Here is a 57671-nt window from a genome sequence, read left to right as displayed (position 1 = left end):
GAAAAGAAGGCCCTATCTCTTTGATTGGTGCTGGGTTCGGCTCCTTAGTTGCAAATATTACTAAGGCAGGGGCAAGAGCTAGAAGGACATTATTGCTAGCAGGAACTGCGGGTGGTTTGGGTGCGATCTTTCATGCTCCATTGGGAGGCGCTTTAACTTCCGTAGAAATGGTCTATAAGGAAGATATAGAAAGTGATAGTTTGGTCCCATGTATTATATCTTCCGTTACCGCTTTTTTAACGTATTCTTCTTTTAACGGTTTTGGTTCCGTTTATAAGGTTCCGGAGATCGGCTTCACTGCTTACAAAGAAATCTTATTCTATTTAGCGCTTGGGATCGGTTGTTATTTGGCCGGTGCATTTTTAATCCGAGTGTTTCAATTCATACAGACTTGGTCCAAATCTTGGAAATTTCCCGTATGGTTAAAACCCGCGTTAGGCGGAATTCCTGTAGGATTGGTCGGATATTTTCTGCCGGAGGTGATAGGGACCGGAGCGGGATTTTTGCAAGAAGTGTTGGAAGGAAGTTATTCTTTCGAAAAAATATTCTCTCATAGTATTCATATCTTTGGTCTTGAGAATTCGGAGGCGATCCGATTTGGTTCTTATTTAAGCCCGGAACTATTGATCGCATTTTGTTTTCTACTCTTCGCATTTTTGAAAATTATCACAACATCCTTTACGATCGGGACTGGCGGTTCTGCAGGAATGTTCGGGCCGTCTTTGTTTATCGGAGGAATGTTGGGAGGAGCCGTAGGAACTCTTGCAAAATTGATTTTAGGATACGATGTCTCAATCGCATCCTTTGTACTCGTTGGAATGGGAGCATTTTATGCGGGGATTGCGAGCGCACCTATTGCCGGTATGGTCATGATCTGCGAGATCATAGGAAGTTATTCTCTTCTTCCTCCTTTGATGATCGTTTCTATTATAAGTTTTGTTTTATCGCATAAATTAAATCTGTATAAAAGCCAGAAAAACACTAGGTTCCAATCTCCGGCGCATTACTGGGATATGAACCGGGACCTACTGGAAGAAATTCGTATCGAGGATATTAAAGAGAGGCTTAGGAATATTGCGGTCACTTCTACCTCTACCCTTCTATCTTATTTGGAAGAAGAAGCCTTAAAGATCAACGCAAGTGACTATATTGTCCTAGACGAGGAAAAAAAGTATGCAGGTATGATCTCTCTTAGAACCAATAGATTGTTTTTAGAAGGGAGAGATCTGACCAGGAATTTGGTCCTTGTAGGAGATCTTACGGATTCGTCCATTTTACCTGTTCAACTCCAAACAAGCCTTGCTTCTGCATTTAAAACTCTAGTAGATAATAATATGGATAAGATCCCGGTAGAAGAAGCGGGAGAATATTTGGGATATTTGCGTTACGCTGACATCATTTCCATATATTTTGAAAAGACCCGTTCTTCCAGGCCTGCTTCCAATTAGAAATTCCCCCATTTTTTGATTCGGGACTTAGAAGAAAAAATATATGTAGCGTTCATTCTTTTACAATAATATATAATTATCTCTTAATATCGCCTGTTTTTATCAATTTATGTCCGAAAACGTGTAAAGGCTCTTTTTTTGATTTTAGTGGACAATTTTGGGCTTTCCGCTAATATACGGAAAATTTTTAAAAAATAACTGATGTGTAATAAAAAGATCAGCCAGTTCTAGATGTTAAGAATTATATTAAGGAATTGGTTCAAAGCAGGAAGGGACAATGCGAAACAGTGTTTCAAGTCAAAAAATTATCTCCAAATTGAGGATCCTATTTTCTCTATTGGGGATATTGGGAGTCGGCACAACTGAGCTGACTGCCGGAAGTTACGGGGATATTTATGGTGCACATGCCGGAGCGTCCGGTATGGCGGGTGCAGTTACGGCAACTGTTAACAACTCTTCAGCAGTTTTCTATAATGTTGCTGGATTGGGTCGGATGAACGAAGCGGATTTGTTTGTTGGCCAATGGGAACAGAAAGAAAAAGAGAAAGAAGCTGCTGCAAATGGAGAAGCTCCTAAGGACGCAAATGGGAATCCGATCCCTCAAGAAGGTCCGTTATTATCTACAGAACCTCAAGCGGAAGACGGCGGTCCTCCTAAGCCTTGGTATAAAAAAGCTTGGTTCAATTTCAGAGACGGTTTCGCGAATATGGGAAAGGGAATGTTTACATACCAACCTCTTCTTCGTCCGAATCGTCCTTTTCACGAAGTATCATTCTTGGGAACTTATGCGAATCCGACTTTAAAGAACAACGCTCCTAAAAATGAGAACACTAAGAATCCGGATGACAGCTATGTCGGTCTGGGTTTTACGATGAACCTAAACGAAATTTTCGATATAGGTAGAACGATCCGTTTCGGATTGAATGCTATTGTTCCTGCTTCAGGGAACTTGATGGTGGTGAACGATCAGAACCCCACTGTTCCTAGATACCTTCAATCAGGAAAAAGTAATGAACGTCCGACGATCATGGCGGGAGTCGGGGTAGAACTTTGGAAAGATCGTCTTTTTGCGGGGGTTGGTGTTACCGCTCTTGCCGGAGGTTCCGGTGCGATCCTTTTGAAGGATGTTCCTATTTCTCCTGATCCTGTGCAAGCGAACTCTCAGGTTGTTTTGACTTTGAAGCCGATCATCAACCCAACTTACGGACTTCAATTCACTTATGGAAAATGGAGCGCGGGTGTTTCTTACAAAAGAGAAACTTACTTATCCGCTGACCCAATCCCGGCGCGTGCTCAAACAACTCTACTCGGGATCCAGTTGGATTTTGATCTAGCTCTTCTTGATCAATACAACCCAAGAGTTTGGTCTTACGGGATTGGATTTAGACCTACCGAAAAACTTTTGTTAAACGTAGATGTAAACAGAGAGATCTGGAGTTTGTATAAACTTTCCAGAATTAAGGAAAAATATTCCGATCCTCTGAACTTTAACGATACTACAAACGTTCGATTGGGAGCAGAGTATGCTTTCCGTCCATTCTTGAAATTCAGAGCAGGTTTAGGAAAAAGACCAAGTCCTGTTCCTCATTATTCAGGGGAGAATAACTGGATGGATAATGATAGAATGATCTATTCCATCGGGGTCTCTTACATCTTCAACGGAAAGAACTTTGCATTCTTAAAAGATAGATTGAAGAATCCGGTAATTTTCGATTTGGCGATCACTAACCAACAATTGAAAAGTGTAGAGATCAATAAAACATTCCCTACTGAGAGAAATCCTAGCTATAACTATGGCGGATATATTTGGTCCATGACCTTCTCTGTGAGTTTATTCTTCTAACTAGCGATTCCTTCTGCGCTAGTTAAATAACATCTGTTATCAAATAGCTCTATCTGAGGCGGAATTCAAATCCGCCTCGATTCTTTTTCTTGACCGAATGAACGCTACAGAGAGAGTCGAAGCTCGGTATAGAGATGGAAAAGAATATAATTGAACTGATCACTCCCGTATTTTTTGTTTTGGTTGTTGTAGAACTCCTTTGGTCCTTGTTTTCGTCCAAGCCGTTCTATCGTTTTAAGGATTCTATTAATAATCTTTCTGCTGGGATCTTCATGCAGATATTCACAGTGTTTATATCTCTAGGGCTCATGGCGATATACACATGGGTATATGCAAAATTTGGAATATTGAATATTTCGAACGATTCTTGGGTAGGCTGGATTGCCTGTTTTATCTTGGCGGATTTTTTCTATTATTGGTATCATAGGTTCGCTCATGAGATCAATATATTCTGGGCGTCTCATGTGGCTCATCATCAAAGTGAAGATTATAATTTTACGGTGGCTCTGAGGCAGGGGGTTACTCAAAATACTTTCTCTCTCCCTTTCTATCTTCCTTTAGCCGTAATGGGCTTTCCTCCAGTCATGTTCCTACTTTGTATCCAGATCAACTTTGCGTATCAATTTTGGCTTCATACTAGAGCGATCCCGAAACTAGGCTTCTTTGAATGGATCTTCAATACACCTTCTCAGCATAGAGTTCATCACGGAAGGGATCCGAAATATATAGATAAAAATTATGCTGGTACTTTTGCAATTTGGGATAGAATGTTCGGTTCCTACAAAGAAGAGGAAGAGGAGCCTATCTTCGGGATCGTAAAACCTATGCAGACTTGGAGCCCTGTCTGGACCCAATTCCATTATTTCGAAGAACTTCTTCTTATGAGTTTAAAAACTAAAAATTGGAAAGACAAGTTTTTAGTTTGGTTCACTCCTCCGGGTTGGAAGCCAAAAGATCTAGGAGAATTTGTGACTCCTCCCGAGATAGACAGAACTACATACCAAAAATTTAATACTCATATTCCTTACACACTTCTCGCGTATTCCATTACTCAATTTTTCTTTGGGCTTGGCGCTTCCATGATCTATATAGAGTTCAAAAGAGAATTACCTTTATTAGAAATGTGTGCACTTGGTTTTTATGTATTATGGACTCTTTGGAATATAGGGGCCATTTTTGAATTAAAAACTTCCGGGATGGTTTCTGAATTGATAAGGCTAGCTTCTATCGCTGCTCTAACTTATATCTATCCGTTTGATTTTACTCATGTGGAAAGATTAGCTGCAGTACTTCCTGTGGAAACTCTACAATACCTTCCGGTTTTAATGAAAGAAGTCGCAGTCATCTCATTCTGTATATTGGGTGGATTTTTGATCTCTCAAAAAAGATTTTTCAGTATCAAGGGATACACGCCTAAAACAGTTTAAGCTTGGATTTTTGACCGAGATTTCTTGTAAAAAGCGCCTTTTCATAGAAGGCGCTTTTTTTATGATCTTGAAAATAAATTGACGAACTTTGTTTCGACAAGTATCCACATAGAACCTATGAATTTCCGCTTAACCATTTCGGTTCTATCCGTATTAATTTTTACTTTTATCGGAACCGGCCCCTATGCGCAAGAATCGGATCCAGCAGAAAGCGATACTCCGACTGCGATTACGGAAGAAGAGAGATCTTCCAAAACTCCAGTTTCAGTCTCCTTCGCTAAAATCGATTCTGTGTTATTATATTCCGATCTGGTGTACGTAACCAGACAATCGGAAGTAAAATTACCTGTAGGATCTTCCGAGATTTTATTGGGAGAAGTTCCAATCGCTTCCTTGGATAAGAGTGTGATCGTTACTTTTACGGATCAGAGCAAAAAGTTTAAGATCAAAGGGATCAGAGTATTAGAGAAAGCATCTAGAAGGAAAAAATCCCAAGAAGCGGAAGACTTAGAAAAAAGAAAGGAAAGTCTCCTTCTGGCTTTGAGTACCAAATCAAGAGAAGTACAGGATCTATTGGATTGGGAAGCTTCTATAAAATCGATTAAACCGACCGTAAGAGAAGAGTATGGAGTGATAGAAAAAATCGACTCTGAGAACTTCTCTAATTTTCGAAAAACGTATGCGGAACTTGCGGAAGATAATACGAAACTCCGGCTCGCTAAGTTGGAAGAGTTGGATCGTATCCGAGAAGAATTTTATATAGTTACTACAAAACTGGCTCATCTTGCAGAAGGAGATACACTCAGGAGAAAAGAGATCAGGCTGGATGTGGAATCTGATTCGGCAAGTGTGATCCCGTTCGAATATAAGTATTTGATCCGTGGGGCCAATTGGTATCCTAGATATACTTTAGAATTACATCCAAACGGACAAGAGGCAGAGTTAGGATGGCATGCATTAGTTAGAAATGAAACCGGAGAAGATTGGAAGAATGTAAGATTAGAATTCTCTACTGCAAATCCGAATCAAGATATTGATCTTCCGGAATATAGAGAATATAGGATCGCTTCCAAAGAAGTTGCGGTTTATTCGAACGATGGAGATTACTCCGGTGTTGCTGATAAAGAATATGATGAAGCTCCAAATAAACCTTCAGCGGGAGCTTCTATCCAAATGAAAAAGGAATCAAAAAAGAAGGCCCCTGCTCCAAAGGGAGCACAGAGAAGTAAGGCCGGCGAAAGTATCGATGATATGGTTTATTCTCAGGAAAAGAACGACAGCCCTCTCATGCAATCCAGAGCCTTGATAGAAGGAAATTATAAAGATAGATCCAATTCTCTTCGGGTAGAAGAGAATATGAACCAATTACAAGGAGAACTTGCAAACCAGAAATATTCTTTTGATCGAGGCTCTTATGAAGAGTCGATCCGTTATGGAAAGGAAGCTCTTCGTAGATTTTCAGGACTTAGAGAAACTTCCAGAAAAGAATTAAAAGATCTAGAGAATGAAGTACAGAATTTGCTGAATAGATCTTCTCAATTGAGTTCGGACAAAAAATATGCAAATCAGCTTATTGCTCCGGGGCTTTCTTCCGAAGGATTTGATTTTAGATATATTGCTCAATCCAGAGAGAAGATCCCGTCCGATCGCACATTAAATCGTGTCTTCTTGCGCAAAAGAAATATCACAGTTCGTCCTGGTTATGAAACTTCTCCACTCACGAATGACGGAGTGTTTTTGAATGTAGTTTCTTCTAATACTGAAAGAGAACCTTTACTTGCAGGGCCTCTCGAAATTTATTCAGGAGAAAATCTTTTAGGAACTACGACTGTTTCTACTTTAAAGCCCGGCCAAGAGATCAAAATGGAACTGGGCCCCGATCGAGATATCAAGGTGGAGAGAAAACAGGAAAAACTGGATGATAAGTCCGGAATCATTTCCCGTAAAAAAAATATTCGTTATAGGGTGACTATATCGATCAAAAACAATAAGCGCAGATCTGTTCCTGTTCGTTTGATCGATCGTATTCCATATACGAACGACGATAGTGTTGAGGTTAAATGGTCTCTTGGTACGGATTCGCCGAAATCCAAGACAGATGACGGGATACTCACTTACGAATTCGATATAAATGCAAATTCTCTTAAAACGATCCAGTTCGAATATACAGTCTCTTATCCTGCGGATAATTTACTGAGAGAAACCCCTGGTTCGGATTCCTATTGAGGTATAATATGTATTATAAAATTAAAATGTATTCATCTTTTAGAAAATTTTCCTTATTTTTATTCTTTGTAAGTTTTCCTGTTTTTGCAAAAGAATTTAATCTTCCTATCAAAGAAGTTACGGTTCACCAAGGAACTGCTCAGATTTTAAGATCCGGAAAAATACAGTTGGAACCAGGGGCGAATAAGATCGAGATCTCATATTTACCTGTTTCACTTTTAGAAGAAACTTTAACCGCTGCGATAACTTCTCCTCAAGTGGAAGTTACAGGCTCCAGAACTTGGAAAGAAGAAGGGACAGCCGCTTCTAATCCGGAAGTAGCACAACTTCAGAAAAAAGTCCAAGGATTGGAAAAGGATCTAGAAACCTTATTAGCCAAGGAAAATGATCTGAAGGCCGAAAAAGAACTATTGGCCGAGTTACGCAAAAAAGTTTCGGACGTTGTAGGAAGAAACTTATTATACGGACGAGTGGAAGGCGATGGTAAAAATTGGGGGAGCTATCTCAAAAAGACCAGAGACGAAGCGGTTTCCATTTTTGCTTCCTGGGAAAAATTAGAAAAATCAAAGCGCAAGGTCCAAACCGAACTAGAGGAAGCAAGAGCACAACTTTCTATTCTACTATCTCAGGCTGAAAAAAGTTCCAGAACTACTTGGGTACAAATCGTGAATACTAGTTCGGAAACTAAATCTGTCGAGTTACGTTTAAGCTATCTGGTCCCGAATGCAGATTGGAAACCTGCTTATATACTAACTGCAGACGATTCTTTGAGTAAGGCCAGGCTAGAATACATTGTAGAGATCAAACAGGAAACGGGAGAAGATTGGAGAGGAGTACAACTTCTTTTATCTACTACAAGACCTGATCTCTCTTTGAGAAGAGATAGGCTACGTCCATTAAGATTATTTGATGTAGAAGTCGATTCTAAACAAGAAATTTTAACGAATCAGACCCAGGCAGTTGGTGCAGCTCAAGTAGCTAGAGAAGAAAGTAATATGCCAGCAGCCGAAGAACCTTCTCCTTCTAGTGAAAGAGGAAGCGGGTTCTTATTCAGATTGCCTAAAACGATTACTCTGGCTTCTCAAAAGGAATCCAGAAAATTCGAAATGTTGGCTTTTAGCGGACCGATCTTAGTGAAAACCGTAGCTTCTCCTAGATATAAACCTTTTCCTTTGCTTGAGGCTGAATTCCAGAACTTGGGAGAGTTTCCTATTTTACCGGGTGAAGTTTCCTTATTCAGAAGTTCAGGACTTGTAGGAAGAACGAAAACTTCTTACGTTTCTCCTAAGGAAAACCTTTCCGTTTCCTTAGGTACTGAAGGTAGTTTACGTCTTTCTTATAGAAAGGATTGGAACGAAACTAAAGAAGGAATTATCTCCACTCAAAAGGTAATGGAGAAAAAAGTTTATTTGAGTTTAGAGAATTTCGGAAAGGAAAGTAAAACCGTAATAGTAAGGGAGCAGATACCTATCTCCGAATCTGCAAGTGTTAAGGTAGAAGTAAATCAGGAGGTAAGTACTCCGGGTTCCAAGGAATATCGCCCGAATTCAGGGATTTTAGAATGGAGCCTGGTAATTCCTCCTTCCGGTAAAAAGGAGATCCGCTTGGAGTATAGAGTTACTTATCCGAATCATCAAAATTTAGATTTTTTAAGATCGTTTTAGATTTTATTCCGTAAGATCCCTTTCTCCACTTTTATCAATGGAGAAAGGAATATTTTTCGTATCCCATAATTCCAATTCTAGATTTAAAGGAAGATGGATTGGAGCGGAGATCTGAAATTCACCCTCTCCAGTTTTGTTCTCGAAACAGATTTGTTCCGTTCTCAAAACTCTTTCTGGATCGGCAGCTCTTTGCGGATTCCAGGTTTGTGTTTTAGACAATTCAGAACTTTTTCTTTTCAAATTCAAGATCACACATTGTCTGTCGGAATCAGGATTTTCAAAACGAAATTTTACTTTATAAACGTTCTCTTCCGGATCAGTTTGATTTTTTGTAACCGAAAGAATTTCTATTTTAGATTTACGTTTACTCGTTTCAATTTGAGTTCTTTTTGGTGGAGTTTCTTGTTTTAATAGATCTTCTATCGCCAGATAAAAGTCACTGTCTTCTGCGACATTATAATATTTTCCGTTTCCTGCCTTAGCAAGGGTCTGCATGATCTGTCTTTCATCCGGTTTCAGGCCTAAACCGAACACATGCATTTTAAATCGGATCCCTTTTTGCTGTAGAACCTGTAATTCTTTTTCAGGATTTCCATAACAACTTTCAATACCGTCTGTTACTAAAATCAGATCAGTTGCATTTTTTCTACGTTGGATATAATCTCCAGCGATCCGGATCGATTCGGCAAGAGGAGTTGCTCCAGACGGAGTAAGGCCGAAAAGTTTATTTTGAAATTGAGGACGATTTCCTTTTTCTAAAGGTTGATATAGCCTGGATGACTGGCAACCGGGTAGGCGATTTCCGTAAGCGATAAAACCTACTTCGGTTTCTTCCGAAAGTTTATCAACAAAGTGTCTCACATACTTTTTTGCTAAATGAACTTTCTGGTAAATTCCCAGATATTCGTTCATAGAACCGCTAGCATCTAGTATGAATAATTTCGCATTTTCATTTTGGCCTGGTACTGCCAATTCAGGAGAAGAATACTGATATGAACTTGGGATCCAGACGAATAGGAAGAATACATAAAGGTATTTGAATATCTTCTTACGAGAATTGATTGAGAAAATGGAGGAAAACATTTTTGATAAGTTCGAATTCTATATTCTTATCGGTTAAATAGAAAAACACCTTAGTAATAGAGGTAACTTAAGTTTATGTCTACTATATTCGGAAAACGGGCTATTTCTTATTCCAATACTGGAATTGAGGAAAAGATTCGGTTTCTCCAAAACGGATCTTAAAACAAGATACGGATCCGTATTCTAAAACAAGTCGGAAGGAATTTTCCAAAGGAAAACCTAAAACTAAGGAAGCCAAACAGCGAATCGGTCCTCCATGGCTGACCCAAATCGTTTTGTATTCGGAGGCTTCTCCTTCTTCTTTTTTAATTTTCTCCCAAGACCTTGCCTCTTGTAATGTTTCTTCCCAAGACTTTACTATTCTATTTTTTAATTCCAAATAAGTTTCACCGCCTGGAGGTTTTCGATGTACATAATCTTCCATCCAGAGATCGGTTTCCGTTCTTGGGAGATCTTCCCACAAGCGACCTTCCCAATCTCCAAAATTCAACTCTTGTATATTCTGATCCACTTTCCATGCAGGAGAAAAAGTATCGGATTCCATTTGTTTACTCAGGAATTCTGCAAGGCTATAACATCTAAATAAGGGACTTGTACGAATAGAATGTACATTCGTAGGAAGGAGTTTTCGAACATTCTCCGCTTCTTTTTCAAAACTGGAAGGAAGGCCTAGATCTGTTTTTCCATAACAGGTGCCTGGTTCTACTTCCGGAGTTGTGTGGCGTACTAGAAAGATTTCCATGCGAGAACGATCCCGATCAGATACAATAACTCGGTAACCTGTTGGACTGCGCCCAGACAATCTCCCGTATATCCTCCAAGCCATTTCTTATAAAAGCTTCTCATGTATAAGAATCCTAACATCTGCAGGATAAACGGGTACAATAAGAATCCGAAAACACGATCTGAAGGAAGATATTCGTTATGTAGGAACGCGAACCAAGGAGCTAATCCCCAAATGGAAGCTATAATTACATTAGAAGTTTTTAAAGTTTTTATAATAGGTTTTGCTTTAGAAAGTTCGTCTTCACGCACATAAGGAAGTGTTTTTGCGGTGAATAATGCCCAAAACCTACTGGAAGAATGAGAGGAGAGGATCGTTATAAACAATACTTCGATTGAAAATTCTTCTAAAGATTTATAACATACGAATTTTAGAAGAAGTACAAGAATGATCCCGATCGTCCCAAAGGCACCGATCCTGCTATCTTTCATGATCTCTAAAATTTTTTCTTTAGTCCATCCACCCCCGAAACCATCACAAACATCTGTAAAACCGTCTTCGTGAAATGCTCCAGTTGTAAAAACGGAAATTGCCATCGCAAGTACGATGCTGATTTCCCAAGGAAGGGAAAAATCACTGATCCAAAGGACTACCCATGTAATAGTTCCTACAATCCAACCTACCAAAGGAAAATATCTGGAAGAGGAAGTCAGATATTCATCCGAATGTTCCACCCATGAAGGAACTAGTATACGAGTGTTATAACGAACGGAGGAAAGGAAAATGATCAGTTCTTTTCGGATAAACCCAAACATGCAAAGACGAACTTATCCTTTCCCCGAATTCAATCAGCGAGAATTTATCGGATTATTCCTTTTTTTCAGATACGCCGGCCGATTCAAAGCTAGCCATATCCCTTAGGAATGCCAATGCAGATTCTAAGATCGGATATGCTAAGGCACAACCGGTACCTTCTCCCAAACGAAGTCCTAAATCTAAGATCGGGTCCGCATCAAAAAATTCTAGGATCAATCGATGGCCCTGTTCGGAAGACTTATGAGCGAATACTGCATTGCGAACTATTTTAGGTTCGATCCTGGCAGCAGTTAAAAAAGCGGAGCTCGCTATGAATCCATCCACAAGGATCAAACGATTTTCTTTGTAGGAAGAAAGCATTGCTCCGCAGATCATTGCGATCTCGAAGCCCCCGAATTTAGTGAGAACGTCGATCGGATCTTTCGGATTTACCTGATGTTTCTTTCTACAATCTGCTAGGATCTTTTTTTTACGTTCCAAGGCCTGGTCGTCCAACCCGGTTCCTCTTCCGGTAAGATCCTCTGCATTTCTTTCCAAGAATACGGAAGCAATTAATGAAGCACTGGAAGTGTTTCCTATTCCCATTTCTCCGAAACCGATTACATTACAATCTTTCGGAACTTTGGTACTTGCGATTTCTCCTCCGATCCGGATAGCTTCTTCGCATTCTTCCTTGGTCATTGCAGGTTCGTTTAATATATTTCTGGTCCCAGCGGCGATTTTTGCAGAAATAAAGTCAGGATGGGATTCTTCGAAGTTTCCTGCGACACCTGAATCAACCACTAATAATCGGATCCCGTGTTGTTTACAGAAAACGTTGATAGCGGCTCCTCCATTCAGAAAGTTTAATACCATTTGGTATGTCACTTCTTTTGGAAATGCTGAGACTCCTGAATCTGAGAGCCCATGATCTCCTGCAAAAACCAATAAATGAGGATTGGATAATACTGGATCCACCGTATTCTGGATTGTTCCGATGCGATATGCTAGATCTTCCAATTTACCCAAAGCACCTAAGGGCTTGGTCTTGGTATCTATTTTATTACGTAATAATTTATCTAAGTCCAATTGATGTACATCTTTAGGTCGAATCACTTTATTTTCACTTGTTGTATTATTTAGTTATGAGCCCAGGATACTGGCTTGGATAAGGATCTACCTGCACGGATTTCCAAACCATCCAGCACTCCAAAAAGAATTCCGGAATAAATTAGATCGCTTAGGAAAGTCATTTGAAAGAAAGGTAAAGCCGCAATATAACAAGCAATTAAACCTTCCCAAGATTTAGGATACATATCGCTTATTGCCCAAACTCCGAAATTGGAAACTAAATAGAACTGTGTCGATGCAATCGCCGCTAATATTCCGGTCTTTAAAAAAGAGGAAGACTCTGCTAGAAATTTTTTCCCTAAGAATACATTAAATAAAAACGAACCGTAAATGATCGGTAATGTATCATGGAAAAGATCATAACCATGGATCTTAGATAATGCGAAGTCCGACATGAATAGAGAAAGTATCGGAACTAGGTAGGAATTCCAACCTTGAACTCTTGCCCCTGCGTATAGACTCATGGCTCCTACAGGAGTAAAATTCGGAGGATGAGGAAGGACTCTGGACAAAGCAGAAACTACAACACCTGTCCAATGGATCGGCTCCCAATTTTGAAATGAGATCAAATTTAGGAATTTTTTAGAGAAAGAATTTGAAGAATGCATAAATATCTCCTAATGGATTAAGGGTTGACGGATTTTGCAATGACTCCGTCAATATCTGGATTTGCATGAGCCGAATCGATAGGTAAGGCTGACAGGATCGTTTTGGCAGCGGAGATTTTGATATAAGTGAATCCACTTGCTTGAATATTCGCTTTTAAGGTTCCATTACACCCGTTTCCTGAATTTCCGAAATTGGAATCTGCTAAATCAAAACCGTCTCCGCCTCCTCCACCATTCACGATATCAGTATCGAAAACTTCCGAAACGGTCATAGGATTTGTATCTTGGTTATAAACGAAAGGAGTAATACCTGCGAATCTATTCCAATAGATTGGATTTCCTACAAAAGTATTCGGATCCGCATTCGTGTATTCAGGATCCCAGCCACACCAGTTCGTTAAATCGTTCCCGACTTCTACAATTACTGGCTCCATGAACACGTTGTCAAAAGAGTTAGAATTGTTTTGAACACCGATAAAAAACGGATTTTCATAAACTATAAAATCTATCCCGCTTGTAGGAAGGACTTTTACTCCGGACCAACGAAGTATAATTGAAGATCCACTTCCGGAGTCTTCTAAACTATAAACGTCTAGGGAACCGTTAAATTTTCCCTCTCCACGAATTCCGTCCGCAGAACAATCTGAATCTTTGAATCCGATCCCATTGCTAGTAGGTGCGGAAATAATTTCATCCGCGACAAAAATCCCTCTGCCCGTTTCAGGATTTCTTAGATCACAAGAACTTAGGAAACCGGAGCCTCCTAAGCTTAAGGCAAGAAGAGACTCCGCACCGGATGAACTCTTAGAATCTTCGCAATTAAATGACATGAAAGAGAAACAGAATAATATTATAGAAATTTGAATTGTTTTCATAAAACTAAATCTACCTGTTCCTCTTATTCAAATTTATTTCAGCTCTAGCCTGCTCCAAGGAGCTGGATCAAAACCGCTATTTAAACCACAACCTGCGTTGATATCACTAGTGTCGGAATAAAAGTCCAGATCGTCATCTTTTGCGGAGGCTAAGGTCGTTTGAGTAGAAACGTCGGAAAGGTCCGGACAAACATAAGTTTTACCGTCTTTAACTGTCCATCTATACCATGCATAATTTCCTTGAGAAAAAGAAGAAGAGGAAGTGAAATGAACATAAATCACTTTCTTGTTTGTATCGATTTCCTGAATTTCTCCGTATAAGTAGCTGTTCCCGAATGTTTCATCGAACATGGTTTGTGCAATTAGTGAAAGAGAGATATTATAAGTCCCAACAACTACGTTCCCGGCTGCGGTAAAAGTCCCACCTGGATAATCAGGGGTCCCGTTATAGTAGTTATAATTACCTGCGATTGGATTTAGTCCTGCTAATGCTACCAATGCAAGAACGTTCGGATCATCCGATTTTTTGGATTCTCCAAAATCGAAACAGTTCGCGAATACGAACAGTGAAGTGAAAGTAAGCAGCAATGCAGCCTGTTTTTTGAAATGTCTCATTTGATTTTCTCCTGTTTTTGCCGGATATCGGAGAAAGAGAATATATGCCAAAATAAACGTTAGTCGCAATCGAATCGATCATGACTTCAATTTTAATTTGCGACGATTTTTCTTCTTCCCGTTCGAGAGCCCCGACATTTTTGCTTTCGGGGCCCCTTCGCGGACAGCGCGGATGCGCCAAGGCGAGATTTACGATACTCCCCAACCTCGAGGCTATAGTATCGCAGGGAAGATCTGGCTTATTCCGTAAGAACGGACATCACAGTTGCGGGTCAGCGCGGGATTTACACCCGACTTCCTCCCTGAAAGCGTAATTCCAGGTTTTGTTTCCCTAGTTCCTCTGGCAAGGGAAAAACATCGACGTGGTTCTAACTGACTCCTTCTTGCAATTCATTGATAAATCTTAGATATTTTAATGGATAAGAGGATAGAAACGGTTCGGTACATAATTTTAAAGAAGATCTTGGAATAGTCCGAGTAAAAAAATCGGGAAAGATCTTTCCAAGGCCGAAAATAAATATAGAGTTCTACGAAAACTTCCAAAAGAGGAATCCGATGAAAATTACCCGATCAACTTTTCTGAAAGCCGGAGTATTAACAGCCGCAGCTTTACTTGGAAGTCGCAAGGGAAGTTTATCGGCTCAAAATACGGCTTCAGGAAAGAGAGTCATCATTCTTGGAGGTGGATTAGCGGGACTCTACTCCGCTTATATTTTAGGAAAGACCGGAAGTAAGGTTACTCTAATCGAAGCAACTGATAGAGTAGGTGGAAGGGTACGTTCTATCCAAGACCCTTCCGGGCATGTCGTAGATTTAGGAGCGGAATGGGTTTCTTCCGAAGATAAAACTGTTCGTAGTTTAATCAGGGAACTGGGTTTAAAATTACAACCTTCTCCTTTAAATCCGGATCTATTCTTGGGGACTTATAAAAAAGCGGGAAGTTGGGAACTCTCTTCTAAATCACAAGAAATTGTGAATAAACTCGTAGCCCAAAATTCTAAGTTAGATACTGCTCAACAGCAAGCATTAGACAGGATCAGTTTTTATAATTATCTAATATACCAAGGTGTTAGTGCGGAAGATCTTACTTTACTCGGCCATAAATTGTCTCTGCATTATGGAGATAGTATCCGAGTATTATCCGCAGAAAAAGTTTTGAGCGATCTAGGCCAATTTCCTCAAAGAAATAGTAGGATAGAAGGTGGAATGGAAAACATTGCCAAAACGTTGGTAATGAATATTGAAAATACCGAGTTCGTTTTTTCGGATCCTGTATTATCCGTAGATCAAGACTCTACCGGTGTTAGCGTTTCTACTTCTTCCGGAAGAAAATTTACCGGAGCTGCGTGTATTTGCACCTTGCCTGCAAATCAAATCTCGAATGTGAAATGGAACCCAGGACTAGATAAAGAAAAACTTCTCGCTGCCTTACGAGTTCGTTATTCACAAATTTTTAAACTGTTTTTAGTATTAAAAGAATCTCCTTGGGAATCTTCTCCATTTGCAGTCCATTCGGATGCAGCGGCCCAATTTTTGTATGATGCGGGAACAAAATCGGACGGGGCCGATAAAGTTTTGGGAGTGATCGCTAACGGAGATCGTTTTTCAGTATTCGAATCTGCAAACCAAGACCAAAAGGTAGAATATATCCGTTTAACTTTGGATCGATTAGGATTGAAGAAGGACCTTCAGATCCAAAGATTTTATTTTACTGAGCTCAAAAAAGATTATATTCCGAACGGAATTGCGGAATTCCCTCCTGGAAGTTTCGGATCCGAGATCAATTTGAGAAAACCTTTTGATCGGATTTTCTTCGCAGGAGAACATACCGGAGAAATTACCGGTACTGTAGAAGCTGCGCTAAGCTCCGCGATCAAAGCCGTAAATTTAGTTTAGCAAATAATCTCTCAGAAATTTATAATCTAGCCTGCGCTTCTTGTTTTCGCTTCGATCCAGCTCGTCGCGTCCAATAGAATTTTTTCGATCCCGTCTTCTGTTATCGCCCAATGAGAAAGTTTGGGATATAGTTTCATTATAGAATTGGTATATTTAGACGCGATCTTTCTACCGATCCTGGGAGGAGTTACTCTATCTTTTCCGGTCGCCGCTACGAATACGGGACATTGAACTTTCTTGAAGTCTACACGAGTGGGCTGTGAAAAGGTCAGGAAAGGTAAAAAAGCCTGAAATGCAATCTTGCCGGATTCCGGAAGATATGTCGGATAAAGTTCATTTTGTTCCGATTCACTTAAAGTATTATAAATTCCGTATGCGAATTTGTTTTTACTTAAGAGGTTCGTCCTTCTCCAGAAAAAAGGAGTTCTTAGAATTTCCCAAACCGTTTTGAGACCAGTCCAGGAAAGACCGCTAATTTGTAAGGGTTGCACTGTAGTGATTAGTATTAACGCCTTCGCTTTGATCCGAGTCGCCAGAAGTTGTGCGAGTAGTCCTCCTAAAGAATGACCTAATAAAATAGGTTCTTTCCAACCCAATTGGTCCAAAGTATTCTCTAGATAGTCTATATAATCCGAAATTCCTAATTTGGAAAGTTTTCGCAAATCCGCTCCTTGTTCGTGCAGAGGTAAGTCTATAGATTTACAAGTGTAACCTTCTTTTTCTAAGAACTCTTGCACTTGAGATAAATGATTTCCTCTACACCACATTCCGTGTATAAGAAGAACGTTTCCTTTGGATCCGTGAACATCGGATAAATTTGCGTGTAAGGAATTTGTATCTGTCGCTTTCGTTTGCATTTTCTTTCTCCTAAGAAAGAAATATAACTTGGAAACGAAGTGGAGCCGACCCGATTCTTGCGATTTTAATCCGTTAAAATAAAAAAGCCCGGAATTTCCGGGCCTTTCTTTTCGAAACAATAGAATGAAAAAAAATTAATCTTCGATCACGCTCATTGCGTATTCGGAAATCGCGTCCCTTCTTTGTTCTGCAAAGTCTTTATGGAACCAAAGATTTTGGATCTTAGAAGCTTCCTTCTTATTCCCGATCGTAATCTTGGTCATACATTCATCCACTGCAAACTTCATCGCTTCTTTACCGGTTTCTCCGAGTCCTTTGTTCCGTTTTTTGCGAACGATTTGTCCTCCGGATTTATCCACTCGTTTTACTAAAGCATCATATTCCTTATCGTCGATACAAAACATGGTCTCTGTCTTTTTAGAATCTCCCATTTTAACATCCACCTCGTATAAAGGTGCGCTCGAAATATGGATCAGTCCTAACTCGAAAAGTTCCGGCCAATATTCGTAAAAGAAAGAAAGCATAAGAGAACGGATCGCGTATCCGTCAAAATCCGCATCAGTGATGATACTTACCTTATCGTAATTTAGTTCTTCTATAGATTTTACTTTTTGGTCTAGAGGAAGTCCAAGGATCGCAACGATGTTTTTTAACTCTTCGTTTGCGATTGCCTTCGCAAGAGAAACTCCCTTACAGTTCATCGGCTTTCCTCTAAGAGGGAATAGACCGTGAAGTTTCGGGTTTCTTGCAGGGCGAAGTCCCGCGATTGCGGAATCTCCCTCAGCTACAAATAAAACTCTGCCCGGGTCATTCGGTTTTCCGGTAGGGGGCATGAGTTTCGGAATATTCATCTTACTTGCTTTTTTCAAACCGCGTTGTGCGTCTTCGAAAGCTTTTAATTGGGTACGTTTCTCCATCTGGAGTTTTACTTCTTCCAATAATGCGGTTTTCTTAATGAACTTATCTAAGTGTTTGTCCACCGCGTTACGGATATCTTCGTTTAGATCGTTGATCAGATAAGATTTATCCTGAGATTTAAAACGAGGATTCAGAAGTCTTGCATTCACATACATATGAAAACAGTTACGAACGTCGTTACGAGTACAGCTTGTTTTAAGCTTTTTCTCCAAGGATACGATTTGGCTTTTTTTACGGATCTCGTCGCAAAGTCTGTTTTCCAGATATTCGATTGCTGAACCGCCCTGAGGAGCAAAGATAGAGTTTACCCAAGTCAGGTTTTTATTTTGGCCGATTACAAGGTACGCTTCTAAATGCAACTGTGCTGCCGAACTTGGAGCGTTATAATCCAATTTGTAGTAAGTTAGTTCGGAATGGGAGAAGATCTCATCCAGACCCTTTTTGAACTTATACTTTTCCTTCTTACCCTTATGAACGAATTGCACTTCCAATCCAGGATTGGTCATTGCGATATCCTGTAGATACTGCTTCATCAGATCCACATTGAAGGATACATCCAGATTATTGAAATATTTAGGACTAAGTTCGAATTCTACGGAAGTTCCGTGTTCTTCTTTTCCTGCTTTTTCGATTGCTTCAATCATATTCGTTTTTTTGCAAATAGGCAGAAGTTTTTCGATCTGATCTTTTGTAAGAGTAGGGCAATCGTCGAATTTTCCGTGCTCGTCGAAGTATAAGAAAACTTTTTCCGTATCTTCTTTGGAAAGTTTATAAGAACGGATCTGCTTTTTAGCGTCTTCGTGAAGAGAGAAAAGTTTTTTGAAAGTGGTTCCGCCGTTTGTGGTTTTTACTTTAAAGTAAGAAGAAACCATTCTTACCAAAGAGATACCCACTCCATTCTGTCCGGCCACATGGTCTTGTTTTACGTGGTCGTCGAAATTCTCTCCGTACATCAAATGCAGGTATACACCTTCTGCGTTCTTTGCAGGAATTCCTCGCCCATTATCGGCTACAGTAACGGTTTTTTTGTCGGAAGATAATTGGATGATAAGTTTGGACATCTTATCTTTTTCAGGGATAGACTTGTCCTTTTGGTTTTTGCGGTATTCGTCCACCGCATTCATACATGCCTCGTCCAAACATTTTAATTTGGCAGGAACATCTTCCAATTCTTCGTGTACGATCTCGTACAGATTATCGCTGTTCTTACGGAAAAAATGCTGCTCGAATGTGGAAGCGGAGTTTTGCCCCAACCACATTCCGGTCCTCATCCTTACGTGTTCAACGTTGGAGAGTTTTTTGAAGTTCCGTTCCCCTCCGGTCGCGGACTTCTTTTCGGTTTTGGTTTTAGCAGTGCTCATTCCTTGTCCCATTTACCCTTCAGCTCGGTTAATTCTCCGATCATGAATTCGGTTAATTTTTTATCTTCTTTTACAAGCCCTTGGTATCTGGAAAGGGCAGTTTTTGCCTCTACGATCGCTTCCTCACATTTGCGAACTTCTTCTAAAGTCATTCTGTAAATCGGAATAGATGCGAGCCATTCGTAGTATTTGAATTTTGCTTTTTCGAGTTTGTCTTCGAAATCTTTTTTGGATTTGATCCCGACCACTTTTTCGTTCCATTTTTCTTTGATGAAACGGATCAACTCCGAGTTTCTCTCGATTTTCTCTTCTTCCAAACCTGCAAGACGTTTAAATCTGCGGATGAGGTGAGTCTTTCTGAAATCACAGAAACGTTTGATGATCTCTTCCGGTCCGAAATTTTTCAAACGACCATCATAAGTGATTACGTTGTTTGCTAAAGTTTGGGTATCTTCTTTGGAGAATAAAGCAGAGATCTCTTTCGCGGTCGGCTTTTCTCCCTTTTTATAATTTAGTTCTATGCGGAAAGTTTGGCTGGAATGATCCACATAGTCTTTGAGCCAACTATCTTTTCTTTCTAATATATCGTCTAGAAGATTGATTACCTTTTCTCTGTTCCAATTCATCGGAGAATCGGTTAGATATAAATTTTCGCCTTCCCAAGTAAATGCGAAGGTAGTGGTCATGGTGATATTACCGGCTTCGGTCTTCGCCATTTTCACTTCGCCCTTGTAATCCTTGTACCAAGGTTTGAGAGGAAGTGGTTTTTTAGTTTTGAGATAATTAACTTGGGAGTTGATGATATCCGAAAGTTTATGACCCGGAATAAAACAACGGAAACCGGTTGCGATTCCCATAATATTATTTAGTAGAACGATCGGAACTTTTCCTACAAAATGGATTGGTTCTTCTTCGGTCTCATCATAATTTTTTACGTAATCGATATCAGGCAAACTTTCGAAAAATCCCAGATCTTTTACGAAGTCTGAAAGTTTTACCTCAGTGTATCGAGGAGAAGCGATTGCACTTGGATCCAATACGTCTCCGAAGGTTCCTTCTCCAGCTACTAAAGGTTGATTATTTGCGAATGTAAAGTCCTGAGCCATCTGAGAAAGCGCGTCTTGGATGGATCTGTCACCATGCGGGTGATATCCCATCGCTAGTCCCGCGACTTTTACAGTTTTAGTATATCGATTGCGAGCGTCTGAATTCCACATTGCCCAAAGAATTCTTCTTTGAACCGGCTTTAAACCGTCGATTTCGTGGGGAATTGCCCGGGAGTCACAGACATAACGAGAATATTTTCTCTGATCGTCGTTGACTTGGTCCTCGAACGGAACTTTTGGGAAGTTTTCTTTGCCTGATTTATTGGAATCTTTCATAGGACTTTTATAGCCAAAGGATTTTAGGACGGTTTTACTGTCAACTTTTTAAAGTACTACCTGAATTCGTACAGACTTTTTAGGAAGAAATCGACTCGGTTGCAGTAATTCTTACTTTCTCGGTGGGAAACACAGATAAGGAAAGAAAATTTCCCAGTTTTTCCTTGAAGATTCGAGCGAAAACATAGAGTTTTTCAAGAAATCCCCTTTTTCGGCCTGGAATTTTTTGGAACCAAAGTCTCGATTTTATCTCACAGCTAGATTTTATTATCTGTGTCTTTCCTTTCTGTTTCTTCTGATGTCCTGTTCTCTTTTGACGGAATGGGGTGAAGAAAAACCCTTGGTTAGTGATCTTCCGAGCATAAGAATTTATTCGAATGCCAGTTGGATCTCGGCAAATTCTGAATCTTTCCGGAATCAACCTGGTCATCTGCGCTATTTAGTATTACAAACGCTTCCATCTAAGGAAAAAATTTGGACCGGAGAAGTGGACCTTTGGGAAACAAGAGAAGATTTTCAAACTTCTCTCCCAAAGGGGATCGTTTTTCCTAAGCTGAGTTTTAGGGCTTCCATATATACGGGTTCTGCAAAATTAGAAGATGGAGAACCATCCTTTCCTAAACAAATTTCTTTCCACCCACAAGCAGTGCAAACTTGGAATTGGGAAGGAGAAACTCTTAAGTCAGGGGCACAATCTTCTTCTCCCAAACAATCTGCTCTTTCAGATTGGGGGCTCTTATATAATTTTTCTCAATCCGGTATCGTATGGGTCGCAAAAGAATATAGAAGTCTGGGAAAAAATATAGAATTGAATTGGGAGAATGTAAGGAACAGTCGAGTAAGTCTTAGCACTGATTATACAAGCCCGTCCGGTAAAAGTTTTCCTTATGCAGACTACGATTATAAGAATCAGATCTTTCAGTATATCTCCTCAGCGGGAGCTCGCATGCCTGTCTGGACATTTAAAGAAGAAGGAGAATATCGTTGGGCTTGGGGAATTCTTCCGGAAGACTTAATTTCTTCTAACGGCCTTTCCAAATGGAAGCAAAAGAAAAAAGAGGAATTTGTATCCCTAGATTTTTATGATACTACGAATAATATTCCGTTTACTGCCTCGGCCGATTTGAGGAACTATCCAATCATCCTCTTAAAAGATTACGATAATGTCAGAAAATAAGGAAGTTAGAACTAGGTTCGCACCGTCCCCAACCGGTTTTCTTCATGTAGGCGGAGCTAGAACCGCATTATTCAATTACTTATACGCAAAAGCTCAGGGCGGAAAATTTTTATTAAGGATAGAAGACACGGATCAAACCAGATCCACGGAAGAATCCTTCAAGACCATCCTTGAATCCTTAAAATGGTTAGGGATAGAATGGGACGAAGGTCCTCATGTAGGAGGTCCTTACGGCCCTTATATCCAATCCGAAAGAATTTCTATCTATAAAGAATACACTGAAAAGCTGATCTCCGAAGGAAAGGCATATCGTTGTTTCTGTACTCAGGAAGAATTAGAAGCAAAGAAGAAACAAGCGGAGGCAATGGGAGTTCCATACGTATACGATGGACTTCATGCGAATATGAGCGAGGCGGAAGTCCAAGAGAAACTGAAAGCCGGAACTCCTTATTCAGTACGTTTTAAAACTCCTTCTAAAACTTTGATCTTCGATGATATCATCCAAGGAAAAGTAAAGTTCGAGACTAAGCTAATTGGAGACTTCATCATTGTTAAGTCCGATGGATTCCCTTCATACAACTATGCTGTGGTTGTAGATGACGGGCTCATGAAGATCTCTCATGTGATCCGAGGAGTGGGTCACCTTTCCAATACTCCTCGCCAGATCTTGATCTATGAGGCTCTAGGTTTTCCTGTTCCTGAGTTCGCTCACGCCTCCGAGATCGTGGGTATGGATGGGAAAAAATTATCCAAACGCGCTGGTGCGACTTCTATATTAGCATTTCGTGATTTAGGATATCTTCCTGAGACTTTCCTAAACTATATGGCTCTACTGGGCTGGACTTCTCCGGATGGACAGGAATATTTACCTGGAGATATTCTTCCTAAAACATTCGATGTACATCGTTGTTCCAAATCTCCTTCTACTTTTGATGTGTTTAAAAAACCGAAAGGGGACGAAGAAGTTGCGACCAACTTCTCTAGCTTAGAACAAATTGCAGAAGCGATGAACCCTAAGTCCAAACTCAATTGGCTTTCGAATAAATATATCCGAGAACTTCCGATAGAACAAGTTACCGAAAATCTGGTGCCTTTTATCCAGGGTCGGAACGATATTCCAGCAGAATATAGAGATCCTAAAAACAAAGAATTACATTCTCTCGTGGATAGTGTGAGAGTGTATCTGGATAATTTACGCCAGGCTCCGGACTATATCGCGGAATTTTTCGTTTCGGATCTCCAAGTCGAGGAAGGAGAAGCGAAAGAAATTCTTTCCCAAGAATTTTCTTCCAAAGTTGTCTCCGCTTTTTACGAATTACTCAAAAAGTCCGACCCAAAAACCGATGAGGATTATAAAGCGCTCATGTCTCAAGCGGGAGAACAGACCGGCCAAAAAGGAAAGACCCTATTTATGCCGATCCGAGTTTCCGCTACAGGCAAGGCTCACGGACTGGAGTTACCTATCCTTTTCCCTCTCTTAGGGAAGGAAAAGCTACTCAAACGAATAGAGAAAACCTCGGTACAAGTCGGAATTTCTTTACCTTAGAGTTTTTTCGGGGGTTTTTTGTTGCAAAACCCCCCTTTCGGTCTGTATTACTATAGTAGAGGGATTCTCCAAATAGAAATGAGGGATACGGCCGATTCACTTTTGGTAAGGCATCATTCGGGTTCGTACGTAATGTTCCTGCCTCCAGATTTGGCTAGCATTCGAGAGTTCAGACGAGCTCTTCGCCAGTCGTTGGAAGAGAATACCTTTGCCTCGAGAGATATCCAACAGATCGAGTTGGCAGCAGACGAGGCTCTCACCAATTCAATTTCCGCAAATTATAATTCCAGTTCCGAAGAAACCATCATCTGCAGATGGATCGTAAACGATTCCAAGTTTACTTTATGGATCGTTGATTACGGTTCCGGATTAAAGAAGGAGAAGATAGAAGAGCAGATGACTGAAGCGAAACCTTCTTCTCTTCAAGACTTCTTAAAAAAAGTAAAAACCTACCAAGAAGGAAAATGTGAAGTACTTCCTCATAGAGGAAAACCTACCCAACATAAAAATTTGGGGAAAGGCCTACTCATCATGCAATCCTTAATGGACTCGGTCAAGATCATGTATCATTGCGGAGAAGGAAGGATCTCTTCCGATCCGAACGATACTAGTATCCGAGGCTCTATCATAGAGCTTGGCTTCGATTCCAAAAAACACGCGCTTTGACTCTTAACGAATACGCAAATTTCCTTTTAAATTCGGACAAGTTAGAGGATAAATTATATTCTCCTGAAAAAATGCCTGAGGATATTCTCTGGCCGGATTTTATTCCGAACGATCGGCCCGCGAGAGATCTTAAGATCCAATTCTCCGATAAAAAGATCAAAATGCCCAGAGTGGAACATTTAAACCAAGAGGAGAATCGAGTTCTTTCTCTTCATCATTTTGCGAATCACGAACTTATGGCCGTGGAACTTTTCGCCTGGGCAATATTAAAATTTCAGAATGCTTCCGCTTCTATCCGTAAAAGCCTTTATAAAACGATTTTGGAAGAACAAAAACATCTAAGATTATATTTGGACTCTATTAGAGAATGGGGGATGGATCTGGGAGACCGCCCTTTAAATTATATCTTTTGGAAACAAACTCCGAATATGCAAACCTTGCAGAAGTTCTTTGCGGTAATGGCATTGTCATTCGAGGGTGCCAATCTTGATTTCTCCCTTCTTTACCAAAGGGCTTTCCAAAAGTTCGGGGACACAAAAAGAGCGGACATTATGGAGATCGTTCATAAGGACGAGATCCGACATGTAAAACGAGGAGTGAAAGTAGTTTATTCGGACGGAGTTTCAGGGATCGATCAATGGGAGAAATACCTGGAATTATTGAATCACCCGTTCACTCCTAGAAGAGCAAAAGGTTTTTTATACTTTCCTGAGCTTAGAATAAAAGCGGGATTCTCCGCCGAGTTTGCAGAAGCTTTAGGAGCATATCAGGACGAATACGAAGGAAGTACGAACGCAAGGATCGTAAAGAATGTGCTCGGAATGGAGACCATTTAGACCTCGTAAATCGATGGACATCTACTTTTCTTAGAAAGAAGCTGTAGTTCAGAATATGTTTCGTTTTGTTTCTTTGTTTAAAGTAATCGTTCTTTTTTCCTTTTTTAGCTTATTCATTGCATGTAATTCCAAGACTCCTTCCGATTCAAAGATCATATCTTTAACGATCCAAGAATCGGAAGAAAAGAGTCCGGATGTTGTCCTTAAAAAACTAGGGAATCTGGACGAAGATCCTGACCTGGAAACTTTTGCTTTGGTCCGGAATGGGACCGAAGAGATCTTAGCGGTTTTTAAAAAAGAAAACGGAGAATGGGCTCTTAAATCCAAGATCGGATTTAATCTTTTGAACATAGGTCCCTTTATTCACGACGCGAAGGCTTCTTCTTGGAAAGCCGGTGAAGACGAGAATTCTAAAGAATCCGGTTATGTAGTTAAAAGAATTCTAATGGAAGAACTTCCTGGAGATTCTTTCAATTCTTTGTTCTTGGAAGTTTTGAGTGAAGAACCTCCTTTAGGGCTTTTTTCAGTTCCTTATGTGATCCGTAAGGGAGAGAAAATTTTGGATGGTCTTGCTTCCTTAAAAGATCATCAATTTTTAGCAAAATCCAAACGGATCGACTTCTCTTATAATAAAGAAGAGAAGAATCTTACTATTTTTCCGAACAACAGGACATACGCTCAGAATTTCAATTTTAACGGTTGGGAATTGGTTCCGGATGTTCCGAATGTTGCAGCCCCGGGTTTACTGAGTGTAGAAGCTCCGGCAAATTGGACCAAGGGAGTAGCATCCGAAGTTGTGATCTGGTTTAAGAACAGAGGATCTTATTCAGGAACTACTTATATCAGTCTTTCTTTCCCTCAAGGTGGAAAGGTAGAGATAGATTCCGGAAAAGAAGGATTGAGATATTATTCTCCAGGATCTTCCGTATATTCTTTTGAAAAAAAATATATCAATTCTAAGTTTCCTCTATTAGAAATTACAAAAGAAGGTTGGGCGAGAAATCATAAGTACGGAGTTCGTTTTAAATACACTCCGGATGCCGATGGAATTCCAAACATGCTTGTTCGCTCCAGTTCTAAGTCTTATCGAGATACCGTAAATCTTCCTACTGATTTTAGTTCTGTAAAAACGGAAGTAGATCAGCAAGGTTTCAAAAGTTATCCTTTGGCATTGGTGTCCAGAGGGAAGGCAAAATAAATTTCGGATAAAGCCGTGAGCAGTTTCGAAGAAAATAAACTCAAACACGCCAAAATAGAAGTGGTCCGTGCTCAGGTGGAGAGATTCCGCAAATTTTATGCGGACTATTTTCATTTGGAAGAGACCGTTCCTATGGTGGAGTATTTTTTCGAGACCATCTATAATCTGGATGGAAAAGAAGCTTGGATGCATCTGGCCTTGGATACTTATCAAAAAGTTAAAGGTATGATGAAAGAGTCCACCAGAGCGAATTTGGAAACTCTTATCGAATTAAATAATCTAACGGATCATTTGGATTCTGAAATGGCAAAACTTCTTGTCCAAAGAGATTGGGATGGTAAAAAACTAAGCCGAGAAGAATACGACGATCTGTACAAAACCTTCGGCCATAAGGAAGAAAGAGAAAAACAATTGGAGATCGTTCTTCATAACCTAAGGACCTTCTACGAGCTTGCTCATAAACCTATCTCTGCGTACTTGATCCGACCTGCTAGATTTATGGCGTCATTGTTAGGTGTTTCTCTTTTATTCGATTCAGTAGAGAAGGCCTATAACGCTGTTTTACCTGTATCTCCTGAAATTTTTGTTTCTTTTATCGAGCAAGTGGAGAGAAGAGAGTCGGAATACCTACAGGCTGCGTTTCAAAATGGGACCGGGCCTAGGGAGCAATCTGCTTGAACGGAAGATCTCGCTTTTCCAGATACAAAAAGACCGCTGAGCCCTTAGAGGAAAATAGGGACAGATGGCTTTTAACGTATGCGGATATGATCACTCTTCTTCTCGGTCTTTTTATTATTCTATATTCCATTTCCCAAGTAGACCAAAATAAACTGAAACAAGTCGCAGATCTTGTGAGAGGCGGTTTTGGTTTGGGCGAATCTTTTTTTGAAGGCTCCAATATCACATTAGAAGAAGATCCTCTATTACAACCTCGCACTCAATTATATCGTTTCTGGGAAAGGATCTCTTACGCCTTAAAGAAGATGAAAGAGAAAACGAAATTATTTATAGGTATCAACGAAACGGAAGAGATTAGGATCCAAGTATTCGCGCCTTCTTTGGGAGAAGGGGATTTTCATCCGGACGAGGATATTGACTTCACTTTTAAAAAAGTGGCCGAAGTCGCTCAAGGTATGGATGTGGACATCACTTTGAGAGTCCAAGTCCCTTATGCGGAACAAGCCGGACAAGGTTTTAGGAATATCTGGGAATACAATGCTCATCGTGCAGGATTGATTGCTGAAACATTAGCTGAAAAATACGGTATCTCAAGAGAAAGATTATCCGTTCAAGCCTATCATGGATTCAGAAAACTAGGGCCGGAAGAAGGGCCTAGTCCGGAGATCAAAGCTTCTCAAGAAAGAATAGAGATCATCATTCGTAAGCGTGGAAAGGAAGAATAAGGAATGGTCCTTAAAATGAATAAATCACTGGTTCCTTTAAGTCTAGTATTAGTATTATTCGTTGGAATTTCAACATCCGCATGTTCTAAAAAGAAAAAGGTTTCTGCGGCAGTGGAAACCATTTGGAAAACAGATCTAGATGGAGTTCCTAATTCAAACGGATTTGCTTGGGTATCCAAGTTCTGTGAAAAAGTTAGGGAATGTGCGGATCCGGATATGAAAAACTTGGACCCGGACTCAGCGGCAATTCTCGAAAAAAGATTAAGAAAAGACTTTTGTTTAGAAAAATTTAAAGAGACTAAAGTTTACACATTGGCTTCTCAAGAACCGAAAGTAACTTTGGATAGAACCGTTTCCTGTTTGAAAAAAGCAACGGAGGCCGATTGCTCCTTGATCAAAAATGGAGTTTCGGAACTTTCCGGAGATTGTAAATGGTTACATGCTCTTCAAAATTCGAAAGAGTAATATAAAAAGGGCTTCAATATAAATATGCCCCGGCTAATGCCGAATCCGTGGAAAAAAGATACGATCTGAAATTTTCGGAGGCGAACCTTGCTCAGAGGTATCAAAAGACTCAATCGATATGAGAAAAGGCTGCTAAGGATCGCCAAATTAGGCGGCAAGCTTGTAAAGATCCAACAAGCAGGTTTTTCCCGAAGAACGGATGAGGGATTCCGTTTCCCTATCTATAGCCTAGAGATCGGAACCAAAGAAGGTTTGGAAAAACATCCGGTGGGGATCACTGCCGGAGTACATGGTCTCGAAACTATTGGGATCCAGATCTTAATCGATTTTTTGGAATATATCATTAACCCTAAATCTACCGGTTATCTTCCTGAATTAAAAAAAGGAAAATTAGGACTCGTCATTATCCCGATCGTAAACCCTGGGGGAGTTGCCGCAAAAACAAGGGCAAATCCAGGAGGAGTGGATCTGATGAGGAATTCGGGGATCGATGCTGAGAAAGCTTTACCTTTTTTCGGAGGCCAAAAGTTCTCTAATAAACTTCCTTATTTTAGAGGCCACGGTTTAGAGCCCGAATCTAGAACTCTTTCTCGAACCGTGTTCGAAAAATTCTTTCATATAGAAAATTCGATCCTTCCTGTTTTAGATCTGCATTCTGGTTTTGGGACCGTAGATAATGTTTGGTGGCCTTACGCATACACTCATAAGCCTTGTCCGGATACACCATTATACGAAAAGCTCGCTTCTCATTTAAAAGATCATTGTGGGCATATTAATTTTGCTTACGGCCCTCAAAGTGAGAGTTATACGACTCATGGAGATCTATGGGATAAGTTTTATGATCATTACCAGGATCTATATTCTGAAAAACAAGATTGGGAATCTAAGTTTTTGCCTTTAACATTAGAAGTAGGAACTTGGTCTGACATCAAAGAAGAACCGATGAAGCTATTTTCGAAAAAAGGAATATTCCGACCTGCAGAGCATAATAAAAGTGAAGTACTAACCAGATACAGGGGATTCTTACGAGATTTTGTACGTTTAGGACTTACTAAACCGAAAGATTGGATTTAACTAGGTCCTAGTTTTTCTAAAATTTCGGAAGGTGTTTCGTAAATTCCTTGGCTCTTATAGATCCAAGCGAGTTTATCCAGTTCTTTTAAATGTTCCAACACCTTGGTATCTTCTAAACTTGGGGTTTTTCTTTTTAGTTTTTTTAGTTCCGTAAAGAACTTACCGTTCTCTCGATTTAAATCCAATAGATGATTCGATAATCCGATACAAGGGCAGGCCTTCCCATCGATCCACATTCCGCATTCTTTGGATAGGAATTCGGATAGTTTTCTTTTAGAACGGGAGAGTTTCTGACGAAAGTTTTCGGAACTGATCCCTAATATTTCGGAACCTTCTTCACTTCCCATCCCGTAGACTGTGGATAGAACAAAAACGACCCGATCACTCGCGTTCAATTTTAATAGAACTGCATGCACACAACCGAATCGGATCTCTTCTTCTAAAATTTTATCTTCTATCTGATCTTCAACGGATACAGAATTCGGTTTGGATAAATATTCTTGCCGGACCCGACTCAAATGAATGATGTTTTTAGGTCGTTTAAGAGAAAGCAAATGGTTGCTAGCAATAGAATAAACCCAGGTAGTAAATTTACTTTCGAATCGAAATCCGGAAAGTTTATTAGATATTTTTAATAATATTTCCTGAGTTGCATCTTCTGCTTCGTGAGGATCCCAAAGTATCCTAAGAGAAAGATTAAAGATATAGTCTTGGACTTTCTCTAAAAGATTTTCCATCGCCCTAGGTCTTCCTTCTAGGGCGATCAGGATCGTATCCGTAAATTCGTCTTTTACCGATACGTATTTTTCCATTTAAGCAGAGATCCCTTTTTTCCTAAGATAATGCTCTAGATTTCTTGCAGCTTCGGAGCGGACTTTTCCTTGTACTAAAGGTGTCCATCCTAGTAAGATACCTGGCATTCCTAAAGCCATTCTAGTCCATTTCCAAAAAGGAAATCTATCTTTTTGTTTTACCACTTTTCCATTTTTGAAGCTGAATTCTGTTCGAATATGGTTTTGGACCTGGCGACCTGTTTTGGAAAAGAGATATTTTGCTACCCAATATGCCTTTCCGGTTTCAGTATCCGCGCTTGCTTCTACTAGTTCAATACTTGCATTCGGATCCATTCTTTCTGAGAGCATAGCCCACATTCCAGATACTGCGCCACCTTTTAGATTAGGGAACACTGGGTCGGAAAATTCAACTTCTTCGGAGTAAAATTCCGAAAGATTTGCTGAGTTTCTGGATCCGAAGTTTTTATAAAAGTCTCTGATTTTCGTTTCGTTAGGATGCATTTGTCATTCCTCGATTATTTCAATATAGTAGGATTGGTTCGAACTGTTTACTGTGACAGGTTCAGAGAAAAAAAACGGGAAAATCTCGTTAGTACTGCAAAAAATAATCCAAAATGATTATCCATTTGGATCGATTTGGATAAAGAACCAGATAAAAATAAAAAAAGGCCCGCCAAAATAGCGGGCCTAAAAATGATTCGGATAAGCGGATTAAACTCATCCGAGGCAAGGCGAATAGTTAACGCCGCGTCGGCGCAAAAATAAACTCTCGTTACTTATGAGTTAAGTGATAACCCTTAATAGAGAGTAACATTTCAATAATATACTAAATATATTCGAAAGTCGTTCGGGATTATATACATGAACGTTTTTTGTTTGCACCGAATTGAATTACGGAAAAACGTTTTTTCAACACATGATCAGAATTCTGTTTTTATTCTTTGTTCTTATTTCGAGCTTTAATTCTTTTTACGCAAAGGAACTTCCGTTCAATCTTAAAGCGAACGAACATAATAAAAACATTACATCCGAATTGTATGTGTGGGAAAAAATAAAAACCGATGAAATCCCTCCTCCAATAAATTCTTCCACAGGGTGGAAGAAAATAGGATCGAACGCTCTAAATTTCAATTTTTCCAAAAGATCCTATTGGTTAAAATTCAGAATTCGCTTTCGCGAAGAAATTCGAGAAAATCTTTACTTCGTCTTAAAATGGAAAGCTCATGATTTAGCAGAGCTCTATACCCCAAATGAGGTAACGCCCATTCAAAAAGTGGGAGACACATTATCAAAAAGTAATTGGCCAGTTAAAAACGTTCTGTATCCGACCTTACTATTACAAGGCGAACCTGGAGAAGAAAAAGAATATATAGTTAAGCTAAGTTCAGAATCCATCATGTCTTTCCCGATTGATATTATGGATGAAGCGGGACTTAGAGCAAATCTGGCGATTGAAACGGGGCTTTTTTCTCTTTCCGCGTGTTTATATGGTCTGTTGATCTTTGTTGCTCTATTATATTATAGAGCGACCGGGTATAAAGAATTTCTGTTATATACTTGTTATGCGTTCTGCATGGGGGCGTCCTACGATGTAAATTATGGAAATGCAATAGAACTTTTTTGGGAAGAAACACCTCTTTGGTCCGAAAAAGTGAATTACTTTTTCTTTAATTTAGGAGGTCTATTCGGGTTCCAATTTATACGTAAGTTTTTGGATACAAAAGTATTTCTTCCTTGGGTGGATAAAATTCTGCTCTGTTTCGAGATCATTTTGGGAATTACTCTCCCTTTGATCTTTACGATGGAAACTATCGCTTATCTTACTCTTACGAACGAGATCATTTATTCGATCTCTATTCCGATGATCTTGCTTTCCGGGATCTATTTAAAAGGAAGAGGTAATAAGAAGTTAAATCTATTTTTACTATCTTGGAGTTTATATCTAACCCTAGGGTATATTAGTATTTTTTACTATATGGGTATATTGGAATATGGGTTTTTTACAGTTTATTCCGTTCCTCTATTCTTTCCTGCAGATCTGTTGATCCTTTTATATAATATTATTCAAAAATACTCTCAGAATATAGAAGAAAAAAATAGTTTATTAGAGACCTTGAAAGGTTTTTTAAATAAACCAAGATATGTTCGCTCCAAAATTTCAGGTCTGGATGTGGATGAGTCTTTAAGTGCTTTAGAAAATTTGATGAATACAGAAAAACTTTTTGTAGAAGAGGAAGTATCCATCCAGATCGTCTCAGCTAAGATCGGCCTAAGCACTCATCAACTTTCAGAACTTTTAAATTCCAGATTGGGAATGGGATTTGCCGCTTATTTAAATTCAAAAAGGATAGAAGAGGCAAAAACTCTTTTGAAAAACGATCAGGAAGACAATATACTCAATATTGCATTTGCAGTAGGATTCGGCTCTAAAACTTCCTTCAATGTGGAATTTAAAAAGGCAACGGGGCTTACTCCGAAACAATACAAGAGTTACGCGCAAAAAGTATTGCTACAATAGGCTAGAAATTTTCTCTAAACTCGATTCCAACAATTCGGTCTCAACAATCAAACTAAGTACAATATTTCCTGAATTTTCTTCGAACCCGAACATAGAACCGGGATGAACGAGTACTTTTTCTTTTTCTAAAAGTCGAAATGCAAAATTTTCATCCTGCATAAAAGTTTCTGATTGAAGAACAGAATACCATCCTCCCTTGGGCGAAATAAAGCGTATCTTGCTATGTTTAGAGGAGAAGTTTTCCAGTAACTGTAAGTTCCTTTGTATTCTTCTCAGAACCTGGCTTTGGATCATTTTTCTCCATTGGAATAATTCAGAAAGTGCAAGTTGGATAGGAGTTCCTACTGAAAGATAAGTATCCGCGATGATCTCTAATCTTTCTTTACATTCTTTTTTCCAGTCCCTAGAACCTCCAACATGGATCCAAGAGAGTTTCATTTGAGGAAGAGCAAGTATTTTAGAAATTCCATTTACTACAAACAAAGGAGAATCACAAACAAATGGGTCTATCTTTTCGGAATTTAGATCATGGATGTAATCCGAAAATACTTCGTCTAAAACAATCGCTATTCCGTTTTGTTTTGCGATGGAATTCAATTTTTCGAACTCTTCTTTTGAAATGATGCTTCCAGTCGGGTTATTGGGAGAAACTAGGAAAATTATTTTGGTCTTACTCGTGATCTTAGCTTCCAGATCTATGAAGTCGATCTTCCAATCTGATTTGTTATCTAATTTATAAAAATTAAATTCTACTCCATCCAGAATGGACAGGAATTCAAACAATGGATATCCTGGAGAGGGGATTAAAACTTCTTCGCCAGGGTTGCAGAGTAATTTTAAAAGAAAAGAATACGCCTCGGAGGAAGACGAAGTTAAGAACAGATCTTCTACCGAAATGTTATAACCTTTTTCCTGATAGTAATTTGCGATCGATGTCCGCGCAAGATTCGTTCCTTTCGGATCCGGATCATATACCATACTTTCCGGTTTTTCCAATGAGTGTAAAATGGCCTCTCTTGGATAAATTAGGCCGACTTTAGTGGGATTTGATGCGGTTAGGTCGATCCAATCCTCTCCGCTTTTTTTGACGGATTCGAGTAGAGTATAAAGATCGTTTTCGCCCGGAACGAACTCGAATCTATCGCTAAAACGAGGATTTTTTCCAGAGTTCATAAGATTTTCTTAATGAAAGAATTTATTCCAGAGATATAGGAGAAGAGATAGTCCTACGCTGATTAGCACGGATGTAGCGAATGGAAAATAAAACCGAAAGTTTTCCCTTTCTATCTTGAAATCACCCGGTAAATTTCCGAGAGAAGAAATAAATGGAAGTTTAGAGCCGAAAACGAAGAAGGCTCCAATGATCAGGAAGATTGCCCCGATCCAAAGAAATGTTTTACCTAGCGGTTCCATTTTAGATCCACTTGGAATCAAAAACTGGCGGAGAGGGGGGGATTCGAACCCCCGGTAGGTGTTACCCTACGCTTGCTTTCCAAGCAAGTACCATAAACCGCTCGGACACCTCTCCGGTTCTTGGTTGCGATTACGATGATTTTTCACCAAGCGGTCCGGTCAAGGAGATTCGACCCAAAAGTTCCGGAGGAATCTTTAGGATCTCTTCTCCGAAATGAATTGAGCTGCCCGTTTAGAGAATGCCATAATCGTATAGCTTGGATCCACAGATACCGCTGTAGGAAACACACTAGAATCGCTTACATATAAATTAGAAAGCCCATGCACCTTATGTTTCCAATCCACGACGGATGTTCTCGGATCCAATCCCATTCTGCATCCTCCTGCAGGATGAGGCGCTGCCATTGCCATAGAAGCTGGAGTTAATGGAAGGGTATCGATTTTGCCTATCTCATCCTGTTTATTTAGAACTGTCCTTTTCAGATCCGGAAGAATTACCTTTTCTGCTCCTGCTTTAAAATTCAGGATCACTTGTTTACGAATACAGTCCTTTAGGATCTCTTTCGTAAGAGGCCCAAAGCTATATTGTATTTCTCTTTTTCCACCGGATTTAATTTCTATTCTTCCGAGTTCAGTATCAGGATCATCGATCCATCCGATTGTCCCTCCGAGTCTCGGAAGTTCTTTCATGACTTCAAAATGTTCCGAACCAAAGCTTGGAACCAGCGCACCGATTGCTCCAGGCTGCAATTGATTTGCCATGATCAGATAACCGCCTTCTCTATAGATCCCACCCGCAAACCTTGCGAGTCTGAATTCTTCCACACCATACGCAGAAGGAATGTTTCTCCATTGTATGATCGGCTCTTTATACAAAGCATGCACAAAGGGAGAAGGATTGATCGCCAAAAATTCTCCTAACGCAGGTAACTTCCTCTTAAACCCGTTTCTTAAAAGAAAAGTAGAACTACCGAAACCTCCTGCTGCGACTACGATAGTATCGGCTTTAAATTTTAATTTAACATCCGATTCTTTTTGAGAAGGTCTGTCGATCACGACTGCTTCCAGTCCTACTACCTTATCTCCTTCGATATCGAGTTCTAACGCTTTTGTATCTGCATAAAGATCCGTGCCTAATGCCATTGCCATAGGTATATGAGTGATCAATTGGCTTTGTTTAGCACCGAACATACAACCCTGCATGCAATGCCCTGATTTCTGACAGTTCTTTCTAGCTTGTGGAACCGAGTTGCCTTCCCATCCCAGATCTTTGGAAGCTTTTCGAACCAATTGGTTCATTTTATTATAATATTCTTCCTTAGCAGGATGGACATTCAGTGTGTCGTCTAACTCTTTCCAAAAAGGATCCAGATCTTCCGGCCCATGACCCAATACTCCGAATTTATCCTTCCATAATTCGAGTCTGTCCTTAGGGGTCCTATAACTATCCGCCCAATAATGGACCGAGGCTCCCCCTACGTTTTTTCCATAAACAATGTTTACTGTACCGTCCGCAGTGGTGGCCATGTTTCTTTCTGCGGAAACTTTCCCCGCCATATTCAATTCGTGATTATCGAAAGTTCCGGTATGATAATAGCCGCCTTCTTCGATGAGCGCGACTTTTTTACCCGACTTCGCTAATTCATAAGCTACAGTCGCTCCACCACAACCTGTTCCGATCACTACCACTTCTACACGGATTTCTTTGGATTCGCCCAGGTTTTTCCATTCGTAAATTTTACCCGACATCTGAATTACCTACTAGTTTGCCGTAATAGATCCTGGATTCACTCAGCTTCTCGGGTGGATTCATATAAGGTCCATCGTAAGAGATCATTTTAAAAGTAGATTCGTGTCCATAGTACATTAAGAAAATAGGCATTCTTAAATTCGCCCAAACAGCTCTCACTATGTCGGAATCGGAATCATTCAGTTCCGATAAAAACTTTCTTCTAGATCCTATTGATAACTTAGAGAATCTAGAAAACTTCAGATGGAATAATGGAAGATATTCCAAAACTAAAAGTAGAGTTTTAAAATCATCGGATAGAAAAGGATCCACGAAGAAGAACTCTTCGTCTAGTCGTTCCAAAACTTTAGCTTCTTTATAAGTTGGAACTCCTACACCTTCAGGAAGGATCGCTTCCGATAAGGAGGCCAAGATCTCAAGTTCCGATTCCGAGAAGAATAAAACTTTAGGCAGGTCTCTGGAAGAACGGTTTAGGATACAAAGAGATCCCCCTAGTACTAAGGCCCCGGAGCCGGCGAGTCCCAGTCTCAAAAAAGTTTTGCGGGAAAAACGTGGAACTGAATTCGACATTGCAGTGTTTTCCCTCGATTCTTGGACTTGTCAATCCTAACGCATGGGATTCTTATAGAAAACCAACTTGACGTTCCAAACGTTCGATAATCCTTAGTATTCATGGCTGATAAGAATGACAAGGTTCCGGAAAACGCACCGGGGAAATATTATATCGATAATAGCTGTGTTCCTTGTAATGATTGCTTGGAAGAAGCTCCTAAACTTTTGAAATACACCGACGACGAGTCTAAAGTGTATTTTCATAAGCAGCCAACTACACCTGAAGAATTAGTTGCTGCTCGCAAGGCGATGGAAATTTGCCCTGTAGAAGCAATCGGGGACGACGGAGAATAATTCTCTCAAAAGTTTTCGATCTCACCAAGGGATCGAAAACTCTTCTCTGTTAATCGAATTATATTTTTCTAATTCTATTCAAATTTTTTACTCTTCTTCCTTAAAAAGCCCCTAAATTTTCTTTAAAATATCTGCCTTTAATATTATGGCTGAACATATGTTTAGAAGATTTACGATTCATCCGATCGAACCGTATTCTACTTTTTTATAGGCCATTCTGCCTATAGCTCCCAATTTATAGGGTTTTTTATTCGCAATGTTCTCGTCCAATTCGTCTTTTTATGTATTAGTGGTAGAGCAAGTTCTTGCGTAGTATGGAAAAAAGGCCGGCTGAGGGAAGAAACGGGTTTGATCGAGATTCGGATTTGTATAAAGTTCTGGTCGAATCAAGTAGAGAACTGATTTGCCTTCATGATCCAGAAGGGATCTATTTATTTGTAAATCCAGCCATCGAAACTCTAACAGGTTTTACACCTGAGGAAATGATCGGCAAAAATCCTTATGATTTTATTCATCCTGATGATCGAGAAAAGATCAGAAGAGATTCTCATGATCCTGCAAAAGCGGGAAAACCTACAGTAGCCACTCAATACAGGTTTTTAAAAAAGAATGGTGATTATGCTTGGTTCCAAACCTTAACCCAACCGGTCCATAACCAAGAAGGCAAAGTAATTTATTTAAACACAAGCTCTAGAGATGTAACAGATCAAGTCCAGCTTACTACAAATCTACAGCAGGAAAAAAAGTTTTCCTCTCTTATGGGAGAACTTGCAAAAGTAGGCGCTTGGGAATCGAATATAGAGACTGGAGAATTATACTGGTCTTCCGAAATATATAAAATTTTAGAAAGAGATCCTTCTCTCGGGATTAATCGTGAAGAGGTGTACAATAAATACAGTTATCCTGAAGACAGAGATAGATTAAGAGAACAGAACTTACGAGTATATCAAAAAGGTGAAACGTATTCTGTAGAACATAGAATGCTTACCGAATCCGGAAGATTAATTTGGGTCCGTACTCAAGGCAAACCTGCTTATTCCGAAGGAAGGATAGTTGGAGTTTACGGAGCGATGCAAGACATCACTCTTTCCAAATTGGTAGAAGAAGAGATCCGATTAAGCGAGAAAAAATTTTCGGAAGCATTTCATAGTTCCGGTAACGGGATCATACTCATCGACAAGAACAGTCATTTTTTAGAGATCAATCAATCCTTTGCAAAGATGTTGGGTTACCAGGCGGAAGAGCTCTTATACAAATCGTTTCAGGAAATTACTCATCCGGAAGATCTGGAAGTAGGCGCGGATGCATTTAAGAAGATCATTAACGGAGAAAAGAGCAGCGCTCAATTTGCAAAAAGATACCTTCATAAAAAAGGACATATCGTTTGGGTTTTTATTACTGGGGTCGCGGTAAGAAAAGATTCTGGCGAACTTATGTTTATCGTTTCACAGATCCAAGATATCTCCCGCAAGAGGATTTTGGAAAATATTCTGAGAGAAAAGAACACTAGACTTAGATCTGTAGGTATAAATCTAAAAGAGAGGATCTCTCAGCTAGAGGAATTTAATCAAATCGTATCCCATAATATGAGATCTCCGATAGGGAATATTTCCACCCTCGTCAAGTTTTTGGAAGAAGCAGACACTGATGAGGAAAAACGGGAATATATGGACTATCTGAAGACTACCTCTGACCAATTACTTACAACATTAAACGAAATCGTAGAAGTGATCAAAATTCGCCAAAGTCCAAAAATTATTTCCGAAGAAATTTACTTCGATTCTATATTTTCTAGAGTTAAGTCGATGTTCCTAGGTCAAATATTAGAATACGGGGCGGAGGTGATCACTGATTTTTCGGAATCTCCCTCGATCGTGTATCCCCCGGTTTATTTGGAGAGTATATTTTTGAACCTACTTTCAAATTCTTTGAAATATAGGTCCGAATCCCCAAATCCGGTGATCCGTTTTAAGACATATTGGTCTAACGGAAATCATGTTTTAGAAGTGCAGGATAACGGTTTAGGAATTGACTTAAAAAAACATGGGGATCAAATTTTTAAATTACATAAGAGATTTCATCGGGACACCGAAGGAAGAGGTCTGGGTCTTTTTATGACAAAGAATCAGATCGAATCCTTAGGGGGAGAGATCCAGGTGGAAAGTTCTCCAGGAAAAGGTACGAAGTTTACCATTCATCTTTCAAAGGCTAATGAATTCACTATATAAAAAACAGAAACTTTTACTCGTGGACGACGATGCGATTTTCGTGGAAATCGCTAAACGAACTATTGAAAAAACCGGAGCTGTCGAAAGTTTAAAAGTTTTTCCTGATGGAGAAGGAGCGATCACTTTTCTAAAAGAGCATCAGGGCGAGCCGGATCAAATTCCAGATTTCATATTTTTAGATATTAATATGCCGTTTATGGACGGTTGGCAGTTTCTAGACGAGTATGCAAACTTCGTCAACGCCCTCAGCAAAAAGCCTGAAATTTATATGGTCAGTTCTTCTGTAGATGACTCCGATTTGAGAAGAGCTAAAGAGATCCCTTTAGTAAAAGATTATATTATTAAACCGGTTTCTCTAGATTCTTTCAAGAAGATCTTAACAAACCAGACTCTTTGATCTTATTCTCCACCGCCGAGTGAAAACGCACGTTTTCCTTGGAACTTATATAGGTTATCCGTCTGAATGCTATCTAATCCGGCTTCAGAGATCCTAAGTAATAGTTTTGCGATTTGTTCCGACTGTATCCCTATAAAGCCGTCGCCTGATTCGCTATCCGGAGTTTGAGGGTTTACAAATCTACATCTCCAATGATCCGTTAAAAAAGTTTCAGGCGCTCCATTCGGAAAAACTTTTACTCCTCTATTCGTGATCATCCTGAGTTTCAAGTCTCCGCCAACTGCATTTAGTTTTTTAGCAAGTTCTTCCGCAGTTCCAGGGGCCCAATCCAAGAAAACATCTACTCCAACTAGTTCTTTTTTTAGAGCAGTTCTTTTGTATTCAGGAATATGAATTGCTTTCGCCTTTCCAAAAGAGACAGGTTTGAATTTTTCAGGAAGATGACCTAGGTTACCTATGACAGCATCCGCAAATTCTTTTGTTCCTACTTTGATCCTACTGACTCCGGCCTTATAGATATCTCCTGTATGAATTCCTTCCTCTACAGTGAGAAGCCAAGCATTCTGGATCTTTGCGGCGATATCCGGTTGTCCTAAATGAACGAGCATCATCACTGCTGCGTTGATCAGCCCGCTCGGGTTTGCAATATTTTTGCCAGCGATGTCTGGAGCGGATCCGTGGATCGCTTCGAACATTGAAACTACTTCTCCGATATTTGCAGAGCCGGCCATTCCTACGGAACCTGCGACCTGAGCGACGATATCTGAAATAATATCTCCGTATAAGTTTAAGGTAACAACTACATCATACGTTTGAGGCCTTTCTGCCAAGTGAGCGGCGCCGATGTCTATGATCTCGCTATTTGCCTCTAGATCAGGATATTCTTTAGCGATCTCTTTGAACACCTCGTGAAACAATCCGTCAGATTGTTTCATGATATTGTCCTTCACCATTGCGGTTACTTTTTTTCTTCCGTAAGCTTTTGCGTATTCAAATGCATAACGAATGATCTTTTCCGAACCAGGTCTGGAAATAAGTTTAAGGCATTGTACTGTATCGGATGTTTGTTTGTGCTCGATCCCTGTATAAAGATCCTCTTCGTTCTCTCTTACGATTACTACATCTAATTTAGAATGTTTTGTATCTACATATGGATATAAGGAGATACAGGGTCTAACGTTTGCAAATAAACCTAGAGTAGTTCGAACGGTTACGTTCAAACTTTTGTAACCTCCTCCTTGAGGAGTTGTGATCGGGGCTTTAAAAAATACTTTGGTGTCTCGTAGAATGTCCCAGGATGCAGGTTCTATCCCTGCGCTATGACCTTTTTTGTAAACTTGCTCTCCGATATCTATAAAGACCGGTTCTATGCTCGCCCCTGCCGCTTCCAAAATTCGTAGAGTGGCGTCCATGATCTCAGGACCGATCCCATCTCCTTTTGCAACGGCGATTTTTTTCTTCGAGCTCATCCAGACCTCCGGTTCTAATCTTATTTCAATCGACGAGCCTGGCTAAGTCAATCTGGATTAATTCCGAAGGAAGAATTCGGTAAATTGATTTTTATTTTGCCTAGAAGAAGGCGATTCACTTTTTGTAGGAAGTTTTAGACCGAAGGTTTAAAACTGTAAGAGAGACCGGAGTACTGCTCCGGTCTAACATTTACTTTGTAAGGGATAACTCGAAGGTTCTTATTCTATATCCAGATCGATATCGGGTTTTTCACCGATAAAATCGTCCTGTGAATAGATCACTTCTAAAACGTCGTCCATCCAATCCGGGGTGCCGTCGAACAATGTGTCTTTCGTTCTGTATTTTTCTATGATACGGCTATGCTTAATGATCTGCTCTTTGGTCACTGCGTTCATATTATTAGCTTCGGTCGAAACTCTTGTTTTATTTCGCCTACGTGGGGAAAATTGAGAAAGATATTTCCAAAAAGTACAAGAAAATTTCGTTATAGTTCGGATTTTTTTCTCCGAAAAGGTTTAAGTTATAAGTTACCAATACCGGCTTGAAGAACTATATAGAACGAACGTTAGGCTGTAGAATATTATAAAATACTTAGGCATAAATAAGCCCGGTAGTCCTTTTAGTGACTCCGGGCTTATTAAAAGGAAGGTTTGTTCTATTAGAACAGTTCGTTTCCTTTGAAGAAGAAGCTGATCTCTAATGCAGCATTATCGTCTGAATCTGAACCGTGAACCGCATTTGCTTCTTTGCTTTCGGCAAAAAGAGCTCTAATAGTGTTAGCAGCCGCTTCTTTCGGATCAGTAGCTCCGATCACGTCTCTCCAATGTTGCACAGCGTTGTCTCTTTCTAAAGCTGCAGCAACGATCGGTCCGGAGGACATATAAGTACAAAGATCGTTATAGAAAGGACGAGCAGAGTGTACTTTGTAAAATTGTTTAGCGTCTTCCAGAGAAAGTTTGAGATATTTAAGTCCTAAAATCTTGAATCCTTCTTTTTCGATTCTTTGTAGGATATCGCCGACATGTTTGTTTTTTACGCCGTCGGGTTTGATCATGATAAATGTTCTAGCCATTTTTCTTCCTTTAGTTACTTATTGTATAATTTTTTAAGTAATGCTTTGCTTACATGGTCCGGCACTTGGGCGGAAACGTCTCGTCCATGTCTTGCCACTTCTTTTACGATCGTAGAGGAAACGAAAGAATAATCGTTAGAAGACATTAAGAAAATTGTCTCCACTTCGGGAGCGAGTTTCCTGTTCATTAGGGAAATTGCATATTCATAATCAAAATCCGTAACGGCTCTAAGACCTCTGATGATACTTTTGGCCCCTCTTTTTTTGCAATAGTCCACTGTGAGGCCTTCGAAAGTATCGATTTCCAGATTGTTCCATCCTTCTGTCGCAACTCGGATGAACTCTATCCTTTCCTCGATAGAGAATAAAAAACTTTTATTGGAGTTTACCGCGACCCCTATGATCACTTTATCGAATAATCCGATCGACCTTTGGAGAATATCCAAATGTCCTCTAGTCAGAGGATCAAAGGATCCGGGATAAACCGCAACTCTTGTCATTTTTTACGCAACCTCGCCGCTTCTTTTGCAGGCAAACCGTATAGGTTAATAAATCCTTCGGCATCTTTTTGGTTATAGAGTTCTTCTTTTTCAAAAGTAGCCATCTCCGGATTGTATAAGGAGACGGAAGATTTTCTTCCTACAACGATACAATTTCCTTTATAAAGTTTTACTTTTACTGTTCCGGTTACGTATCTTTGCGTTTCTGAAATGAATGCTCTTACTGCGGCCATTCTAGGAGAGAACCAATGTCCATTATAGATGAGCTCTGCGAATTCCGCAGATAATTTATCTTTATGATGTTGTGTGTCTCTATCGATCGTAATGGATTCTAAATCTCTATGAGCGTGGAATAGAATGGTCCCGCCTGGAGTTTCATACACTCCTCTGGATTTGATACCGACCAATCTATTCTCTACGATATCCACTCTTCCGATCCCGTGTTTTCCTCCGATGGAGTTTAGGGTATCTACTACTTCGTAAGGGTTCAACTTTTTGCCGTTTACTGCGACACAATTCCCTTCTACGAAATCAAGTTCTACATATTCAGGTGAATCAGGCGCTTTTTCTGGAGAAACAGTTAGAAGGAACATGTCTTCGTTTGGTTCTCTATAAGGATCTTCTAATATTCCACCTTCGTAAGAGATATGCATCAAGTTCCTGTCCATAGAATAAGGTTTGGATGCAGTGACAGGCACAGGGATCCCTTTGGACTTTGCGTATTCAATAAGATCCGCTCTTCCGCCAAAGGACCAGGTTCTCCAAGGAGCAATGATCTCTTTTTCCGGAGCTAATGATTTAAATGCTAATTCGAAACGTACTTGGTCGTTTCCTTTTCCGGTGGCGCCGTGAGCGAATGCGTCGGCTCCTTCTTTTTTACCTACTTCTACCATCGCTTTTGCTATCAAAGGTCGAGCTAAGGAGGTTCCGAGAAGATATCTCATCTCGTAAATCGCGTTCCCTTGGATTGCAGGGTATATGAAATCTCTGGCAAATTCTAAACGAAGGTCTTCTATATAAACTTTGGAGGCTCCGGTTTTGATCCCTTTTTCTTCCAGACCGGTAAGTTCCTCTTTTTGGCCAACATCTGCAGTAAATGCTACTACTTCACAGCCGTAAGTTTCTTTTAACCAAGTCAAAATTACGGAAGTATCCAATCCGCCGGAATATGCTAATACGATTTTCTTTATGTTCTTTTGAGCCGCCATTCTTAGGATAGGGAAATCGCTGGACCCCTCCCGACAAGTCCGATTTTGGTAGGAATTCCTACTGAGAGTTGATCCGAATTATGTTTTATCCTTTTCGGGAGCCCAATCCAACTTATTTGCTAGAGATCTTAACACCAAAATTAAGGCAAAGGTATCCATTTTACAGTAAGAGATGAGATCCGCTTCTACCTGACTTTTTTCCTTATCCGAAACGTTTTCCGTTTTGATCCTTAAAAATTCGGAATTCGCGATATGCCCTGCATTGATCGTTAAATGTTTGTAATCAACATTCGTAAGCACCGGCAAAACTGTTTTTAAGGAAGTAGTACCTTGTTGAGCGGGATGATAATAATCATAGTCCCAGAAAGGTTTTGCTAGGTCTGAAAAATCCGGTTCGATGGACTGGAACCATTCTTTGAATATGGGATGGGTTTGCACAGATTCTTTGAGGCATCTTTTTTCAAAACTATCGTTAAACGCGATGATTGTTCCACCGGGTTGAATCGTTTGAGAAAGAGATTCTAGGATCCCCAATCTAGGATCCTTTTTATCATCGTCTATATAATGATATTCTTCAGGTTCTTGATGTATATCTTTTCTGAGTATATGCAAAGAATATAAAAAAGGAACATGTTGGAATGGATGTGTTTTAGGATAAACCGGAACAGGCGGATTGATCGTTTCGAAATCTAAAAAATAAAGAGGGAATTTCAGGCTATTTAAGTAAGAGGTGAGCGCTTCTCTATTTATATATTCTTTTCCAGACTTTACCGCTTCTATTTGGATCTTTTGTCTATGAGTAAAGTCCGGATCTATTTCTACTTCGGAAAGATTTCGTATTCCTCGATCCCAGAGAGCAAGTGTGATCTCTTTTCCTTCTCTTAGAGTAAAAAGATCTCCCGGAGGTGAATCGGAATAGCAGGATTCGGGATGTGTACAATTTCTTGGATGATCACAATGTTTGGAAAAGGAAAGAGATGGAATTTTATCTTTTTCTAATACTTCCAGAAGTTTATAAGCCTTCTCTCTGGTTTTTTCTAAACTCGCTAAAGTTTCCTTACTAACGTCCTTTTTATGGAACAAACGGGTCGCGTCTATTTCCCCATCAATATAGGAATATTCCGAATTAACGGTTAAGGATAGGGTAGAAGAAACTTTGTAACCCGCTTCTTCCAATACCATTCTAATAAATGAAAGTTCGGAAACATGAGCTCTTTTGGAAGAAGAGGAGGCCTTAACGATTACGACCTGCCAGCCATTTTCGTCCGGAACTAAAAAGTCCGCTCTTGTATCGAAAAACTTGGTCCGGATACAAGCTCCCTTGATTGTTTCGTTGGATTCTAATAGAGATCTAGTTTTAAAATCTTTATATCCAGCGAACTTCGCATCCGGATACAAATTGCCCGCGATATCTCTCAGCATGTTTTTTTGTTTGGGAGATATGTATTGGTTCGAAGTATCGAATTCGGAACTAGGTTCTTTCAGGAGTTTCCAAAATTGTAACTCGCAGAATTGTCCGGTTTGGAAAGCGGTTCTTCCCAATAAAGGAAGTTCTTTCTCTCTGTACGGAGCTAGAACTTCGAATAATAATTTTCTTCTTAAGTTTTCGGGGAAGAGAAAAGACAGCCGCCTAATTGAGGTTCTTATTAATTTAGGAACCGAATCCATGACGGAGTCCTTTCTCTTTCGATGGGAAAAATCCCGGAGGAAAGATTAAGCCAAAAGTACCTTGATGTCTTTCGGGCTAGATGCACTATAAATTTTGTTTTCGGAAGTTCCCAAATTCGCTTGGGTTAATTTCTGAGAAACAACACTCGGTCCAAAATCTATTCCTACTAACTTAGGAGTTTTGACGAAAGTAGCGGTCGCCTTATCCCAATACAAAGCTTTGATCAAAACTTCTCTGAATAAAGGAAGGCTGATATCCGCTTCTGTTTGGTAATTTCTTCCATCAAAAATAGAATACACTGGGATTTTCAGATCGGAACCTTTGTAGCTGAATCCGATCCTTTCCATATCTTTCGGAACAGTCTTTTCTGTTTCGTCCATGATCGGGCAATGGAAAGGAGCAGTAGTTCTTAGATATACGAACTTTACTTTTTTCTCATCCATTTCCGCTTTGAATTTTTTACGGAAAGCAAGAAGAGCTTCAGGAGTTCCGGAAACGATATTAGAATCCGGAGTATTGAAAAGAGAAACGTAGATCGCTTTTGCTCCACTTAGTCCGAGTTCTGAATTTGTTTTTTCAACTCTTTCAGAAAGTTCTGCGGCAGAGTATCCGATCACAGCAACCATTGGAGCTGGTTGTTTGTCTCCGATCTCTTCATTTCCTTTTAATACTTCTTCGGATGGGTTATATACTCCGAAAAGTTCTTGGGCACGGTATCCAAGATATAAAACGAATTTTAGAAATTTTGCGTATTCTTTGTAGAAGTCTGCACCTTCTTTTCCTAAAGCGATCAACACTGCAGGAATGATACCTTGGCTATGACCGGTAGCTCCGCTTGCATTTGCGATCAATTCGGAAGTTGCAAAACCTTTGCCGACTAAAGAGACGTAATTTGCGGTCTGTGTAAGGAAAATTCCTACGATGGAAACGGTAGCGCTACAAAGATAATTTTCATCCGGAGCAGACTCGGGATTTTTGATCCAAGATTCGAAATCGTATCCTTGAGAAATGATACTTTTGTTCAAGCTAGGGATTTCTTCTGCGAGAGCTTTAAAAGCTGTATCAAACAATTCTTTTAAAGAAGGATCTGTTTCATACAGTTTGGATAATTCCTTCAACCAAGGAGAACCCTGGCCTCCGAATTGCAAAAATAGTTTATTGCCTTGGGCCTTTGCTTCGTTCAAAAAGTTTGCTACTGCCATACAATGCCTTGTTATAAGTCGTTAGAAGATGCTTTTCTTTCGACCCTTGGGTTCGCAATTCTTTTTTGAGGAGCTTTTTGCTCCTAAATACTGTTCGTAAAGAACGATCGTTCCATTAAACGATATAGTATTCTACTAAAAAGCCTCCAAAAACCTCGAGCCTAGCATTATGCGGGAAAATGATTGACCGAGTTAGGTCTGCGTGAGGTTATTCTTTCCGAACCCTTCTAACTAGAAATATCTTCCAATCTCCGGTAGGTCCGGACAGAAAACAATATGATAAAAGTAAGGAACCTTTCCAAATTTTACGGAGAGAAATTAGCCATTGATCGTTTGAATTTCGAACTCAAAGAGGGCGAAATCGTAGGCTTGCTAGGCCTGAACGGCGCGGGAAAAACCACCACTATTCGAATTCTCACAGGCTATCTAATGGCCACCGACGGACTTTGCGAATTGAACGGATTGAACACCTTCGAACATCCGTTGGAACTTAAAAAGAAAATCGGTTATCTTCCGGAGACTCCTCCTTTGTATCCGGAATTAACTGTCATCGAATATCTCACATTTGCAGCTAGGATCAAACAGATCTCAGAAGCCGATCTTTCTTCCGAATTGAATCGGGTCTTAGGTCTTACCGATCTGAATTCGGTTAAAGAAAAAGTTATAGAAACACTTTCTTTGGGATTCAGGAAAAGAGTAGGGATCGCTCAGGCAATTTTAGGAAATCCTGAAATTATCATTATGGACGAACCTATTTCAGGACTGGACCCGAAACAAATAGTAGAAATTCGTAATTTAATAAACGGATTGAAAGAGAAACATACGATCCTTCTTTCAAGTCACATTCTCCCGGAAGTTCATAAAACTTGTAATCGATTCTTGTTCCTGCATAAGGGAAGATTAGTTTACCAGTGTGATCGTCAAGAGTTGGAAAGAGAAATGGAAAATCTTTCCGGATTGGAAGTAACCTTATCCGGAAAATCCAGATCGGAAACCGAAAACTATTTGAATGGGATCGCAAATAAATCCGGAGCTACTTTAAAATTTATAGGAGAAGACGCGACAGGTTCCACATTCCTGGTCAACACTTCTTCCGAAAGAAAGTTTAAAGAGGAATTGTATTCCGGAATTTCCTCATCCGGGATCCTGCCTGAATTTATCAGAAAGCAGGATGTTACATTAGAACAAATCTTTATGAATAAGGTTTAATTCATGTTTCGAAATATTAAATGGATCTTCTTAAAAGAAGTCAGGGTCTTTTTTGGCACTTATCTGGCGCCTCTCGTTTTAGGGGGAACCGCTTTTTTAAATTCTCTATTTGTACTGATCCTCAATTTTAACTCAGGTACGAATTATACAGAAACAACGATCATCACGTTCATTTCCTTTATGAGTACTATGCTCATTGCGATGCTGATCGTAGCGATGGGTTCGATTACTGAGGAAAAAAATAGAGGCACGTTGGAGTTCCTATTTACCGCTCCGATTTCAGATTTAGAGATCATAGTAGGTAAGTTCTTATTCGGGGCTTTTGTTTGTGCGATCATCTCCGTTGCGGTAGATGGTTTGTTTCCTCTGTTCTTATACTTCTTCTGGAAGGCTCCTTTGTATATCGTAGCTTCCGGAACAATCGGCGTATTTTTGCTGGGGCTATTTACTTTTGCAGTCGGTTTGTTCGGATCCAGTTTAGGTAAGAATCAAATGATCTCTTTACTCATCTCGATCGCGATCCTTCTGACTCTTTGGGTAATCGGATACTTCTCACATTTATTCGATGCCGCAACCCGAAGCGTTTTGTTCCATTTACATATTTTCACTCATTTTATCAGTTTTTCAAAAGGAGTACTTCCTTTGAGCAGTACGGTTTTCTTTATAAGCGGAACGATCTTCTTCTTATATCTTACTGTAAAAGTTTTGGAATCTAGGAGATGGAGAGGATGAAAAACAATTTATTATCCAGAATTCTTTCCTGGGCATCGATCCTATTTCTTTTATTATTTTTTCCTATTTATGAGTCTTTTTCCAGTTCCGGATTGAGATGGATACTTTCTATACTCGTTCTTGCAACGATTGTTGGATCCGGATTCTTATCTTACTTGGGTTCTAAACAGGAAGATAAGGAAACGAATCTGCTGATCTCTTCCGGGCTTGGGATCTTAGCATTAGGGATTTATTTTTTACGCATTTACTTGGATGATATTTCCTTACAAAAGGGAACAACTCCTCCGGCTTGGATCGGAAGTTTAAGGGAATTTCTCTTAGTATTCCTGGTACTTTTCGTATTAGGAAGTGCGTTTTTAGGCGTTTTAAGAGAATGGGAAAGAAGTTCTTTCGAGAATCAATCCAGCTTGAAAGGCAGAAAACAAAGTTTAGTAAGAGATTTTTTCTTCGGAACAGGCATTTTACTACTAGTTCTTATACTCGCAAATTATATTTCCGTAATGCGAAATCATAATTTCGATCTTAGCTCCAAAGGAGTTCATTCTTTTTCTATAGAAGCTAAGAAGATCCTGAAAGAAATTCCTGAAGGTGGAGAAGTTGACGTGATCGCTTTTTATCCTCGGCCTTTGGATAGCACTGCTCGTAACGCGGATGGAAGCTCTTCGCTTGCTTTGAAAAGGATCCGTCCGGATCTGGAAATTCTTCTCAGTCAAATGGTATCTATCCATCCAGGATTTAAGGTAAAGTTCATTAACGCAGATGTTGAGTTGGATGAGATCGTTGAGTTCGGTCAAGTTTCAAACGGAAATGTGTTGGTTCGTTATCGTAAGGCAGGCTCTATTGCAGGTCCTTATCCTGAGCAGAAAGTAGGAGTAAAGGATAAGTCTGAGTTAGAAGATTTAGAAAGAAGACTCGTTCAGGCTTTTATGAACGTCACTACTCAGGAAAGAAAAGTATATTTTACCGAGTCGAACGGAGAAAGATATTCTAAGACATTCCAGAACTTGCCGAATGAAAAATTAGTTCGATTCTCCGATGCATTATCCTTTTTGAACTTTAAATCTTCAGGTATAGGATTCCAAAATAATTGGCCTTCTCAAATTCCTGAGGACGCGGAATTTTTGGTGATCGCAGGGCCTACTGTTCCTTTTTCTCCGGAAGCAAGAGCTTCTATTCTGGATTTCGTATTAAAGAAGAAAGGAAAACTTTTCATTACGATAGAACCTCGCGGTACTGAAACATTTGATTGGCTTTTGGAAACTGCCGGATATTCTTTTGTAAAAGCAAATCTTTCCCAAATTCCTTCCAGAGCTCCTGGTATGATCTTGGCAAAATCTTTCAGAAACCATCCGATCGAAGAATCCTTAACCAAAAAAGATGCTGGGATCATATTTCCTTATAGCGGATATTTCGAGCAGAAGCCGCCTAAAACCGCTGCGGATTTTAAGACAGAAGGTGCAATTCTTTTGGAATCCGGCGGAGATGTGTTTATAGATAAAAACGGAAATGGAAAACAAGAACAGGATGAGGAGAAAAAAAATCTTCCTTTAGCGTTAGTTCTTCGTACTAAATCCGAAACGCCATTGATACCTCCTCCTGCGGATCCGAATTCTCCTCCACCTACAAGTTTACCGGAAAAGAGTGCGGATAAAGAAGGAAGGATTGTGATCTATTCCGGAACTTCTTGGATCACAAATCAGTATCTTCCTTACGAAGCGAATTACGAATTGGCAGGCGCTTCGGTAACTTGGATGTACCAAGATGTTAGCCTTCCTGCGATCGCTCCTAAAAAGGAAGAGATAGAAACAGTCTCGTTAACCGACGGACAAAAAAGAGCGGTTTGGATCTTAGGGATGTTCTTATTTCCAGGTTTGATTGCGGGCTTAGGCTCCATTTATGTGATCAAAAGAAAAAAAGCGGGACGAAAAGATGCGTAATAAACTTTATTTATTCGGTCTTGTAGTCGTACTTTTATTTTTAGCTTTTTTTCTATTAGAAAAAACGAAAGAAGATGCGACAGAGATCCAATACTGGAAACTTTCTTTAGATCGTATCGAATATTATCCTCCTAGTGAAGAGTGGAGGGAAAAGACTGGAGAGAAGTTTTATCCTCAACCTTTTACGATCTCTGTGAAAGATGGGATCAAGAAGGGAGAAAAATTTTTTACGGTGTCCAATAAGGATCTAGAAACCGGAAAAGATATAGAATACGAAGGCGGTTATAATTCGGAGAATACGATCCGAGATTTCGGAGTGTATCGAGTCAAAGGGACAGACGAAGTTTTGCCTGGAATAGAGATCAAAGAATCTCTACAAGTAGGAGAAGGGTCCCCTAAGTTGGTTCTTTATTCAGGAAATATTTCTAAAACTCTGAAGATTGGAAAAAAACATTCTTTAGGCTCGACTCGTGTCGTTTTGGACGATGCTCCTGTACGTAACGTATTAACTTCTTCCTCTTATTTGTTCGATCGATTCCAAAAAGGTCCTCAGGACTTTCGTCAAAAAAGTATTCTTACATTGAATAAGGAATATGTAAAAGAGATCTCTTATATAGATGAGAATGGCACTTCCATCAAAATAGACAATACCCCTTACGAAGCAAATAGTGTTAAGAAAAACTTTTGGAGAAGGCTTTCTGGAGAGATTATTCTTTTGGAACCTAAACTTGGAGAAGATCTTTTTAGATACATGACCGGTCTCAAAGTAGAAAATTTTCCTGACGATGAGAATGGCGCGGGATTCGGTATCGGGAATATTTTAGCTCCAGGTTCCGAGAAATCCGAATTTTCTTTAGCTAGTGTCAAAGTTTCCATTTCTGATGGGAACGAGATCGTGTATCGTTTTCATAAAGAAACGAGTATAGGAGATAAAAAGCTAACTCCTGTGATCCGGATCGTGAATTCTACGTTTAAAGAACCTCCTGTTTATATCGTAGAAAATGCTTTTGTTCAAATTCAGTCTGCCGCGCTTGCGATCAAAAATGCAAAAGCGATCGTGAAAGCTCCTAAGGTAAAAGCTGGAAAGGCTTCTCAGAAAAAATAATGTTTTTGATCACGCCTAATTCAGAATTAACTGAAGTCGAAAAGACGAAACTTTCGCTTTTAGAAAAAATTTTTAAAGCTCCGAAAGAGGCTTTCGATCTATATTTAAGAAATCCTTCTCTAGGAAGAAAAGAACTATTACGTTTACATTATGCACTTTGGGTTCTTGCTCCGATCTCTAAAATTGCAGGAAATGCGATCAAAATCCTTTGGGACCTTGTTTTCGGGGAGGAGGTAGAGTGGAATTTATTCTCAGGCGTAATTACTTCTCTGATCATTTATCCAGTATTACTTTTATTAGTCTCTCAATATGATGTAGTTAGGGTATTTTATCGAAAAGTGGATCGTACCAAAGGAGAAAATTATCCTCCCGCGGATGTATTGACCCTAGCATTTATAGCATTCTCCGCTTCTTCCATATTTTGGGTCCTACCTAGTCCTATCAATTTAGGTTTGATAGGGATTGCTTTTTTATATTCGATCTATCTTTCTTATATCGGAATGAAACGTGTAAGTGGCACTGATTCCAAGGAGATACAGATCTTCTTCTTATTCGGTTCCGCATATCTTTTAAGTATTTTCTTAGTGTTCACGATCATTTATAATATCATTAGGACCATATTAAATTGAAAATCCATCTGATAGGGATCGGCGGAATCGCAATGGGAAACCTGGCTTCTATGCTTAGGAGTTTAGGTCATGACGTTTCCGGCTCGGACGCGGGTGTTTATCCTCCGATGTCTGACAAATTAAAAGAGTGGGGGATCCCTTACTCGGAAGGATTTGATGCAGAGAGAGTAAAAGGCAAAGACTTGATCGTTGTCGGTAATGCGATCTCCAGAGGAAATCCTGAAGTAGAAGAAGTATTAAATTCAGGACTGGAATATGTTTCCATGTCTGCAGCATTAGAAAAATACATTCTCGCAGGAAAGAAGGTAGTAGTAGTCGCAGGAACTCACGGAAAAACAACGACTACTTTTTTGATCCATCATCTCTTAAAGCAAGTTGGATTAGAACCTGGCTTGTTTGTAGGAGGAATTCGAAAAGATGGATTTCCTGGCTTCGAATTTACCAAAGGGAATTATTTTGTGATCGAAGGTGACGAATACGATACCGCATTCTTCGATAAAGCCTCTAAATTTTTACATTATCGTCCTACATATGCAGTCTTAAACGCATTAGATTTTGATCATGCGGATATATTTAAGGATATCGGTGAGATCGAAATCATGTTCTCCAGATTGCTTAGATTGGTTCCGGGAAACGGCAAAGTGTATTATTGGGCGGGTGCTGCGAATTTAAAAAGAATTTGCGGAGAAGCCTCTAAATTCGTAAAGTCCGAAGCTTTCGAATTCAATAAGAAGGATTCTTTCCTTACTTGGAAAAAGGGAGATTTATATAGCGGAGAAAGACTTCTTCGTCCCGGATTTTTTGGAAATCATAATTATCGCAATGCAGAAGTTGCACTTAGAGTTTGCGAAGAAATATTAAAAAAAGAGAATGTTTCAAAACCAAGGGAAAAACTTCTAGATGCTTTGGAATCATTCCCAGGCGTAAAGCGTAGGCAAGAAATCCTGTTCGAATCTTCTAAAAGTATCCTGATCGAGGACTTTGCGCATCATCCAGTCGCTGTAGAAGAAACGATCCGCTCCGTAAAACAAAGATTTCCTGGTTTCAAGATCATTAGTTTATTCGAGCCAAGAAGCGCCACTTCTCATAGAAATGTTTTCCAAAAAGAGTATTCCTTTGCGTTTAAAGGTTCTGCGGTCACCATGATTACCGAGATCTATAATCTTAAAAAGGTTTCTAAAGACAATCGTCTGGATGTAAAAAAATTGATCCTAAAGTTGCCTAAACACTCTGCGACCCTTCCATTTTACTGCAGGGACGCTAAGGATCTGGTCCAGAAAGTCCGGAAAATCCTTCCCCAATTTGAGAAGGATAAAATCCTGATCCTAGCGATGTCCAATGGGGCTTTCGGCGGAATATATCCTTCATTGAAGGAATTGGTCGGATCTAGAAAATGAATCTATCGGAAGAATTAGACAAAATTTTTGAAGAAGCGAATCGTTTGATCGGTTCTTCCGTCGACGAAGCGGACCTGGATAAAAACAAAAACGAGTACCTTGGTAAAAAAGGGAAACTTACCTCTGTCTTAAAAAACCTGGCCTCTTTATCCATTGAGGAAAAGAAAACCGTAGGTCAAAAAGCAAACGATCTCTCCAAAAATTTAGAAGAGATCGTTTCTAAAACCAGGGAAAATCTTAAAACAAAAGGTTTCAGAGAACAATCCGAAAAGGAATGGTTTGATACTCTTCGACCGCTTGGAGAGTCTGAACCCGGAACTCTTCATCCTATTACGAAAATACAATATGAGATCGAGGATATTTTTACCTCGATGGGTTTTGAGATTTGGGACGGACCAGAAGTAGAGACTGACTTCAATAATTTCGGTGCATTAAACTTTACGGACGATCATCCTGCGAGAGATATGCAGGATACTTTCTATTTAGAAAACGGGAACTTGCTCCGTACTCACACATCCGCTATCCAAGTTCGTGCATTAAGAAAATTGAAACCTCCTTTCAAGATCATAGGACCTGGCCGAGTTTTTCGTTATGAAGAAGTGGATGCTTCTCATGAAACTTCTTTTTATCAGATCGAAGGTATGGTAGTAGGTAAGGATATTTCTGCGGGAAATATGTTATACACCATGGAAGTCCTTCTTTCCAAGGTTTTTGAAAAAGAAGTTAAAACAAGATTAAGACCTGGATTTTTTCCTTTTGTGGAACCGGCTTTTGAATTGGATATCAACTGTCAGGTTTGTGGTGGATCGGGTTGTTCCGTCTGTAAACATTCAGGTTGGCTAGAGCTAATGCCTTGCGGCTTGGTTCATCCGAACGTATTTAAATTGAACGGATTAGATCCCAAAGAATGGACTGGTTTTGCTTTCGGGCTTGGATTAGACAGATTAGTAATGATGAAATACGGAATCCACGATATTCGTTATCTTCATTCCGGAAATTTAAGATTCTTAAAACAATTCTAATATGATTATCACTCCGATCCAAACCAGATGGAACGATTTGGATCCTTTTGCTCATGTCAATAATGCAAGATACATGTCCTACTTTGAAATAGGACGAGTAGATTATTGTTCTAAAAAATTCAATACAAGAGATATCTATGATGTTCCCTTCTTACTCGCAAGAATGGAAGTAGATATGTTGAAAGCAGTTGAGCTATTTCATCCTATCGAAGTTTGGACCTGTGTTTCTAAGATCGGAAACAAGTCTTGGGATTTTACTTCTTTGATCAGACATTCGGAAACCAAGGATATTTTTACTAGAGCAAAAACTGTCCAGGTTTCCTATGACCATCGTAATAAAACTTCTATACCGATCCCTAACTGGATCCGATCAATCTTGGAAGAAGATTTAGAGAAGTTTAAAGCGGCTTTCGAAACTGCCTGATATTATTCTTCTCCCAAAGGAAGTTCCAAAACCTTTCCAGTTTCCGCTAAACTTTTGATAGAAGAAAGAACTCGGGCCCAGCCTCCATCCGCAGAACGTTCATAAGAAGGATCTCCAGGTTTCATTTGATCATTTAGAAGCTTTAATCTAGTCAATTTTCCGAAAGTTTCTAAAGAATAAGTTACCCTAGATTCGAAATCTTTGTAATGTTCTCCATAGACTGAACCTACAATACAAGTCATCGATAATGTTTTGTTAGGTGAATATTCCAAGATCTTACCTTCTACGTGCGAAGTCCTATCTCCAGAAAGCCCAGGGCCGATATACGCGTAAGGGCTCCCTATTTTGAAATCGGATTCAATTCCACAACCGTGAAAAACTTTTCCACTTTCTTCGTTTGAAACTATTATATTCCAAACTTGCTCCGGTTTAGCTCCGATATAAATTTCATATTTGATTTCCATGTAATTCTCCCAAAGATTTTTGAATTCTTCAGGGTTTAGGATAACAAAGCACTAAACAAAAAGATTGTAAAAACGCGACAACTGTCTAGAATTTGGAGGAATAATTTTAGGTTCATATCTTGAAAACAGACTTAAATAAACCAAGAGGGATTATCAAATCCATTGCAGGAGAGAATTGGAGTTTAACTAGAAGCGCTCCTTCTTTGGGCCTCAGTTTTTTCGTAGAACATTATTGGTCTGTTCGATGGGACATGAGAGAGTCCGGTCCGATGGTTCAAGAAAATCTTCCTCATCCTTCCGTTCATTTGGTTTTCGAAAAAGAGAATACCAAAATTTTCGGAGTGGTAAGCGGTAGATTCTCTCAAACCTTAAAAGAAGAAGGTTTTGTATTTGGGATCAAATTTAGACCTGGTGCCTTCTTTCCTTTTTATAAAAGATCTCTTTCCGAAATTACTGACAAAACGATACGGATAGAAGAGGTATTTGGAGTTCCTACAAAACCTTTGGAGGACGAGGTATTCTCTTTACAGTCCGAATCTGAGTTAGTTCAATTTGCGGAAAACTTTTTGTATGATCGACTTCCTGAAGAAGATGAAACGATTACTTGGATCAATGAACTTACCGAAAAGGTATCGAATGATCGTAATATTTTAAAGGTAGAAGATCTTGTGAAAATTTCAGGATCTTCAATTAGAGCATTGCAAAGAGTATTCAATCAATATGTAGGGGTAAGCCCGAAATGGATCATCAATCGGTACAGAATGTTTGAGGCATTGGATCGTATTACTAAGGATATGGATTGGGTGGAGTTTGCATTGGAATTAGGATATTTCGACCAAGCTCATTTTATAAAAGATTTCAAAAGAATGATAGGTAAAAGCCCGGAAGAATATGCGAAAGGGATCGGTCTATAAAAGACTAGAGTTCTATTTTCTATAACCTTGGGGATAAGTATGACAATCAAGGCCTCTTGCAATAAATTCTTTACAAAATAAAAAATCTTCTTATCTTTTGGTTCCTTTTTTGGACCCAAACATATGAGACAAAAATTTCTTTTTTCAATTTTCTTTTTAGCCACTATCTCTTTCTCCTTACAAGCTCAGAATTCAAATCTTTGGCAAACAATAGTTGGTGGAGAGCAATATAGTGGGATGGTAGCTAAAGACTGTCCGGAAGATTTGCCCGGATATTTTGTTCCTTTGAAAGACGGAAGTTCGGTTTTGGTAGGTTCTGCAAATGATTGTGGTCGTGTTGATACGACTTCATTGGCAAAACAAAAAAAATATTCCAGCGCTTGGGCAGCTAAGATAGACGGAAACGGAAATCCGATTTGGTGGAAGTATCTTTTTACGTCAAAACCTGTGGAACTTGGAGGTTATACGAACGATATTCTAAACTATGAAAGCGTTTTTGCAAAACTTTCTAGGGAAACTTCCGACGGTGGCTTTGTTACGATCGGTACTATGGGTTCGGTAGAAAAAAAGCAATTGATCTTCATGAAGTATGATCCTGATGGAAAACTTGTTTGGGAAAAATTCATACTTCCTAAGGAATTTTGTGATTCTTTCTGCGGAGAAACGGATGTAGGAGTATATCATCTTCATGAGTTATCCAACGGAAAATTGACTGCAATTGTTTCCGTTCAATATCGTTTGGAAAAAGAAACAAAAGAAGGAAATAAAACAACAGTTTCCAGTACGATTGAAACCGCTTATTTATTCGTTCGATTTTCTAAAGATGGGGATCTGAAGTCCGTAAAACATCTGAAAGATATCAAAAATTTCCCTCAAGCTAGTTTAGGATTTTCTGATGGAGGAGTTTTACTAACAGAGAATACTAATATTCAATCGGGAAAAGAATCTCAAAAGGATGTGATCTTACATAGGATCGACGAGGATGGAAAGCCGGTTTGGAAAAAACAATTTGGCAAGCCTGGAATAGAAGAATGGGCTTCCGTTATCATTCCGGTTTCCGACGGAAATCTTCTTTTTGCAGGTGCAGTCGCTTCCAGTCCTAGAAACAATCAAACTTGGTTAATGAAATTAACCCAAGCTGGAGATTTACTATGGGAATCTGTTCAGAAAACGGAAGGATTAGGTTTTTTGACGGACATTATCGAGACCCCCGAAAAAGAATTTATGAGTATATCGGCGGATGGAGAAGGGCCATTACGTTTAGTTAAATTTTCCACGGACGGTAAAAAGTTATGGGAGAAGAAACATACGAAACGTTTGTATTTGGCATATCGTATCATAAATGTTCCGGATGGATTTACGATCGCGGCTTATACCAAAGGAAAGCCTGCAGTTTATACGGATGCAATTTTGATCAGAACGGATAAGGAAGGGAATCTTTCCAAGGATGCTATACGGAAAAATTTTCCGAATTGAAACCTTGTAATTGAAG

53 protein-coding genes, 1 tRNA gene and 1 riboswitch (1 of these 55 running past the window's edge) are annotated in these 57671 nt (G+C 39.6%); of the genes, 29 read left to right on the top strand and 25 right to left on the bottom strand.

Going from position 1 to position 57671, the window contains the following annotated elements:
• From EHQ64_RS07815 to EHQ64_RS07795, 5 genes are all read left to right on the top strand, one after another.
• Positions 1-1448 carry the 3' portion of a chloride channel protein gene (locus tag EHQ64_RS07815; protein ID WP_135648932.1) on the top strand. It extends 457 nt beyond the left edge of the window, so 1448 of the gene's 1905 nt are visible here — the last part of the coding sequence; its start codon lies beyond the left edge, outside the window; its stop codon occupies positions 1446-1448.
• Positions 1449-1725: 277 nt separating this feature from the next.
• Positions 1726-3291 carry an OmpP1/FadL family transporter gene (locus tag EHQ64_RS07810; RefSeq protein ID WP_135648931.1) on the top strand — a complete coding sequence of 522 codons (1566 nt, stop codon included), beginning with the start codon at positions 1726-1728 and terminating at the stop codon, positions 3289-3291.
• Between the two features lie 134 nt (positions 3292-3425).
• The gene (locus EHQ64_RS07805; protein WP_135648930.1) at positions 3426-4718 is read left to right on the top strand and encodes a sterol desaturase family protein; all 1293 of its coding nucleotides are present in this window, start codon (positions 3426-3428) and stop codon (positions 4716-4718) included.
• Positions 4719-4835: 117 nt separating this feature from the next.
• Positions 4836-6944 carry a DUF4139 domain-containing protein gene (locus EHQ64_RS07800; RefSeq protein ID WP_135648929.1) on the top strand — a complete coding sequence of 703 codons (2109 nt, stop codon included), beginning with the start codon at positions 4836-4838 and terminating at the stop codon, positions 6942-6944.
• Positions 6945-6952: 8 nt separating this feature from the next.
• Positions 6953-8608, top strand: coding sequence for a mucoidy inhibitor MuiA family protein (locus EHQ64_RS07795; RefSeq protein WP_135648928.1), 1656 nt, complete (start codon positions 6953-6955; stop codon positions 8606-8608).
• 3 nt (positions 8609-8611) lie between these two features.
• Here EHQ64_RS07795 and EHQ64_RS07790 read toward each other — a convergent pair whose 3' ends face one another.
• From EHQ64_RS07790 to EHQ64_RS07760, 7 genes are all read right to left on the bottom strand, one after another.
• Positions 8612-9691: a vWA domain-containing protein gene (locus EHQ64_RS07790; RefSeq protein WP_135648927.1), complete on the bottom strand. Its 1080-nt coding sequence runs from the start codon at positions 9689-9691 to the stop codon at positions 8612-8614.
• Positions 9692-9791: 100 nt separating this feature from the next.
• Positions 9792-10433, bottom strand: a complete 642-nt coding sequence (cobC, locus tag EHQ64_RS07785; protein WP_135648926.1) for an alpha-ribazole phosphatase family protein — start codon at positions 10431-10433, stop codon at positions 9792-9794.
• Positions 10418-11230 (bottom strand): adenosylcobinamide-GDP ribazoletransferase, encoded by an 813-nt coding sequence (locus EHQ64_RS07780; RefSeq protein WP_135648925.1) that lies wholly within the window; start codon positions 11228-11230, stop codon positions 10418-10420. The genes cobC and EHQ64_RS07780 overlap by 16 nt, the downstream gene beginning before the upstream one ends.
• Before the next feature lie 52 nt (positions 11231-11282).
• Complete coding sequence (gene cobT, locus EHQ64_RS07775) at positions 11283-12326, bottom strand: nicotinate-nucleotide--dimethylbenzimidazole phosphoribosyltransferase (protein WP_135648924.1); 1044 nt, start codon at positions 12324-12326, stop codon at positions 11283-11285.
• Positions 12327-12349: 23 nt separating this feature from the next.
• Entirely contained in the window at positions 12350-12949 is a 600-nt protein-coding gene (locus EHQ64_RS07770) for a DUF6580 family putative transport protein (protein WP_135648923.1), read from the bottom strand.
• Positions 12950-12966: 17 nt separating this feature from the next.
• Positions 12967-13824, bottom strand: coding sequence for an LIC_13355 family lipoprotein (locus tag EHQ64_RS07765; protein ID WP_135648922.1), 858 nt, complete (start codon positions 13822-13824; stop codon positions 12967-12969).
• Positions 13825-13857: 33 nt separating this feature from the next.
• Positions 13858-14439, bottom strand: a complete 582-nt coding sequence (locus EHQ64_RS07760; RefSeq protein WP_135648921.1) for an LIC13354 family exoprotein — start codon at positions 14437-14439, stop codon at positions 13858-13860.
• 190 nt (positions 14440-14629) lie between these two features.
• Positions 14630-14755, bottom strand: a riboswitch (adenosylcobalamin (AdoCbl) riboswitch).
• Between the two features lie 239 nt (positions 14756-14994).
• On the opposite strand from EHQ64_RS07760, the gene EHQ64_RS07755 reads away from it, so the two are divergent.
• A complete protein-coding gene (locus EHQ64_RS07755) occupies positions 14995-16335 on the top strand; it encodes a flavin monoamine oxidase family protein (protein WP_135648920.1) in 1341 nt (446 codons plus the stop codon).
• 26 nt (positions 16336-16361) lie between these two features.
• On the opposite strand, the gene EHQ64_RS07750 is transcribed toward EHQ64_RS07755, so the two are convergent.
• From EHQ64_RS07750 to EHQ64_RS07740, 3 genes are all read right to left on the bottom strand, one after another.
• Positions 16362-17192: an alpha/beta fold hydrolase gene (locus tag EHQ64_RS07750; RefSeq protein ID WP_135648919.1), complete on the bottom strand. Its 831-nt coding sequence runs from the start codon at positions 17190-17192 to the stop codon at positions 16362-16364.
• Positions 17193-17327: 135 nt separating this feature from the next.
• Positions 17328-19472, bottom strand: a complete 2145-nt coding sequence (locus tag EHQ64_RS07745) for a toprim domain-containing protein (protein ID WP_135648918.1) — start codon at positions 19470-19472, stop codon at positions 17328-17330.
• On the bottom strand, positions 19469-20854 hold the full coding sequence (locus tag EHQ64_RS07740; RefSeq protein ID WP_135648917.1) for a DNA gyrase subunit A: 1386 nt from the start codon (positions 20852-20854) through the stop codon (positions 19469-19471). Before EHQ64_RS07740 ends, EHQ64_RS07745 begins: the two co-directional genes overlap by 4 nt.
• 298 nt (positions 20855-21152) lie before the next feature.
• Here EHQ64_RS07740 and EHQ64_RS07735 point away from each other — a divergent pair, with 298 nt between their 5' ends.
• The 9 genes from EHQ64_RS07735 (at position 21153) to EHQ64_RS07695 (ending at position 29219) form a co-directional block, all read left to right on the top strand.
• Complete coding sequence (locus EHQ64_RS07735) at positions 21153-22031, top strand: LIC_13346 family putative lipoprotein (RefSeq protein WP_135648916.1); 879 nt, start codon at positions 21153-21155, stop codon at positions 22029-22031.
• Positions 22018-23577 (top strand): glutamate--tRNA ligase, encoded by a 1560-nt coding sequence (gene gltX / locus EHQ64_RS07730; RefSeq protein WP_135648915.1) that lies wholly within the window; start codon positions 22018-22020, stop codon positions 23575-23577. The genes EHQ64_RS07735 and gltX overlap by 14 nt, the downstream gene beginning before the upstream one ends.
• Before the next feature lie 78 nt (positions 23578-23655).
• A complete protein-coding gene (locus EHQ64_RS07725) occupies positions 23656-24243 on the top strand; it encodes an ATP-binding protein (protein ID WP_210410826.1) in 588 nt (195 codons plus the stop codon).
• Positions 24240-25079, top strand: coding sequence for a DUF455 family protein (locus tag EHQ64_RS07720; protein ID WP_135648914.1), 840 nt, complete (start codon positions 24240-24242; stop codon positions 25077-25079). Before EHQ64_RS07725 ends, EHQ64_RS07720 begins: the two co-directional genes overlap by 4 nt.
• 55 nt (positions 25080-25134) lie before the next feature.
• A complete protein-coding gene (locus EHQ64_RS07715) occupies positions 25135-26277 on the top strand; it encodes an LIC13341 family surface-exposed protein (protein ID WP_135648913.1) in 1143 nt (380 codons plus the stop codon).
• 15 nt (positions 26278-26292) lie between these two features.
• Positions 26293-26955 (top strand): FFLEELY motif protein, encoded by a 663-nt coding sequence (locus EHQ64_RS07710; RefSeq protein ID WP_135648912.1) that lies wholly within the window; start codon positions 26293-26295, stop codon positions 26953-26955.
• On the top strand, positions 26952-27680 hold the full coding sequence (locus tag EHQ64_RS07705) for a flagellar motor protein MotB (RefSeq protein WP_135648911.1): 729 nt from the start codon (positions 26952-26954) through the stop codon (positions 27678-27680). Before EHQ64_RS07710 ends, EHQ64_RS07705 begins: the two co-directional genes overlap by 4 nt.
• A 15-nt stretch (positions 27681-27695) precedes the next feature.
• Complete coding sequence (locus EHQ64_RS07700) at positions 27696-28145, top strand: LA_2478/LA_2722/LA_4182 family protein (protein WP_246048632.1); 450 nt, start codon at positions 27696-27698, stop codon at positions 28143-28145.
• Positions 28146-28232: 87 nt separating this feature from the next.
• Positions 28233-29219, top strand: coding sequence for a M14 family zinc carboxypeptidase (locus EHQ64_RS07695; protein ID WP_135648909.1), 987 nt, complete (start codon positions 28233-28235; stop codon positions 29217-29219).
• On the opposite strand, the gene EHQ64_RS07690 is transcribed toward EHQ64_RS07695, so the two are convergent.
• Both EHQ64_RS07690 and EHQ64_RS07685 read right to left on the bottom strand, forming a co-directional pair.
• Positions 29216-30031: an RNA polymerase sigma factor gene (locus EHQ64_RS07690; RefSeq protein ID WP_135648908.1), complete on the bottom strand. Its 816-nt coding sequence runs from the start codon at positions 30029-30031 to the stop codon at positions 29216-29218. The genes EHQ64_RS07695 and EHQ64_RS07690 overlap by 4 nt on opposite strands.
• The gene (locus tag EHQ64_RS07685; RefSeq protein ID WP_135648907.1) at positions 30032-30514 is read right to left on the bottom strand and encodes a nuclear transport factor 2 family protein; all 483 of its coding nucleotides are present in this window, start codon (positions 30512-30514) and stop codon (positions 30032-30034) included.
• A 415-nt stretch (positions 30515-30929) separates the two neighbouring features.
• On the opposite strand from EHQ64_RS07685, the gene EHQ64_RS07680 reads away from it, so the two are divergent.
• Positions 30930-32531, top strand: a complete 1602-nt coding sequence (locus EHQ64_RS07680) for a 7TM diverse intracellular signaling domain-containing protein (protein WP_135648906.1) — start codon at positions 30930-30932, stop codon at positions 32529-32531.
• Here EHQ64_RS07680 and EHQ64_RS07675 read toward each other — a convergent pair.
• The 5 genes from EHQ64_RS07675 to EHQ64_RS07655 all read right to left on the bottom strand — a co-directional run bounded on the left by EHQ64_RS07675 (position 32523) and on the right by EHQ64_RS07655 (position 36264).
• Positions 32523-33704, bottom strand: coding sequence for a pyridoxal phosphate-dependent aminotransferase (locus tag EHQ64_RS07675; protein WP_135648905.1), 1182 nt, complete (start codon positions 33702-33704; stop codon positions 32523-32525). The genes EHQ64_RS07680 and EHQ64_RS07675 overlap by 9 nt on opposite strands.
• A 9-nt stretch (positions 33705-33713) precedes the next feature.
• Positions 33714-33944: a DUF2905 domain-containing protein gene (locus tag EHQ64_RS07670; RefSeq protein ID WP_135648904.1), complete on the bottom strand. Its 231-nt coding sequence runs from the start codon at positions 33942-33944 to the stop codon at positions 33714-33716.
• A gap of 25 nt (positions 33945-33969) precedes the next feature.
• Positions 33970-34059: transfer RNA gene (locus tag EHQ64_RS07665), tRNA-Ser, on the bottom strand.
• Between the two features lie 80 nt (positions 34060-34139).
• A complete protein-coding gene (locus EHQ64_RS07660) occupies positions 34140-35693 on the bottom strand; it encodes an FAD-dependent oxidoreductase (protein ID WP_135648903.1) in 1554 nt (517 codons plus the stop codon).
• A complete protein-coding gene (locus EHQ64_RS07655) occupies positions 35683-36264 on the bottom strand; it encodes a hypothetical protein (protein ID WP_135648902.1) in 582 nt (193 codons plus the stop codon). Before EHQ64_RS07655 ends, EHQ64_RS07660 begins: the two co-directional genes overlap by 11 nt.
• Positions 36265-36366: 102 nt before the next feature.
• Between EHQ64_RS07655 and EHQ64_RS07650 the strand changes: the two genes are divergently transcribed.
• The 3 genes from EHQ64_RS07650 to EHQ64_RS07640 all read left to right on the top strand — a co-directional run bounded on the left by EHQ64_RS07650 (position 36367) and on the right by EHQ64_RS07640 (position 39225).
• Positions 36367-36600, top strand: coding sequence for a ferredoxin (locus EHQ64_RS07650; RefSeq protein ID WP_135648901.1), 234 nt, complete (start codon positions 36367-36369; stop codon positions 36598-36600).
• 314 nt (positions 36601-36914) lie between these two features.
• The gene (locus tag EHQ64_RS07645; RefSeq protein WP_135648900.1) at positions 36915-38828 is read left to right on the top strand and encodes a PAS domain-containing sensor histidine kinase; all 1914 of its coding nucleotides are present in this window, start codon (positions 36915-36917) and stop codon (positions 38826-38828) included.
• Positions 38812-39225, top strand: a complete 414-nt coding sequence (locus EHQ64_RS07640; protein ID WP_135648899.1) for a response regulator — start codon at positions 38812-38814, stop codon at positions 39223-39225. The genes EHQ64_RS07645 and EHQ64_RS07640 overlap by 17 nt, the downstream gene beginning before the upstream one ends.
• 2 nt (positions 39226-39227) lie before the next feature.
• On the opposite strand, the gene EHQ64_RS07635 is transcribed toward EHQ64_RS07640, so the two are convergent.
• The 7 genes from EHQ64_RS07635 to EHQ64_RS07610 all read right to left on the bottom strand — a co-directional run bounded on the left by EHQ64_RS07635 (position 39228) and on the right by EHQ64_RS07610 (position 46346).
• Positions 39228-40694, bottom strand: coding sequence for an NADP-dependent isocitrate dehydrogenase (locus EHQ64_RS07635; RefSeq protein ID WP_135648898.1), 1467 nt, complete (start codon positions 40692-40694; stop codon positions 39228-39230).
• Between the two features lie 219 nt (positions 40695-40913).
• Positions 40914-41090 carry a hypothetical protein gene (locus tag EHQ64_RS20190; RefSeq protein ID WP_167882374.1) on the bottom strand — a complete coding sequence of 59 codons (177 nt, stop codon included), beginning with the start codon at positions 41088-41090 and terminating at the stop codon, positions 40914-40916.
• 263 nt (positions 41091-41353) lie between these two features.
• Positions 41354-41767, bottom strand: a complete 414-nt coding sequence (locus tag EHQ64_RS07630) for a nucleoside-diphosphate kinase (RefSeq protein ID WP_135648897.1) — start codon at positions 41765-41767, stop codon at positions 41354-41356.
• 14 nt (positions 41768-41781) lie between these two features.
• Complete coding sequence (gene coaD / locus EHQ64_RS07625; protein ID WP_135648896.1) at positions 41782-42267, bottom strand: pantetheine-phosphate adenylyltransferase; 486 nt, start codon at positions 42265-42267, stop codon at positions 41782-41784.
• Positions 42264-43475, bottom strand: a complete 1212-nt coding sequence (locus EHQ64_RS07620) for an argininosuccinate synthase (protein ID WP_135648895.1) — start codon at positions 43473-43475, stop codon at positions 42264-42266. The genes coaD and EHQ64_RS07620 overlap by 4 nt, the downstream gene beginning before the upstream one ends.
• Positions 43476-43553: 78 nt before the next feature.
• A complete protein-coding gene (locus tag EHQ64_RS07615; RefSeq protein ID WP_135648894.1) occupies positions 43554-45143 on the bottom strand; it encodes a DUF2779 domain-containing protein in 1590 nt (529 codons plus the stop codon).
• 45 nt (positions 45144-45188) lie between these two features.
• Positions 45189-46346, bottom strand: coding sequence for an ACP S-malonyltransferase (locus EHQ64_RS07610; protein WP_135648893.1), 1158 nt, complete (start codon positions 46344-46346; stop codon positions 45189-45191).
• A gap of 276 nt (positions 46347-46622) precedes the next feature.
• On the opposite strand from EHQ64_RS07610, the gene EHQ64_RS07605 reads away from it, so the two are divergent.
• Genes EHQ64_RS07605 through EHQ64_RS07570 form a run of 8 tightly spaced genes read left to right on the top strand, consistent with a single transcriptional unit; the run spans position 46623 to position 54801 of the window.
• The gene (locus EHQ64_RS07605) at positions 46623-47555 is read left to right on the top strand and encodes an ABC transporter ATP-binding protein (RefSeq protein WP_135648892.1); all 933 of its coding nucleotides are present in this window, start codon (positions 46623-46625) and stop codon (positions 47553-47555) included.
• A gap of 3 nt (positions 47556-47558) precedes the next feature.
• On the top strand, positions 47559-48287 hold the full coding sequence (locus EHQ64_RS07600; protein WP_135648891.1) for an ABC transporter permease: 729 nt from the start codon (positions 47559-47561) through the stop codon (positions 48285-48287).
• Positions 48284-50224 carry a motility-associated ABC transporter substrate-binding family protein gene (locus EHQ64_RS07595; RefSeq protein ID WP_135648890.1) on the top strand — a complete coding sequence of 647 codons (1941 nt, stop codon included), beginning with the start codon at positions 48284-48286 and terminating at the stop codon, positions 50222-50224. Before EHQ64_RS07600 ends, EHQ64_RS07595 begins: the two co-directional genes overlap by 4 nt.
• Positions 50217-51329, top strand: coding sequence for a DUF4340 domain-containing protein (locus EHQ64_RS07590; protein ID WP_135648889.1), 1113 nt, complete (start codon positions 50217-50219; stop codon positions 51327-51329). Before EHQ64_RS07595 ends, EHQ64_RS07590 begins: the two co-directional genes overlap by 8 nt.
• Positions 51329-51958, top strand: a complete 630-nt coding sequence (locus EHQ64_RS07585) for a hypothetical protein (RefSeq protein ID WP_135648888.1) — start codon at positions 51329-51331, stop codon at positions 51956-51958. Before EHQ64_RS07590 ends, EHQ64_RS07585 begins: the two co-directional genes overlap by 1 nt.
• Positions 51955-53355 (top strand): UDP-N-acetylmuramate--L-alanine ligase, encoded by a 1401-nt coding sequence (locus EHQ64_RS07580; RefSeq protein ID WP_135648887.1) that lies wholly within the window; start codon positions 51955-51957, stop codon positions 53353-53355. The genes EHQ64_RS07585 and EHQ64_RS07580 overlap by 4 nt, the downstream gene beginning before the upstream one ends.
• Positions 53352-54377 (top strand): phenylalanine--tRNA ligase subunit alpha, encoded by a 1026-nt coding sequence (pheS, locus tag EHQ64_RS07575; protein WP_135648886.1) that lies wholly within the window; start codon positions 53352-53354, stop codon positions 54375-54377. Before EHQ64_RS07580 ends, pheS begins: the two co-directional genes overlap by 4 nt.
• 1 nt (position 54378) lies before the next feature.
• On the top strand, positions 54379-54801 hold the full coding sequence (locus tag EHQ64_RS07570) for an acyl-CoA thioesterase (RefSeq protein ID WP_135648885.1): 423 nt from the start codon (positions 54379-54381) through the stop codon (positions 54799-54801).
• A 2-nt stretch (positions 54802-54803) separates the two neighbouring features.
• On the opposite strand, the gene EHQ64_RS07565 is transcribed toward EHQ64_RS07570, so the two are convergent.
• Positions 54804-55265: an SRPBCC domain-containing protein gene (locus tag EHQ64_RS07565; protein WP_246048631.1), complete on the bottom strand. Its 462-nt coding sequence runs from the start codon at positions 55263-55265 to the stop codon at positions 54804-54806.
• 119 nt (positions 55266-55384) lie between these two features.
• On the opposite strand from EHQ64_RS07565, the gene EHQ64_RS07560 reads away from it, so the two are divergent.
• Both EHQ64_RS07560 and EHQ64_RS07555 read left to right on the top strand, forming a co-directional pair.
• A complete protein-coding gene (locus EHQ64_RS07560; RefSeq protein WP_135648884.1) occupies positions 55385-56179 on the top strand; it encodes a helix-turn-helix domain-containing protein in 795 nt (264 codons plus the stop codon).
• A gap of 123 nt (positions 56180-56302) precedes the next feature.
• Positions 56303-57655 carry a hypothetical protein gene (locus tag EHQ64_RS07555; RefSeq protein ID WP_135648883.1) on the top strand — a complete coding sequence of 451 codons (1353 nt, stop codon included), beginning with the start codon at positions 56303-56305 and terminating at the stop codon, positions 57653-57655.
• Positions 57656-57671: the final 16 nt, after the last annotated feature.

Origin of the sequence: Leptospira sarikeiensis (genome assembly GCF_004769615.1) — a bacterium.
Lineage (GTDB): Bacteria > Spirochaetota > Leptospiria > Leptospirales > Leptospiraceae > Leptospira_B > Leptospira_B sarikeiensis.
This window is presented reverse-complemented; position numbering and strand designations above follow the sequence as displayed.

Excerpts from the sequence above, each read along its gene's own strand:
- EHQ64_RS07620 (WP_135648895.1), bottom strand. The coding sequence starts at position 43,475 with ATGGCGGCTCAAAAGAACATAAAGAAAATCGTATTAGCATATTCCGGC.
- EHQ64_RS07680 (WP_135648906.1), top strand. The coding sequence starts at position 30,930 with ATGATCAGAATTCTGTTTTTATTCTTTGTTCTTATTTCGAGCTTTAAT.
- EHQ64_RS07750 (WP_135648919.1), bottom strand. The coding sequence starts at position 17,192 with ATGCAAACGAAAGCGACAGATACAAATTCCTTACACGCAAATTTATCC.
- EHQ64_RS07670 (WP_135648904.1), bottom strand. The coding sequence starts at position 33,944 with ATGGAACCGCTAGGTAAAACATTTCTTTGGATCGGGGCAATCTTCCTG.
- EHQ64_RS07585 (WP_135648888.1), top strand. The coding sequence starts at position 51,329 with ATGTTTTTGATCACGCCTAATTCAGAATTAACTGAAGTCGAAAAGACG.
- EHQ64_RS07800 (WP_135648929.1), top strand. The coding sequence starts at position 4,836 with ATGAATTTCCGCTTAACCATTTCGGTTCTATCCGTATTAATTTTTACT.
- EHQ64_RS07630 (WP_135648897.1), bottom strand. The coding sequence starts at position 41,767 with ATGGCTAGAACATTTATCATGATCAAACCCGACGGCGTAAAAAACAAA.
- cobC (WP_135648926.1), bottom strand. The coding sequence starts at position 10,433 with ATGGAAATCTTTCTAGTACGCCACACAACTCCGGAAGTAGAACCAGGC.
- EHQ64_RS07600 (WP_135648891.1), top strand. The coding sequence starts at position 47,559 with ATGTTTCGAAATATTAAATGGATCTTCTTAAAAGAAGTCAGGGTCTTT.
- EHQ64_RS07645 (WP_135648900.1), top strand. The coding sequence starts at position 36,915 with ATGGAAAAAAGGCCGGCTGAGGGAAGAAACGGGTTTGATCGAGATTCG.
- EHQ64_RS07745 (WP_135648918.1), bottom strand. The coding sequence starts at position 19,472 with ATGAGCACTGCTAAAACCAAAACCGAAAAGAAGTCCGCGACCGGAGGG.
- coaD (WP_135648896.1), bottom strand. The coding sequence starts at position 42,267 with ATGACAAGAGTTGCGGTTTATCCCGGATCCTTTGATCCTCTGACTAGA.
- gltX (WP_135648915.1), top strand. The coding sequence starts at position 22,018 with ATGTCAGAAAATAAGGAAGTTAGAACTAGGTTCGCACCGTCCCCAACC.
- EHQ64_RS07765 (WP_135648922.1), bottom strand. The coding sequence starts at position 13,824 with ATGAAAACAATTCAAATTTCTATAATATTATTCTGTTTCTCTTTCATG.
- EHQ64_RS07650 (WP_135648901.1), top strand. The coding sequence starts at position 36,367 with ATGGCTGATAAGAATGACAAGGTTCCGGAAAACGCACCGGGGAAATAT.
- EHQ64_RS07725 (WP_210410826.1), top strand. The coding sequence starts at position 23,656 with ATGAGGGATACGGCCGATTCACTTTTGGTAAGGCATCATTCGGGTTCG.
- EHQ64_RS07780 (WP_135648925.1), bottom strand. The coding sequence starts at position 11,230 with ATGTTTGGGTTTATCCGAAAAGAACTGATCATTTTCCTTTCCTCCGTT.
- EHQ64_RS07690 (WP_135648908.1), bottom strand. The coding sequence starts at position 30,031 with ATGGAAAAATACGTATCGGTAAAAGACGAATTTACGGATACGATCCTG.
- pheS (WP_135648886.1), top strand. The coding sequence starts at position 53,352 with ATGAATCTATCGGAAGAATTAGACAAAATTTTTGAAGAAGCGAATCGT.
- EHQ64_RS07605 (WP_135648892.1), top strand. The coding sequence starts at position 46,623 with ATGATAAAAGTAAGGAACCTTTCCAAATTTTACGGAGAGAAATTAGCC.
- EHQ64_RS07770 (WP_135648923.1), bottom strand. The coding sequence starts at position 12,949 with ATGCATTCTTCAAATTCTTTCTCTAAAAAATTCCTAAATTTGATCTCA.
- EHQ64_RS07655 (WP_135648902.1), bottom strand. The coding sequence starts at position 36,264 with ATGTCGAATTCAGTTCCACGTTTTTCCCGCAAAACTTTTTTGAGACTG.
- EHQ64_RS07610 (WP_135648893.1), bottom strand. The coding sequence starts at position 46,346 with ATGGCAGTAGCAAACTTTTTGAACGAAGCAAAGGCCCAAGGCAATAAA.
- EHQ64_RS07685 (WP_135648907.1), bottom strand. The coding sequence starts at position 30,514 with ATGCATCCTAACGAAACGAAAATCAGAGACTTTTATAAAAACTTCGGA.
- EHQ64_RS07810 (WP_135648931.1), top strand. The coding sequence starts at position 1,726 with ATGCGAAACAGTGTTTCAAGTCAAAAAATTATCTCCAAATTGAGGATC.
- EHQ64_RS07590 (WP_135648889.1), top strand. The coding sequence starts at position 50,217 with ATGCGTAATAAACTTTATTTATTCGGTCTTGTAGTCGTACTTTTATTT.
- EHQ64_RS07555 (WP_135648883.1), top strand. The coding sequence starts at position 56,303 with ATGAGACAAAAATTTCTTTTTTCAATTTTCTTTTTAGCCACTATCTCT.
- EHQ64_RS07760 (WP_135648921.1), bottom strand. The coding sequence starts at position 14,439 with ATGAGACATTTCAAAAAACAGGCTGCATTGCTGCTTACTTTCACTTCA.
- EHQ64_RS07790 (WP_135648927.1), bottom strand. The coding sequence starts at position 9,691 with ATGTTTTCCTCCATTTTCTCAATCAATTCTCGTAAGAAGATATTCAAA.
- EHQ64_RS07635 (WP_135648898.1), bottom strand. The coding sequence starts at position 40,694 with ATGAGCTCGAAGAAAAAAATCGCCGTTGCAAAAGGAGATGGGATCGGT.
- EHQ64_RS07595 (WP_135648890.1), top strand. The coding sequence starts at position 48,284 with ATGAAAAACAATTTATTATCCAGAATTCTTTCCTGGGCATCGATCCTA.
- EHQ64_RS07715 (WP_135648913.1), top strand. The coding sequence starts at position 25,135 with ATGTTTCGTTTTGTTTCTTTGTTTAAAGTAATCGTTCTTTTTTCCTTT.
- EHQ64_RS07740 (WP_135648917.1), bottom strand. The coding sequence starts at position 20,854 with ATGAAAGATTCCAATAAATCAGGCAAAGAAAACTTCCCAAAAGTTCCG.
- EHQ64_RS07615 (WP_135648894.1), bottom strand. The coding sequence starts at position 45,143 with ATGGATTCGGTTCCTAAATTAATAAGAACCTCAATTAGGCGGCTGTCT.
- EHQ64_RS07660 (WP_135648903.1), bottom strand. The coding sequence starts at position 35,693 with ATGTCGGGTAAAATTTACGAATGGAAAAACCTGGGCGAATCCAAAGAA.
- EHQ64_RS07805 (WP_135648930.1), top strand. The coding sequence starts at position 3,426 with ATGGAAAAGAATATAATTGAACTGATCACTCCCGTATTTTTTGTTTTG.
- EHQ64_RS07755 (WP_135648920.1), top strand. The coding sequence starts at position 14,995 with ATGAAAATTACCCGATCAACTTTTCTGAAAGCCGGAGTATTAACAGCC.
- EHQ64_RS07700 (WP_246048632.1), top strand. The coding sequence starts at position 27,696 with ATGAATAAATCACTGGTTCCTTTAAGTCTAGTATTAGTATTATTCGTT.
- EHQ64_RS07675 (WP_135648905.1), bottom strand. The coding sequence starts at position 33,704 with ATGAACTCTGGAAAAAATCCTCGTTTTAGCGATAGATTCGAGTTCGTT.
- EHQ64_RS07735 (WP_135648916.1), top strand. The coding sequence starts at position 21,153 with ATGTCCTGTTCTCTTTTGACGGAATGGGGTGAAGAAAAACCCTTGGTT.
- EHQ64_RS07570 (WP_135648885.1), top strand. The coding sequence starts at position 54,379 with ATGATTATCACTCCGATCCAAACCAGATGGAACGATTTGGATCCTTTT.
- EHQ64_RS07565 (WP_246048631.1), bottom strand. The coding sequence starts at position 55,265 with ATGGAAATCAAATATGAAATTTATATCGGAGCTAAACCGGAGCAAGTT.
- EHQ64_RS20190 (WP_167882374.1), bottom strand. The coding sequence starts at position 41,090 with ATGAACGCAGTGACCAAAGAGCAGATCATTAAGCATAGCCGTATCATA.
- EHQ64_RS07795 (WP_135648928.1), top strand. The coding sequence starts at position 6,953 with ATGTATTATAAAATTAAAATGTATTCATCTTTTAGAAAATTTTCCTTA.
- EHQ64_RS07640 (WP_135648899.1), top strand. The coding sequence starts at position 38,812 with ATGAATTCACTATATAAAAAACAGAAACTTTTACTCGTGGACGACGAT.